Genomic DNA, 57,671 nt, shown 5'->3' on the forward strand with positions numbered 1-57,671 from the left:
GAGCTGATCCTTAAAAAACACGGCAAGCACGTTATTATTACCGCGGGCCACGTCGATGAAAGCCGTGAAACAGACGCCATCGATTTTCTGACCAGCCGGCGTTGCGACGCACTGATTGTCCATGCGGAAGCCGTGACTGATGACTATCTGGTTTCCTTAAGCAACGCATCGGTACCGGTGGCGGTGGTGAACCGTAAAGTTAACGGCCTGGAAGATAAGTGTTTTGTTGCTGATAACGTGGATGGTGGTTATCTGGCGACAAAAGCGGTACTGGACAAAGGTCACCGGAATATCGGCTACATCAGCGGACCACTTTTTAAAACAGATGCCTCGGACCGGTTGACCGGACATAAAAAGGCATTAGCAGAAGCGGGTATCAGTTTTGAGCCTTCACTGATGGTTGAGGGAGACTATCATGAGTCGTCAGGTCAGGAAGGGTTTACCAGCCTGCTGGCTCAGCATCCGGATATGACTGCACTGGTGTGCGCTAACGATGAGATGGCCTCCGGGGCAATGACCGCCGCCAGAGAAGCGGGTTTTGCATTACCTGAACAGCTGTCGGTAGTGGGGTTTGATAACGCCATTTTCTGTCGCTATCTGTATCCCAAGCTGACTACGGTAAGTAACCCGGTACGTGCTATGGGTGAAATGGCAGCGCACTGGGTGCTGGAACATGTTTACGACATCAAATGTCCTCAACCTGTCACTCATATTTTTGAGCCTGAACTAATCTTACGGGATTCGCTGGGACCGGCACCCCATGCTTAACAGGCTTTCTCCTTCGTTGCGTTACACACTCATTGTAGCGCTCGGCGGGTTCATTTTTGGCTTTGATGCCAGCGTGATTTCCGGTGCTATCGGTTTCATTGATTTAGCTTTCGGGTTGTCAGACTGGCAGCAGGGGTTTGTTGTCAGCTCTCCCACACTGGGCGCATTAATAGCCATGTGTTGTGCCGGTGCGGTCAGTGACGCTATTGGCAGGCGAAAAACCCTTATCATCATTGCTACGCTGTATCTTGTTTCCGCTCTGGCTTCAGCATTGTCGGTGAATTACTGGATGCTGGTAGGCGCCAGATTTCTTGGCGGCATGGCATTTTGTTCACTGCTAATCGCGCCGGTGTATATCGCTGAAATCAGCGCTCCGGAAAATCGCGGCAAAATGGTGTCAGTAAACCAGCTCAATATTGTCACGGGTCTGGCACTTTCGTACTTCAGCAATTACGCCTTCCTTCAGCTCAGTGGCAGTGATGCGCAATGGGTAAGTGATCTGGGGATCAGTGACAACTGCTGGCGTTATATGTTGGGACTGGAAATGATACCGGCGGCCATATGGTTAGTGCTGTTATTTAAAGTGCCCCGCAGTCCGCGCTGGCTCATGCTTAAAAATCGTCAGGCAGAAGCCGGACAGGTGGTCAGAAAACTGTTCAGTCATGAGCAGGCTGAAAGACAACTGGCGGCTATGAGCCAGTTATCAGAAAACAAACACTGGCGATGGCGGCAGCGGCTTGGATTTCTGGTTGCACCCCGTATGCGCTTTCCTCTCATTGTCGGATTAATACTGGGTGTGTCACAACAAATCACCGGTATAAACGTGATATTTTTCTACGCCCCGACCATTTTTGAGCATAGCGGAGTCGGCACTGACGCGGCTTTTATGCAGGCGATCTGGATAGGGTTAATCAATATTGTTTTTACCATTATTGCTATGGTGACCATTGACCGTTGGGGCAGAAAACCGTTGCTTGTAACCGGACTCTGCGGAGTGATGCTTAGTATGGCAATCTGTAGCTGGGGCTTTAAGCAAGCCACTTATGAACTGAATTCTGTGGAAGTGGCTGAAATTTCACTTGGCGATCCTGCTTTGGCCTCACAACTTGTGCCACTCACTGGCAAGGCATTTTTATCAGACGTTTCCTTTAAGCAGTCTTTAATAAATGCACTGGGACAGGAACAATACAGTCAGCATCAGCGGGTGCTGTTAAGTAAGGGCATTAATATGAATGCACCAGTGGTTCTCTTTGGATTACTGGCGTTTGTGGCATCCTATGCCATGTCTTTAGGGCCTGTCATGTGGGCTATGCTGGCAGAAATATTTCCTAATCAGAGCAGGGCCCTCGCCATCTCCGTGGTGGGCGTAGTTAACTCCCTCTCCAGCTTCCTGGTCCAGTTTCTGTTTCCCTGGGAGCTGATGAATCTCGGTGCCGCCGTCACCTTTGCCTCCTACGGCATATTCGCGCTCATCAGCCTGGTGCTGGTGGTTAAACTGTTTACGGAAACCAAAGGACGTTCGCTGGAGCAAATCTCTGAGGGATTGTAGAGGAGCCTCTTGCGTGTGCAGGCTGACATCAAGGACAGTTGTGAAAGCGAGCGGAGGTGGTAAGTTTGCTCAACAACCCGGTGAAATGGCAGAACTTCCGCTGCCATTATCTGGTTGATTTTGATTGTTTCTCTGCATCACACCCTTAAAGAAAATTACTCTATGAATCTGGCAAACCGGTACCTGAATTATGCATTCACTGGCATGACGTCTGTAATAATTGTACTCACGTTTTTCAAACCTCTCTGGTTTGTAGAGTACGAGGCATTCAGGATAGTTATCCTGATTGGGGGCGGCTTCCTGCCGGTATTGTATTGCCGGAAGTTGCTAAAGGTTGATTCAAATCGTCAAACTTAGCTGCGGTCTTTAACTTACGGGAGCTGTGAGCTATAGGAACTTCTAATACTTTAAACCTCATTTCCTGTGAAGGAGTGGCTATTACTATCGATTCTGCATATTCAACATGTATACTTTTCGTTTATTTTGTTTGTTTCGAATTTTTCGTTTATCTTGTTGTCGTAATTTTAGAGAGCAACAAAACGCCTCTGTCCTGTTGCAAAGGAGAAAACCATGGCTGCATCAAACCTGATTGACAACATTGTTAGTCCAACGAAACACGATATAGATTTGGCCCGGATTAGTGCGCCTGTCTTGTCACAAATTTTAGGTCGCCACCGTGATGAGTCTGCATTTGACGAAACGGTGGCCTTTCTGAATGAAAATGGAGAGCGAGTTGTGCTTCCGGCCAGTGCACTTGAATTGTTAAAGAACATATTAGTTCAAATGGCACAGGGTAATGCTGTTACTCTCGTTCCTGTTCACGCTGAACTCACAACCCAGCAAGCCGCTGAAATGCTTAATGTATCCCGACCGTTTTTCGTCAAACTATTGGAAGAAAGACAAATACCATTTAGTCGCAAAGGTACACATCGTCGTGTGCTATTCAGCGATGTACAGGCTTATAAGGCTAAAATTGATGAAGAACGGATGAAGGTCCTGGATGAGCTTTCAGAACAGGCACAAGAGCTGGGTATGGGGTATTAATCTTGAGGTTTATTGCGCTATTGGACGCAAATGTACTTTACCCTGCACCTCTCAGAGACTTGTTACTTCGTCTGGCAGTAGCTGATGTCTTTGCTGCACGATGGACGGAACGAATTAATGATGAATGGATTAGAAATGTAATAAAAAATAGAGATGACATTTCTCCGGAGCAACTTAACAGAACCCGAATGTTAATGAATGCTCATATTCGTGATTGCCTGGTGAGTCATTATGAAGAGCTTGAATCAAGTTTGTCATTGCCAGACAATGATGACCGGCATGTACTTGCAGCTGCCATCAAATGCGGCGCACAAGCCATTGTCACGTTTAATCTTAAAGACTTCCCTGCAGATGTATTAGATGAATATGGGATAGAAGCAATTGACCCGGACAGATTTATACAAAATCAAATTGATTTGAATCCGGGACTGGTGTGTCATGTGGTCAAAACACACCGTCTTTCCCTTAAGAAACCGCCCAAAAGTACTGATGATTATTTAGAAACATTGCAGGCCCAGGGGCTGGTTGTTTCTGTTGAACTGCTACGCGGGTTTGCTGAAAACCTTTAAGAACATTGGTTTTGAAAACAAACCCCCTCATAGCTTAAAAAGCAGTGCGCCATGCGCAATGCGCTTCTCCATTCACTTTTTACAGTTCAAAAGACAGTCTCACATATGCCTGACGGCCTAACGGGTCGGCGGCGGTAGACAGATACTTGGTGAAAAAGGCTGCCGGTGGTTCGCGGTCGAACAGGTTCACGGCACCCACTGCAATTTGATACTGTTCGTTGCCGCCAAAGCGGAACGCGTATTGTGCATCAATCACCGTGGATGAACTGATCTGTCCCCATGGTGTGGTGTAATTCATCGGCAGGAAGACGTCATCTTCCACACCATCAACAAAGCGCATGGTGACGTTTGCGGAGTGGGCGTTGTGTAACCAGGATACCTGCATAGTGTCGCGGTATTCCGGTGCAACAGAGCCGGGGTTGTTGTCGTTTCTGCGTCCTACCACGTCATACACGGGTTGGTCCGGGCCCACCTGCACGGTGTACTCGTTAATCCAGGTCAGCGAGTTACTGATGCTGAGAATGTGACCGTCGATGATTTCTGTACGGTAATCCAGACGCCAGTCAATGCCGTTTGTTTCGGTTTTACCCGCATTGAAATATCCCACGTTTACCGCCAGTAACCGGCCATCAGCATCCCTGATCAAATCAGGCCCGTTTGGATCCCGCTCTATCACCTGAGTTGCTGTTTCTGCCGTTACCTGATTCTCAAACTCAAAGCTCCAGTAATCTAACGATGTGGTTAATTCATCTGTTACTGTCCAGGTCATGCCGATATTAACGTTAGTTGATTCTTCCGGCTCAAGGTCGGGATTGGCAATTGTATTGATTACACGGAAAGTCCCGTTGTCATTCGGGTCCAGCGGATCAATAGTCTGGCTGACGCCGGAAGATGACTGATTACCCACTGAGTGCGCCAGAGACGGTGCTCTGAAAGCGGTACTGGCAGAGAGTCTGAAGGTGAGATCGTCGTTAGCACGCCAGTTAAGACCTAATTTCGGATCGGTGGTGGTGAAGCGCCCGTAGTCTTCATAGCGCAACGCCAGTTGCATATCTAAATCCAGTGTCCAGGGCAGGAATAACTCTGCAAAGACTGCATCGATGGTCCGTGAGCCTTGTCCCGGAGACTGCTTGCCGGTAAAGCCCCAGCGTCCGGCCTGCGTCGCCGCATCAACAGTGACTTTACGGGTTTCCTTTCTGGTTTGCCCGCCAATAGCCACACCAATCGTTCCGCCGGGCAAATCAAACCAGGAGCCGTTGGCAACAAATTCAATGATTTGATAAATCACTTCATCCGAGGAACGGCCGGGTTGCAACAGGTTGTAAAATACGCGGTCGTCATGGTTAAGCTGATCTTTACCAAATGGGCTGAACCAGACACAGTTTCCTTCACCGGCGGTTTCAGCACTACCCGGGTTGCCAAACGGATCTGTCTGGCAATCAGCACCACCATAACCATTTAAAGCATTTTGCAACATTTGCAGATCAGTGTCCGGCTCTGTATTCAGTGCGCGCTCCTGACTCCACACCCCGCTGACTTCGTACTGCCAGTCAGAGAAGCCCAGCTCACCTTTCCCCCCTAATACTAAATGGGTACCGTCCACGTCAGATTCTGCGAGACGGTAATCCGCATTAATTCCCAGCACACGGCCATTGAACTGGACATCAACGCCGAAAGGGTTATATGGGTTTTCTGCCGGGATAACAGGGGATCCCAGTGAGATGGGCATACTGGCGACACCATATCGATTACCTTCCTGCTTATAGAAGCGGCCTTCGAAGAACATCTCATGCTCATCATTTACCAGGTAATTGGCTGATGCATAGGTTAACCAGGTTTTAGACTCTGGCATGATCGGGTTCATTTGCTGGTAGCTGAACTGGCAAGTGCCGTATGGAAACGGATTGCTGCCAACATAAATGCCGCCGGTGCCTTCGGCAGTACAGTGTGGATCGGCCAGCGTCACTCTGTTGCTGCCTGTATCTGCAGAAATCTGGTCGTACAGGGCGGAATAGTTTACCGGCCCGTTTACGCCGTTATCGATGATGACATCTGAACCATCAGCGCCGACAGGGCGCTCAGTAAGAACGAAGTTCCCCGGCTGCGCTGTGCCTGAGGTATTGTTCGTGGCGGTGACAGCGCGATCTGAATTTTGTAAATTTGACTTGTACTCGTAACTGCTGGCAATCATGCCGTGAAACTTGTCGTTCCCGCCGCCCAGCTTAAATTGCAGCAAGTTAGCCGGTGCATTTTCAATCGCCGTATGTTGCCAACTGGCAGTCACTCCTTCGTAGCGGTCATCGGTAATGATATTCATGGCGCCGGCTATGGCGTCAGAGCCATAAATAGCAGAGGCACCGTCGAGTACGGTTTCAATTCTTCCCACCGCGATAGTGGGAACTAAGGCTGCAAGGTTAGTGTAACTGTTGCGTTTGGTGTCCATTTCCTGTGAAGAAACACGGTGTCCGTTAAGCAATACCAGCGTGGAAGAGGGGCCAAGACCCCGCAAATTAGCAGAACGGGTCTGACGGGATTCTGAGCCGCCGCCGGCGAGGTTATTCACGCCGCCCACACTACCTGTGTTCGCTGTGTTGTTAACAATGATATCATCCACACCGGAAAAGCCGGATTTGAGGATTTCTTCACTGCCGACAATCTGGATGGGTGATGACATGGAAGCCTGTGCATCGCGGGTCACATAACTACCGGTCACTCTGATGACTTCAACGTCTTTTTCTTCTTTGACCTGAGCAAAAACAGTTGTTGATGTTGCCGGGTTAAGCAGAGCGGCGAGAACGGCGAGTTGCAGCTTGCTTCTTAAGAGCGGATGCTTTTTTGATGTGCTGAACATGATATTTAGTCCTGAATCTGGTCGGACGGTAACCACTAATGCCGTCCTGTTTTATGTGTTTGCCAGCTCCTGGCCGGCAGTCCTTATCAGTTCTCATCACACCATGGTGATATCAATAAGTTAAATTGATTTATACTATTAATTAACAAATTTTTAATATGAATGGGTTTTAAGCTTCTGAAATATAATGATTTGGTGTTGAGTGGATAAGCTAAATTTTTTCGTTAGCCCATATAGACATTATTTAAGTATGGTTTTGGCGGGGGCTAACTGAAAAGTCTCTTTTGATTTACCGTTTACCGGTGCGTCGATGACGCCGGGTTCTGTACCGTGCTCAACCCATTGTTGCAGGGCAGGAAACGCATCAAATTCGCTGATAAACGCGCCGCCGGCGCAGTGAGACATACCCGGCACTTCGTAATATCTGGCATTAAAAGGCGCTCCGGTATTTGCCGCGGCATCACGGAAATAGCGTGCCGTATCGGCTGATGATACAACCGGGTCTGCCAGGCCATGATAAATAATGAGTTTTCCGCCTTGTTGCATGAAGGCAGACAAATCCGTTTCTGTGGCGTCTATACGCGGGGAGAGAGTGTTGCTTGCCCGCTGATAATCTGTGTGCCAGTCAAATGTCCATGGATCCCATGCCGCCTGATCAAATGCCCACAAACGCCAGAAGTCAGCTCTGGCAGGTTGCGAAGGATTTTTCGGATCGGCCATATAGGCGGCCCAGCCTGTCCCTCCGGTGTATTCACTGCCGGGTGGAAAACCGGGATAGATTTGCTCACCGGTGACAGGATCGACCGGACCCTGATAAATCTTCTGTATACGGGATAGCTTATCAGCGCTCAGGCATTGGGTATCACTGTCTTTTTGACAGTGCAAAACGGTGAGATCCGGCTTGCAGGACTCTGTTCGCAGGATCACGCCCTTCGCCGGGCCTGATTCTTCGCTGCACTGTCGGGCAACGGTTCGGGAGAGTAAAGCGAGATCCGGTTTGGTGATCACCGTTTCTCCCGTTTGTTTGTCATGAAATTGCTGAAAAAGCCACAGAAAGACGGCATTAAGGGCAACCCGGTTGTTGCCCGGCGCCCCTGCCAGCACACCATCAAAATCCTGCGGAAAATACTGAACACTGGCAAGCGCCTGGTGACCGCCGGTGGAACATCCGGAAAAATAGCTGAACTGCGGTGCATCACCATAGGCATGCTCAATAAGGGTTTTACCTGTTTTACTTAACGCATGAACCGCATACCGTCCCCAGTAATCAATCCGTTCAGGTACGTCTGAGGCAAAACTTAAATCGTCTCCGCGATGGCCGGTGTTCGTGGCCCCCACAGCAAACCCTTTATTCAGAAATGTCGTCATGGCGCTCTGGGCTATACTGTCGCTGTAGCCCCCGTTTCCAAAGGCAATAAACCGGCCATTCCATTTATCCGGCGCGGGCAGCCAGGTGTATACCTCAATGAATGAATCCGCCGACCGGCTGAGCGTTGCAGGCCGCACCTGCGTGGTCACGCGGCAATGTTGCGCTTCGGTTTCAATGCGGCTGGCAACGCCGTCTTCCGGCAAGACTTGTTTGATGGCGTTGCAAAAGCCGGTTAAATCATCTGCTGCCAGTGCATGAGAACCCAAAAGGAAAGTGACAGCGGCAATCTGGCTCAGCAGTAACCGGCTTAAGAACACCCGGCTCACTGTGCATTCTGCCTGTTCAGCATTGCCAGACCGGCGCGGGATGTACTTTGCCGTTGCAGTGCCTTGTTTATCCATAATCCGGTTTCACTGAGTTTGTGTAAATCGATGCCGTGGTTAAATCCTTCGCGGTCAAGCAGATAAACAAGATCCTCAGTGGCAACATTACCGGTAGCCCCTTTTGCGTAAGGGCAACCGCCAATGCCGCCTACAGAAGCATCAAAGGTTCTGATGCCTTCTTCCAGTGAAACATAAATGTTGGCAATGGCCTGCCCGTAAGTGTCGTGCATGTGCATGGCAATTTTGTGTGGCGGTATGCTTTGTAACAGGGCTTTCAGTAACTGCCTGATGCGCCCCGGCGTGCCGGTGCCGATGGTGTCACCTAAAGACACTTCAACACAGCCCATATCAAACAGCTTCTCTGTTACATCAATCACACTTGCGTGTGAAACGTCACCATCGTAAGGGCAGCCTGCAATGCTGGATACATAACCCCGCACCGGGATGCCTGCTTGTTGTGCCGCGCGGGTGACCTCTGCGAAACGAGTCAGGCTGGTGGCAATATCGCAATTCAAGTTTTTATGGGAAAACCCTTCTGATGCTGAAGCGAATATCGCCACTTCATCTGCACCGGCACTCATCGCCTGCTCAAAGCCTTTCAGGTTAGGTGTGAGGGCTGAGTAAATCACCCCTGCTTTCCGGGATATGCCTTCAAATACGGCAGGGGTATCCGCCATTTGCGGAACGCGGTCCGGGCGAACAAAACTGCCGGCCTCAATATGTGTTAACCCGCATCCGGCAAGCTGGTTGATGAGCATAATTTTCGTGTTCAGGGAAACCGGTAACCGCTCGCTTTGCAGGCCATCTCTGGCACCCATTTCCACTATCTTAATATCGGTTTTCGTCATGTTTTTACCCTGTAACGACTTTTATAAGGGGATCACGCCAAGCAACACGGCTACCAGCGTCATAAATAACGACACGCCGGCCAGTAAGGGCAGGGCGTAGCGCTGATGATCTGCCAGACTGATTTGCGTAAGACCAATAAGCAGGAATGTCGCCGGTGTTAACGGGCTCACCGGAAATCCGGTGGTCATTTGTCCCAGCAGTGCACCGTGTGCCACGCTGACAGCAGGCAGGCCCGATTCAGCAGCAATGCCAGCCAGTACCGGCATAATGCCGAAGTAAAAAGAGTCCGGGTCAAACAACAGGCTCAGGGGCATGGATAATACGGCGACCACAAGAGGCATGTTTCCGGTTAATGCCTCAGGTAACAAGGTACTGCCACTTGATGCCATGGCGTCCAGCATGCCAGAGTGCTTCAGTACGCCGGTAAAACATCCGGCAGCAAACAGTATGCTGACCATCATGAATACCGGTGCAGCGTGATTATCGATGGTTTTTTTCTGCGCTTCCTGGGATGGGGCATTAATCAGCAAAGCGGCAAGCGCACCGCCGGTAAATGCCACTACAGGGGGGAGCAGACTGGCGACGATAGCGCTTATAACAATGACTATAAGCGCAATGTTGATGAACCATTTCACGTCTGCCCGGCGCGTTTGCTGTGCTGAAGTGATGGACGTATCTGAAATCGCATTTTGTTTCAGCCGTTCTTTATGGCCCATCCAGTAAGCAATCAGGAGCACAAAAGCAAAGCCACTGAGATGGACCGGCAGAACGGGCGCGTACAGCTCCATAACCGGTACGTCGAGGGCGGCAGCTGCACGGATGGTAGGACCACCCCAGGGAAGCATATTGTTGACACCTGCCGACATCGCTACCAGTGCTGCCAGCTTTTTGCGCTCAATATTCAGTGCATCAAAAACCGGTAATACCGCAGGTATCACAATTAAAAACGTACTGGCGCCGGAGCCGTCCAGATGCACCAGTGCGGTAATCAGCACGACACCGGTGAACAGTTTTCTCGGGTCGCTGCCGCACACTTTCAGCACGCCGTTGATAAAGGGCGTAAACACATGGTTGTCGTTCATGATGCCGAAAAACAATATGGCAAACATGAACATGACCGCCACCGGAGCAATAGCGGTGATCCCCTGAACCAGGTAGCCGGGTACCGCCATGCCTTCGCCGGCAATCAGCGCGCCCGCCACAGGGATAGCGACAAGTGCAACCAGCGGGGAGAGCCGTTTGCTGACAATAGCCAGCAAAACGGTCACGATGGTCAGAAAGCCGGTGAGCGCTAACATAGGCTGTTAACGGGCTTCTGCGGCAGTCGCTTCAATCAGGTACTGACGAAACGGTACCTGTTTAGCAAAGGGAGGCGGCGTAATAACCTGCGTCATAAAGACCACCAGGCTTTGGGTTTCGGGGTTGACCCAGAACACCGTATTGCCGGAACCTGCCCAGCCGAAAGACCCGTCGGGCATGAAGTTTTCAGCTTCGGTGTCCGGTGATCCAATCGCAAAGCCGTATCCGAACGCCATCGGGGCGTCATTACCAAATTCTTCAATGGTAATGCGTGGCGCAAATAAGGCATCCACAGACGCTTCGGTTAACAGCCGCTTACCGTTATAAGTACCTTTATTTGCCAGCATTGTGGCAAACGCCACGTAATCAGATGCGGTGCCGGCCAGTGCGCCGCCACCATCGAGTAAGCGGTTTGCATCTTTGTAATCGGTATTTTCTGCCGTTTCTATGACCTTCAGACCATTCTCAGTCATCAGATAGTTGGTCACAAACCGGTTGAGATCGTCACCGGTAACAAAAAAGCCGGTGTTGTTCATCCCCAGTGGTGTAAACAGGTTGTTTTCAAGCCAGTTATCCAGCCGCTCGCCGGTAACCGTTTCAATAATTTTACCCAGCAGGGTAGTGGAATAGCTGTAATCAAACGTTTCGCCCGGTTGGCTCAGCAGCGGGGCCGCGGCGAGTCGTTCAGCCAGTTCCGTGAGATTGCGCGCCGGCGCACCGTCTGTTGGCAGTGTGCCAACGGGGGTATCACGCTTCACGCCATATTTGCGGTAATACTGGTGAACCGGTGTGTTGCCGGTAAAGTGATAGGTTATACCGGATTTATGGGCCAGCAGGTCATCAATGGTCATTTGCCGCTTTACCGGCTCCGTGACCATGTTCTCAAGGTCGCCGGACACATAAACCTGTGAGTCTTTGAAGGCTGGCAGATACTTGCTGACAGGGTCGGATACCTGCAATTTGCCCTGCTCCTGCAGCATCATAATGCCCACACTGGTAATGGGTTTGGACATAGAATAAAGACGAAAAAGGGTATCATCCGTCATCGACGTTTTGCTGCCAGTATCCTGATACCCGTTCACATAATGATAAACCGGCTTGCCCTGCTCAATAATTGTGGTGACTGAGCCCGGCATTGTGCCGTTTTCAACCAGCGTATCTAATTTAGCAGACAATGCCACAAACCTTTGGTCATCCTCTGCAGCAGGCGTTGCACATCCGCTCAGCGAAGCAAAAGTAAAAAGCGCAGCTGCACCCAGAATGTATGATTTTGCCTGAATGTTGAAACTCATTTTTCACTCCGTTCAGTGCTGAATATGATGTTTTTATCCTGTAACTCCAGGATAGCATCGTGGCTGTATCCTAACCCTTCAAGAATGCTCACCGTATGCTGGCCGGGTAGCGGTGGCGGTAAATCGTCTGTGACTTCCCCGTCAACATTGAAAGGTTTGCCGGGTTGCCGTAAGCGGCCTTCAGAGGGGTGCTCGTATTCATTGAAAAAGCGGATGGATGACAGATGCGGGTCATGAAGTAAGCCATCAATGTTGTTCACCGGAGCAAACGGAACGTCAATTTCAGTCAGTGCGGTGACCCATTCTTCCGTGGTCCGCGCAGGAGTGGCTTCACTGACAATTTTATACAGCGAGCCCACGTTTTCGCTCCGCTTTACCGGATCGGTCACCGTGGCGTGCACTGTCATATCCTCGCGTCCAATCAGGCGGAAGAAGCGCTGCCAGTGACGGGTGCTGTAGGGCAAAATACTGATGTAACCGTCTGCCGTGGGAAAAGGTTTACGGTAGGGCGAATTCAGCCGTTCATAGCCGGTGCCGCCCAGAGGCGGTACAAAGGTTTCGCCGGCCAGTTGCTCTGTCATCAGAAATGACACCATGCCTTCAAACATAGGGGCTTCAACGCAGGTGCCCTCGTTATGTTTCAGGCGATGAACCACGCCTGCCAGCACCGACATGGCCAGATGCATACCGCCCACTTTGTCGCAAATAATCGTGGGAATAAAACGGGGCTGACCGTCAGATGTGCGGTTCAGATAGGCAATGCCGCTTTCCGCCTGAATAATGTCATCGTAAGCGGGTTTGTGGGCATACGCGCCGCTCTGACCGTAGCCGGGCGCAAAGCAGTACACAATCTTATCGTTGATTTTCTTTACCGCAGGGTAGTCGATACCGAGACGCTCTGCGGTGGCCGTACGCATGTTGTGAACTACCACATCGGCTTCTGCGATCAGCTTTTGAAGTATTTCCTGTCCGCCCTCACTTTTTAAATCAAGGGCAATGGCTTTTTTATTGCGGTTACAGTTAATGAAGCCCGCGCCCATTTCCGCTGAACGGCCGGGTCTGACGGTTCTGAATAAGTCCCCGGTGATGTTCTCTACCTTGATAACGTCTGCACCAAAATCACCAAGGAATTGCGTTGCATAGGGCCCTAAAACGATGGTCGTCAAATCAAGGACCTTGATCCCGTTGAGCAACGAAAACATAGATTCTCCTCAGATAAGCCGGCAGGATTGAAAGGGTAACGTGCCGGCTACTTTATTTTTACAAGTTGTTCATACTATGCGGAATGGTTATCTATCAGGCAAATCAATTAATTCTATAATTCAATATTGAAAATTTATTAATTGGCCGGGGCCTTGTCAGCCCCGCTGCCGGAATTTATTGAAAGTCTTTAGCGTCGAGATTGAAGAAGCGCACTGCGTTATTAAACAGAATATCGCGCTTTTGCTGCTCAGTGAGGTAGTCAGCATCCTTGATGACATTGATAGAAGTTTCCATCAGGCCCGGCCAGATCAACAAGTCGGTTCCGTACAAAATCCGTCGGCCAAACCCGGCTGTCACCAGACGTTCTATGTAGCGGTTTACTTCGGCCAGTGGGTAACTCCAGATCATGCCGGCAATGTCCACATATACATAGGCATGAGCGCCCATCAGTGCAATCATGGCGTCATCCATAGGATAACCGGCGTGCATCACCCATATTTTTAATTTCGGGTGACGGGCAAGCATGTCTTCCAGTTCGAAGGGGTTGCCCAGTGATGCGCGGTAATCCGGTGAGGTGAGGTTCGCCATGCCGTTGCCGCCGGTGCCCATGTGAATAGCAACGGGGATTTTTAACTCTTCAGCAATGGCAAAGTAGGGATCCAGTGACATATCAGAAGGCGACATACCGCGGTACTGGGGCGCTACTTCACCAACAACCTTGTAAAATCCACTCTCAAGCGCCGTTCTGAATTCATCCGGTGACATATCATCAGTGAGACTTAATGCCATACCCAGTGACGGGACCACTCTGTCCGGTGCAGCCTCGTGCATGGCCCGCAATACATCATCATCGCCACTGGCGACCATGGTAACGTTCAGCCTTTGTGCTTCACTGATGGCTTTTGCAATGTAGTCGTCAGTGGACGCAGCTGACGCCAGCGGTTGCTCACAGTTTGTGTTCATAAATGAAGGCGGTGCTTGATGAGGATCGCCGCCCGGCATATCGGTAAGGAACCAGGGACACATGGGGCCGGCTTTGCCGTTTACCTGCATGGCATGCACGTGCACGTCGATAACAGGCAGAGGCTTATCCGCTGAGGTGGCAGGCGTCAGTGCGGTGGCCATCCACAGACCCGTTGTTAAACACAGTGCTTTGTAGGGAAGAGGTAACGGCATGGCATGATCCTTTTTGATGTTGTTTGATCCGGAGCTGAAGTTCAGAAATCAAATTAACCTTTTTTAGATTAAAAGTTTACATTTTATTCATACTATGATTTTCTATAATCCATAACTCCAATAAATAAATTGTATAAATCTATAGTTTATTCTGATTAATCGGGCGTGCTCACGTGGTCAACATCAAACATCTCAAAGCCTTTATTGCTCTTGCCACAGAACTTCATTTTACCCGGGCTGCAGAACGTGTTTGCCTCACCCAGCCAGCATTAAGTTCGCTGATCCAGCAGTTAGAACAGGATTTCGGGATCCAGCTTGTAAGAAGACATACCCGTCAGGTTGAACTGACGCCTGCCGGAGAAGAATTTCGCGACACGGCAGAAAAGCTGGTGGCTGACTTTGAGCAGGCCATTTACGACGTCAAGACTTACAAGTCCATAAAGCGGGGCAGGCTGGATATAGCGGTGCTGCCCTCAGTTTGCAGCTCTTTGCTGCCACGGGTGCTGAAACGGTTTAACAGCGATTATCCGGATATCCGGTTAAACATTCAGGACTGCGCCGGACAGGAGATCATCAATGCGCTGAATGAAAAGCGGATTGATTTCGGCATTTGTTATGCCCAGTCTGACAAAGAAGTGGAAGCACTGACCCTAATAAAAGATGCCATGGTGGTGGTGTGTTCTGATACACACCCTCTGGCAAAAGAGAAATCAGTCAAATGGGCACAACTGGCAAATCTGTCGGTCATTGCCATGAACAAAGGTACGACGATCCGTACCCTCATCGACAGCACTGCACTGGCGCAGGATATGAAACTGGATATTATTCTTGAACCCATGCAGATGACATCTGCTTTTGCCTACGCAGAAGCCGGACTGGGCGTGGCAGTATTACCCAGTTCAGGAGTTCCGGCACGCATGTCCCCGGGATTGCGGGCGATCGAGCTTACTCACCCCGTGGTAGAAAGAAATATTTCATTGCTCCGCCGTAGGGGGGTTGCCTTGTCTCCCGCCGGTAATATTTTAAAGCAGTATCTGATGGAGGCGGTTAACAGGGCAGAATAGTAACCTGACATGGCAAAATTTCATAAATGTGACCAGAATTAAGATACTTAACGTCTGCTTTATATACCGATAAGAATTTTTGAAAGAGTTATATTACAGTGACTTCGATAACAACAATGAGATCACGACATGAATATTACCCAAAACCTGAATACTCTGGACAGAAGTCTGCGGGGAGTGATTGGTGTGTTATTTACCGCCTTCGCTCTGTTCAACGGTAACATCATCGAAGAACCTGTCATCGAAGTCCTTATTGGTATATTCGGTTTTCTTAATCTTATTTCCCTGTTCACCGGATGGTGTCCTGTTTATCACGTAGCGGGGATCAGTACCCGTAACAGCGATCAGTAACTGGCGGTTGCGTTATAGATGGTACAACTCTCTGAGTTAACCAGAGACAAATCTTTCAGAACCAGACTTATCCTGGCGTGTCTTGGTGTGTCGCTGTTTGTATCTGTCATTTACGTCGTAGTGTCTTACCGGCTCACCGCAGAACTGGGCGTGGAAACCGGTTTGCAGGCGATGGAAAAAGAAGCCAACATCATTTTAAGTGAACTGGTTTCCAACAATGACGGACTCGCTGCCAGTGCAGCCTCTGTGGCGACTATGATCTACGGAGGAAACGAGGAAGAAGCAGGTATTTTTGCCCGTGTCAGCCGCGACGAAGGTATTTGGGTTTATGTTCGTGGATTGAAAGCCGGTCAGGCGGATGATTTTCGTCAGTACCTTGCAGATCACACTGATCTCGCCAGAGGCATGCTGGAGTTCGGTGATGAAAAATTTCTGTACATCCATGCTGAACGAAACGGTTATAAACTCGACCTCATCCAGACTACTACTTCTCTGGACCTCACCATGGCCATGGTGGCTAAGCGACTCTCTATTGTGTCTGTTATCGTATTATGGATCGCCATCTGGCTCGCGCTGACGTTATCGTCTTTTATTGCTAAACGGGTGCAACAAAAGAATGATGCACTGGCGAAAATTGCAACCCACGATGGCCTGACAGGCTTTCCAAACCGCCGTTTTCTGGATGACTTACTGGAAACCTGTATCGATAACGCTTCCTCTTCGACAGACAGTAAGGATGAACCGGTCGCGGGGCAGGGTTGTTTATTCGTCATCGACCTGGATAAATTTAAAGAGGTAAATGACTCTTTTGGTCATGCTGCCGGTGACAAGTTGCTCGTTGAAATTGCCCTCAGATTGCATGGTACATTAAGCAGCAATCAGGTACTGGTAAGGGTTGGCGGTGACGAATTTATAATCTGGGCCCCCGGCCTTAATATTGATGAAGCTAAAGGGCTGGCAAAGTCTCTGGTGGAGCAAAGCGATGTGCCGGTGATGATTAATAATCTGGCGATTAATACCGGTGCCAGTATCGGGATTGCCCATTATCCTACTCACGCTGATTCCGGTGAAAGCTTAATCATTAACGCTGATACAGCGATGTACAAAGCTAAGCAACTGCGCTGTGGCTGGATGCTCTTTGACGAAAGCAATGCGGTTGATTATAAAAAGCAGCTCAGATTACGCGCTGAACTGACCGGTGCGCTGGAGCGGGAAGAGATCAAGCTTTATTATCAGCCAAAGGTCTCTCTGAATGACGGACATATTATCGGGGTAGAGGCGCTGGCACGCTGGCATCATCCCATTGACGGGATACTGCCGCCGGGAGCATTTATCGATTTGATTGAGCATAGCGGCCGGGTACAGGAGTTTGGCCGTTATATTATCTGTCAAAGTATTAAGCAACTGGCGGCGTGGCGCTCACAGCAGATTGAACTTCCTCTGGCATTGAATTTGTCTCCCTATAACTTGCTGGACCCCGGTCTTGTGGACTTCATTGCAGGCACATTGGAACAGTTTGATGTGCCTGCCAGTTTGCTGGAAATTGAGCTCACAGAAAGCGAAACCAGCATGAATATCGAAAGTATTCAAAGTCGTCTGGATGCCCTCAAAGTATTGGGCGTCACGCTGACCATCGATGACTTTGGTACAGGGATGAGCTCTCTGGCTTATATCGCCAACCTCAATGTGAATATTATTAAAATTGACCGCGCGTTTATTTGCGACATGCTGACGAACGATAAACATCTCGCAATTGTTTCTACAGCACTTGCCTTATCTAAATCCTTTGGCTGTAAAATGGTTGCAGAGGGAATTGAAGAGAAAGCGCAGGCAGAAAAACTGCTGGCAATGGGGTGTGACTATGGTCAGGGCTACCTGTTCTCCAAACCCGTAGAAAGTAATGCGATAACCGCACTGTACCTGAAAGGCGGATCTCTGCTTTAACCTGTAATCTCTACACTGTTGCGGGAGGATATTTCTTCCCGGCTACCTCCTTACAACCTGCTTTTTCATTCTAAGTTATTGATTTAAATGGGCGGCACTGGCTTTGCATCACCTAACTCCGAATGATTATTCATTGTTCTCAAAAGACATATCAATTCAGGAGGTCATTATGATGAACACGAAGAAAACATTAGCTGCTGTATTTGTTACTGCTACTTTATCCAGTGTTGCCGGTGCCGCTGCTGCCAAACAGGTTGAAACACAGACCGGTGCCATGCAGCCGGTGAAAATGGAAAATCAGCAACAGACCAACGCCCGTGACCGGATGAATAAAGCTGTGATGCAGGCTCAGGACTCCAACACCACAACGCGTCTGGCAGATATGCCGGATACTTGGATAACGCTCACCGGTGAAGTCACTGATGTGGATTCAAAGTTCTTCACGCTGGATTACGGTGACGGCACCATTTTTGTAGAGCTCCATAATACTGACCTGGATGCACAGGCTTATGAAGAGCTTGAAGGGAAGGATGTCATGGTAACCGCACAGCTGGATGATGGTTTATTTACTGACTCCCGAATCGTGGCACAAAGTGTCTTTGTGGACGAGCTGGAAACGACCTTTCTGGCTGACGATGTGGACCAGCACTCTGCAGATATGTATCTGAGCGCGGCAAACTCACTGGACGTGGATGACGAAGAAATGGTGCTGGTGGGTACAGTTCAGTCTATCGGTAAAAAAGCACTGCAGCTAAAAGTAGGCGACTCAACGCTGACTGTCGAGCTGGACGATCTTGATGACATGCCGTTGGATCAGGATGGCAAGCTCACCTTGATTAAGGGCGAGCGGGTCCGCGTTACTGGCGAGATGGAAGAAGAATTCTTCAATACCTTCACCGTTGAGGCCGAAGGCCTGATGAAAATGAAAAGCTAATTTGACGAAACGTAAAGCGCCCGCCCTCCGGCGGGCTTTGTTTTCTGTGAACATTTATTATCACCGCTGAGGAGAAACAATAGTGAATCCCATAGCCAATATGTCCGGACTGAAAACGGCAATAGCCAATGGTGAAGAAGAGAGAGTAAAGCAACTGCTGACGGGACAAACGCTGGACGAGTTGCAGAAAAGCTATCTGATAGATCTTGCAGACCTAGCCGGTAATGAGTCAATTAAAACATTGCTTCAGGACGCACCTGAAAAGCCTTGAGCGATTACTTAACTTGTTATCTTTATCGGGCCAGCTATCCCCTGGGATAGCTGGCTTTTTAGATCCCGATTAAACTTCGCGTTTCTAATCTTTAAAATCAATTTAAACAATCAATTTACTTCGTTTTATTCAAAAATAGTAATCGACCATAATCTTCTCAACGGACAGAAACAGTCTCTACCCGAGCACTTAAATAAAAATCTGTCCATCACAATAGTGTCAGTTCAGAAGGATAATATTATGAGTCAGTGTCCATTTTCGGGTAAGAACCCTCAATCAGTTACGTTAACCTCGGCTAACGGTGCGCCGGTTGCGAATGATAATCAAAGTCGCACTGCGGGTCGTCGCGGGCCGGTGACTTTCGACAATCACTACCTGTTTGAGAAGCTGGCTCACTTTAACCGCGAGCGTATTCCCGAGCGTGTTGTCCATGCCAGAGGCAGTGCGGCTTACGGCACCTTCACGCTGACCAACAGCCTGTCGGATTATACGATAGCTGATTTCCTGCAGCAGGAAGGTCAGCAAACACGGGTATTTCTGCGCTTTTCGACAGTAGGCGGCGGTCAGGATTCAAGTGATTATGCCCGTGATCCCCGTGGCTTTGCTGTGAAGTTTTACACTGAGCAGGGAAACTGGGATATGGTGGGCAATAACACGCCGGTATTCTTCTTACGGGACGGGATTAAATTCCCCGACTTCATCCACAGTCAAAAGAAGAATCCGCGGACTAATCTGCCTGATCCGCAGTCGGTTTACGAATTCTGGGCGAATAACCCGCAATCGTTGCACCAGTCCACCATTTTGATGTCTGACCGCGGGATCCCGTTATCATACCGCCATGTGAACGGATACAGCTCTCACACTTTGAGTTTATGGAACAGTAAAGGTGAGCGTTACTGGGTGAAATGGCACTTCAAAACTAATCAGGGGATTAAAACGCTGACCAGTGAAGAAGCTGCACAAATGCCGGCCTTCGGCGCACAGCAGGACCTGGTTGCCAGCATCGATAAAGGTGACTATCCATCCTGGACGGTGAAGATACAGATCATGACGGAAGAGGAAGCCCGCAGATACCACATAAATCCTTTTGATTTAACGAAAGTATGGCCGCACAAAGACTTCCCGTTAAAGGAAATCGGGCAGCTTGAGCTGAACCGTAATGTTGATAACTACTTTGCAGAAACGGAGCAGGCGGCGTTTGCACCGAATAATTTAGTACCGGGGATTGGTGTATCGCCGGACAGAATGTTACAGGCGCGCTTGCTGGCTTATCAGGATGCACACCGTTACCGTGTGGGCGCGAATGTGAATCAGATCCCTGTAAATGCGCCAAAATGCCCTGTGCACAACTACCAGCGTGACGGTGCTTTTGCCGGTATTAACCCTGCACTGGCGAGCAGTGGTGCTAACTTCTATCCGAACAACCGCGCTATGGCCGGTGAGCCGGCAGAAGCTGTGCAATATGCAGAGCCACCCATGCCGCTGGAGCAGGATGCATGGCTGGACATTTACGATACGCAGGATGATGATAACTTTTCTCAGGCCGGCGAGCTGTACCGCATCATGAACGAATCGCAAAAGCAGCAACTGGTACGCAATATTGCAGATGGTTTAAGCCAGGCAACTGCTGAAGTGCAGGAAGCCATGTTTGCACAATACGATGCCGCCGGTGAAGACTACGGCCGCAGAGTAAAAGAAGCTGTGATGGCAAGACTGACTGGCGGCTAAACGCCGGTAAGAAAAAGAAGGGGCCGGTGAGGTAAGTCACCGGCCCTTTTTATTTAAGCGTTGCAGCTATATTTGCAACCGTAAAACGACTAAGCCAGCACCTTAGCGCCCAGCGGTAACCTGCGAACCACTTTACCGGTTATGCTGCTGATGGCATTTAAGATAGCCGGAACGGCAGGCGGTACGCCGGGCTCCCCGATCCCTGATGGCGGCTTCACGGAGTCTACCGTAAACACTTCCACCGCAGGTGCTTCATTGATACGAAGAACCGGATAATTGTGGAAATTGCTCTGTGTTACCACACCGTCTTTCAAGGTGATTTCCTGTTTCAGGAATGACATGGCAAACCCGATCCCGCCCTCTACCTGTGTCGCCACATTGACCGGGTTAATTACCTGGCCGCAGTCCACAGCGCAGTACACCTTGTCTACTTTGTAGGTGTTGTCTGCGCGCACTGTGACTTCCGCCACCTGGGCAACGATGGTGTTAAACGACTGACGTATGGCAATACCCCGTGCACGCCTTTCGCCCTCTTGGCCTTGCGGAAGTGGCGTATTCCAGCCGGATTTTTCAGCAACGAGATCCAGCACGTTTAAAAATTCAGGCGCATCAGCCAGTAATTTACGTCTGAACTGGTAAGGGTCCTGTCCGGTTTTAGCGGCAATTTCATCAATTAGCACTTCACCGACAAAGGCCGAGTGCGTATGACCTACAGAGCGTAACCACGAAACAGGTACATCACCCTTAACCAGGTGCTGTTCTACCAGCATGTTTTTAATGGCGTAGGGCAGGCCGTGAGCACCTTCCATCAGCGTATGGTCAACCTGCGTGGCCGGCATGGGGAAGAAACTTTGCCCCACAACACGCCAGCGCCAGGAAGCCACACTGCCATCGGCGTTAATCATGATTTTGTTGTTGTGTACTGTCATCGGGCGATACTGCATGCCCCCCATGTCTTCTTCCCGCAGCCACACCATTTTGATTGGCACGTTTATGCCCTGAGCACGGGCAACTTTAGCAATACGGGTTGCTTCTATTACAAAATCGCAGCCCGGGCCGGCACGGCGGCCGAAACTGCCACCGGCGTAAAGCTGAGTGATCTGCACTTTTTCAACCGGCAAACCGGTTTCTCTGGCGATGGCTGCCTGGTCTGCGGTATGCCATTGTTCGCCATTCCACATATGACAGCTGTCTTCCTGAAGGTGAATCAATGCGTTCATCGGCTCCATTGCTGCGTGAGCCAGGTAAGGCAATTCAAACACCGCATCGATTTCATAACCGCCTTCAGGCACTTCAGCTAATTGCGGGCCGGTGTTTGCTACTTCAAGCCCGGGCGTCGCGGCCAGTTGTCTGTATTCTTCAAACAGGGCTGCGGTACCGGCGTGTGAACCGGTATTCCCGTCCCATTGAATATTCAGCGCATCACGGCCTTTCTTCGCAACCCATGTGTTTTTGGCAAGCACAGCTACGCCGCCCTGAATCACGTTGTCACCGGGGATTTCCAGTACAGCAACGACGCCAGGCACCGCCATGGCAGGCGCCTTATCCACGCTCGCCACTTTAGCGAATTTTCGTGGCGGGTGGGCAATGACGGCTACCAGCATATCCGGTAGTTTGATATCCTGAGTATATACCGCTTTGCCGTTTACTTTTTCCGGCACGTCGACACGGCGCATGCCTTCCGCTTTTCCAATGCGCTGATACTCTGCCGGTTTTTTAAACGTAAGTGTTCTTGCATCAGGCACCGGTAACTCTGCAGCGGCATCGATAAAGGCACCGTAACCGGTACGCTTATTCGTTGCTTTGTGAATAACGATACCGTCTTCCACAACCAGTTCTTTAAACGGGACTTTCCACTCCAGGGCAGCCGCCTGAAGTAACATATGACGTGCCGATGCTGCTGCGGTTCGCATTACATTCCATGCACCGGCCATAGCAGTACTGCCGCCGGTGCCCTGCACGTTAAAACCTACCGCCGCCAGTGCCGGGTTGCCGTATTTTTCTAAATCGGCAGGGGAGCCTGTTACCTGCAGTTGCTCCGGTGTAATGTGTAATTCTTCTGCCGCCAGCGTGGCAAGGCCGGTAAAAGTACCCTGGCCCATTTCTATGTAGCTGGAAATAATCGTAACAAAGCCGTTTTTATCGATTTGAATAAACGCGTTGGGCATAAAGACATCAGAACCGGCGTTTTCTGCTGCCAGTGCAATCTGGCCTTTAAAGTTTACTGCCAGTGTCAGTGCGCCCATTCCGGCCAGAAACTGTCTGCGGGTAATAGCAACACCGTGTTGCGCTGTTTCAGGTTGTTGCTGATGTTGAGGAGGGTTAATGATCATTATTTCAGCTCCCTTGCCGCACGGTGAATAGCGCTGCGGATCCGTGGATAGGCTGCGCAACGACAAATGTTTCCGCTCATGGCGGCATCAATATCATCATCATCAGGCGCAGGTTTCTCTTTCAGTAACGCGACCGCAGACATGATTTGACCAGACTGGCAATAACCACATTGTGGCGCCTGCTCCTCTATCCAGGCAGCCTGAACAACTGCACCGATCCTGTCGGTTTCAGCGGCTTCAATGGTGGCGACAGCGGCTCCTTCCAAAGCCAGCATCGGAGTGACGCAGGATCTGACCGGCTTGCCATTTACGTGCACGGTACATGCACCGCACTGGGCCATACCGCACCCGAACTTTGTGCCGGTAAGCGCGATTTCATCTCGTAAATACCACAACAGTGGCATTTGCTGGTCTCCGTCAAAGGTTTCGGGACGACCGTTTACGGTAAGCTTAATCATGATATTTCCCTTGAAGCTGGCCTGTTCAGATTACGGGTTTCAAAATGTTTGTATGCAGGGGGAAAGCGATTCTTTGTGGTGGCAGCATATGCATTGCGCTAATGCGTAATATGAATCTTTAGATCCCTGACTGTAAAAGATAGCGCTAATTTGCAGAGAAGCGATAGTCTGATCCTGTGAAAGTATTGCCTGATCCTCCGGGGGCTTTTTAATGGTATATCCCGGGGATATACGGCCCCTTTCAATCTACTGTAACCCATCTATTTATTAAAAAGATTCATAGGTGCTATGCACAACTTTTGAAAAACTTTGGCGGTGGTTTGGCGTAATCTGAATAACCTTTCCAACATCAGGAACTCAGTTTTATGCATACTTTTGCAACGTCATTCAGTGTGGTCTGTTTACTTGCTATTTCTTCATTGTCTTCGGCGCAATCTCTTGAAGTCACGCAAAACGGTGAACAGCAGGCAATCACCGGCTCAGACAAGTTCTTCACCGGTACCAGCATCGTGAATCCGTATTTCAGTAACAAAGAAGCCGGTGTTTCCGGTGCCAGTGTCACTTTTGCGCCAGGTTCACGCTCGGCCTGGCACACCCATCCCAAAGGACAACATCTCGTTATTACTGAAGGTACGGGATACGTTCAGGAATGGGGTAAAGAAAAGCAAACCATTAAGCCCGGCGATGTGGTGTGGACCCCGCCCGGTGTTAAACACTGGCACGGTGCTGCGGAGCATTCCATGATGTCACATATCGCCATTCAGCAATTCGGTGATGGTAAAAATGTGGTGTGGATGGAAAAGGTCAGTGATGAGGAGTATCTGCAAACACCGGTTTCCCGATAGATTCAGAACACGGCGTTTTTGCGGATCAGGTTGTGATAAACGTGGTGCAGGCTGTCCAGTTGCTCACGTGATACGGTGTCGTTCACGCTGAGCTTTTGAATGTTCTGATCCAGTTCAAAGAGGATTTCCCGCATCGGGGTGTCCGGAACCAGACTTTGCATCCAGGTGATAGCGGCCAGTCTCACACCGGAAGTGACCGGTGTTACCATGTGTAAGCTGCCGGACGGATAGGTGACAGCATCACCGGCACGGGGTTTTACTTTTTTTTCGCCAAACTCAGTTTTTATGAGCAGTTCACCGCCTTCATATTCGCCCGGTTCTGACAGAAACAGTGTCATCGACATATCTGAACGCATTACATCCGGCGAGCGGGGCATGCGCATTACAGCGGCATCAACATGTAAACCGTAGGCTTCTCCCTGCCCGTAGCGGTTAAAGCAGGGGGGGAAAATTTTTTGAGGTAACACGGCAGACACCAGTTTCGGGTGCTCGCCATATCTGGCCAGCAACTGATTGGCTAACTGCCGTACCGTATCATTTTCCGGATCAGCCTGGGCATTGTCTTTTACTGCTGCAGACATGCCCATCGCTGAGCCTTTCCCATCCAGCCATGGCACCTGACTGAGGTGCTGACGAAAAGTCTGCACTTCATCTTTAGACAGCAATTGCTCAATCAGGACCATGAAATTTCCTTAAAACTGGTAGGTTAATGTGGCGCGCAGTGACTGACGGTCACCGATGTACATAAACTTCGGTGCACGGTATGTAGAGGTATAATACTCTTTATCAAACACGTTACCAAAGTTCAGACGTACGGTAATATCGTCAGTAAAGTTATAGAGAGCAAACAGATTCACCAGGTTGTAAGACGGCACAACCGGACCGGAAGAACCTGTGTCAGGCTGACCACCTGTCATCTTATCTTTATAAGTGAAGTCACCACCGAAAGCGAAGTCTTCAGTTAACTGATAACGGGCCTGAGCATAAAAACTCTTATTGGCAAACAGAGCCAGTGGCAGGCCAACACTGTCAGGACTGGATACCGACTCCAGGATTTCTGAATCCATAATGGCACCACTGATTTGAATGCTCAGTGCCTCTGTTAACTGACCATTCACCGCGACTTCAACCCCGGTCACTTCATGTTTACCGGTATTAAGAGAACCGGTAACTTCGTAACTATTGCCGGCACCTTCCATGACATCGTCTTTAGTCAGTTTGAAAGCGGCGAGCTGAACAAACAGCGATTCGTCGTTCAGGGACATTTTCGTACCGATTTCCAGGTTTTCTACGGTTTCCGGATCAGCTGAGGCGTTGCCGTCTGAATCAGTACACACGCCACCGTATCCGCAGTTTCCGCCAACATCAGATTCGCCGCCGTTAATATTCGATGCGGTGCCGTATGAAGCATAAAGATTCACATCATCCATGGCCTCATAGACCAGACCGAAGTGGCCGTTAACCAGCGTATCTGAATAAGCAAAGTCTGCTGCACCACTGCGGCCAACCGTGCCGTTGCTGTAATCGTAAGAATCGAAACGGATGCCGGCAAATACCATCAGTTCTTTGGTTACCTGCATGGTATCCATTAATGACAATGCCAATACTTCATACTTGTAATCCGCTGTATAGTCGCCTTCATAGGCGGCAGAACGGTCGATGACACTGTTCAGTCCGGCTGGAGCATTACCGCTGGCGTCCAGTCCACAGAAGGTTTCACTGACGCCGCCGCGGCCTGATGCCCAGCAGTTTGTTGTGGCTGCTGAACCGGTATCCGCATAGCGGCCGTTCAACACGGAGTAATCTGCATATTCAGCGCTGATCAAAAATTTGTGTTCTACAGAGCCGGTATCGAGATTGGCGAACAGATTCAGTTGGGTTGCGAAATGTTCTACATCCTGCCAGTTGGAATGTGTTCCGAAGGTGAAGGTCGTGTAACCATTGGTACCGTTTGTGGCGTCCTCTTCTGTGGCGTAACCTGTGGTACCGCCGGCGCTGGTAGCCAGATAACCGTTATCCGTTTTACCGTAGCGGGTAATGCTGTAAATTTTCCAGTCATCATTCAGTTCATATTCAACCCGTAAGGTGCCGGATGTCGCTTCTGAGGTAAGAAAGTCGCCGTTTTGCGCGTATACCGGAATATCTTCGATGATGACATCGTTTACGGCAGTGGAGCCCAGATCCGGTACGTCTTCAGCTTTGAGATAATAGAAGTCCGCCCATACCTTGAGATCTGTAAGGTTATCGTACAGCCCTGAAATCAGCGCACCTTGTCTTTCACGCTCAGCACCGTCACGTTTAGGCGCATCTTCCGTGGCTTTCATGATATTCACACGGGTAGCGAAGTTTTCGGTTAGCGGCGTGTTCACGTCCACCGTGCCGCGCAGATAGTTGTCAGTGCCTGCACCTACATCCACACGGCCGAAGTCGTAATCGAGAGAGGCTTTTTTGGTAATGCTGTTAATGGCACCGCCTGATGAGCCGCGACCGGCAAACGTTGAGCTGGGTCCCTTGGTGATTTCAATTTGCTCAACAGAGAAACTCTCGCGGGTATTCATACCGGGGTCGCGTAAGCCGTCAACAAATACGTCTGAACGGGCTTCATGTCCGCGGATAATATAGCGGTCGCCGAAAGCGTTACCGTTTTCGCCGGTACCCAGAGTCACACCAGCCTGAGTTGACAAGACTTCTTTAAGATCTGAACGGCCGGATTCTTCAATCTGGTCTTTTGTCAGTACTGTGATGGTGGCGGGAGTGTCTATCAGGTCGGCCAGACGGCGGGCGTCACCTGAGCGTTTTACATTGTAAATCGAGTTGCGGACACCATGGATTTTGATCAGTTCGACCGCTTGTTGCTCTTTTTCAGCTGCGGTTTTCTCTGTTTTTGCTTCCTCTGCATGTGCTGCAGACACTGAAATTGCCAGCGCGGTTAATAAAGCGCCTGAGCCCAACTTATCGTATACCATGGGTGTTCCTTGAATAATATTAGTTTATTGAGATGTGCGTTTGGAGTGGGAATGTAAATGATAATAGTTATCATGTAAAGTTATAGGCTTTATAATTTTTCATTATTAGTAAATATTTCTTCCAGTAAGGGTTGTTGCCTGTCGTCACATAAGCCGTATGTGATGCGAATGAAAAAGGCTGTGATATAGTGTTTTAAAAGGTGATGAAAACACTGTCTTTACGGAGAAAAAATTAGTGACAAACCTTCATCAGCAGGCGCTGGACAAAGCCTTTCATGGAAACTGGGACGGCGCACACGCGATTGTAGAAAAAGAAAATGATGCATTGTCATGTTTAATTCACGGTTATCTGCACCGGGTGGAAGGCGATAAATTCAATGCCCGCTACTGGTACACCCGTGCCGGTGAGACAATGCCGTCAAACAGTCTGGATGACGAGTTTGTCCGCATATCCGAAATGGTAAACAGATGATTCACGCCGGTATCAGCTTCGGCTCAGGCACTCACAATTATGTCACTGACAACACAAGGGATTTGAATTGAGCTCATCATCGTTTTTCATTCCGGCGCTGCTTCTTGTGATGCCTGCCTTTTACACCCTTGCGGACGAAGATACTACCGCTGCTGGCGACTCACCTAACCGCAACCTGACCGGTTTTGAGTCGCTTGATGAAAAGCAGCCATTGTGGGAAGTGGGTATTGGCGGCGGCATGATAGAAGTACCGAATTACCCCGCATCCAAAGAGCGAAATTTTGTGGGACTTGCTGCACCTTACGCCATTTATCGCGGAGATATTTTTCGCATCGGCGGTGACGGCGGGGCACGAGCTGTATTTCTGGAAAATGAAAGACTCGAACTGGACATGAGTTTCAGTGGCGCGTTCTCTGCCGACAGCGACGACAATACGGCGCGGGAAGGTATGCCTGAGCTGGATTATATGTTCGAGGCCGGTCCGCAGCTTATTTACAAAATACGGGATTTTTCATTCCAACGTGGTGGAAATGGCAGGCTCACCGGCAGAGTGCAGGCAAGGGCTGTGTTTTCAACGGATCTTGGTGACTTACATACCAGAGGTTATGTTTTTGAGCCGACTTTACGGTATCAGCAGCGCGGCGTTTTTTTCGACAGTACCGGACTGAGTCTGGCATTCAGAATGACCTGGGCGACAGAAAAATTGCATGATTACTTTTATCAGGTAGATGAGGCTTATGTTACATCGACACGCCGCCAATTTAATGCCAAAGGTGGTTATCTGGGATCAGAAGTGTCGCTGGGATTGTCTTTTCCTGTTATGAATAAAGTTCGCGGGTTTCTGGGCACATCTTTGCAATTTAATCAGGGGGCAGCCAATGAAGACAGCCCGCTGTATGAAAAAGATGTGACTTACAGTATAGGTGTTGGTTTTGTCTGGCGGGCCTGGGAGAGCGAGGCGAGATCCAACTGGTGAGTTTACGCATATTAACCTGTTCAGAATAATAAGCAGGACAACCCATTGATGTTAGAAAATGTGAAAGCGCTTAAACGTTATGTGTTAAGTGCGCCCGACAGGGTAAACGCATTGCGGGTGAATACCGCTGAAACTGTTGTCATTAACGGTTTCTGGCGTAGTGGTACTACGTGGTTACAGGAATTGGTCGCGGAAGGTTTGAGTGCCAAACGGGTGTTTGAACCTTTGCAGGCCAGGTGCGGATATATTCAGAAAGCCGTGCAGGGCATCGCACTGCCTGAACAGGGTTATGCTTACATTAACGGTTTTATGCCTTATGCGACAGCGGCACATCCGCCGTCTCCGGCTATGAAAGCGCTTTTGCATCAGGCGCAAAAAGGCGTACTGACCAATCCGTTTGTGTTGCGTGATCAGGCACTACTCGACCCGGGCAGGGCTTTTAAAAACCGGGTTGTAGTGAAGTATGTGAAAGGGGCATTAAGCCTGAAATATCTGAAAGATACTTATCAGTGTCCGGTCATTCATATTTACCGCGACCCCCGTGCGGTGATTTCTTCCATCAAAGCGAGAAAAAACTGGGCTGAAGGTGCGTTTGAAAACTTTTCTCTGACCAACCATTTGCTCAATGTGAATGATGGCAGGGCTGATTACTTCAGCCGGTTCAGTGATGACATCCGTGCTATCGATAAAGCCGGAGATTTCGAGCGACTTACCGGCTATTATTTTCTTACCGAGAAATTTATCGAAGACAGCTTCGGCGGTAACTCTCTTCATTACGTGCGGTTTGAAGAACTGGCCAGAAATCCTGATTTGGAATTCCAGAAGATTGCCGGATACCTGAATTGCGCTGATATTAAAGTACCGGACTTCAAAAAGCCGTCTTCAACAGCTTACGTGCCTGATTCGACAAAGAAAATGGAGACCAGTAAAGTGACTTCCGGCTGGGCCGGTAAGCTTGGAGAGGCACAGTTAAAGACGATAGAAGATATTGCAGCAAGGTTTGCTATGACCCCGCGTTTAACCGGTCTGGCAGATGAAGATTCCACGTCAGAACAATCAACCAGAGAGTATGCTGAGTCAAAATGAAAATACGAATTTTACTATGGTGTTTATTTATGTGCGCAACCTTTAACGCTAATGCAGATACGGAGTCACAATCCGTCAGACATATTGTTGTATTTAAATATACCAGTGATGCGAGTGCTGCGGATATTGATAAAGTCACCCGCGCGTTTGCTGAGCTTGAGCATAAAATCCCGGGTATTGAATCATTTGAGCACGGGGTGAATAACAGTCCGGAGGCGCTTAATAAAGGCTTTACGCATATTTATCAGCTCACTTTTACTGATGAAGCGGCACGGGATAATTATCTGCCTCACCCGGAACACAAGAAGTTCGGTGAGTTACTCGCTGAACTCGGCATTCTGGATGACGTCTTTGTGGTGGATTACGCGAAGTGAATTCTGTTCAGGCCGCCGGATGGCGGCCTGAAATAAACTGACTTCTGTTCAGTTTTACAAAGGTCCATACATCACTTTCTTCAATGAGAAAACGGCCTTCCGCCGGCAAATCCTCTTTGTCCCCGTCGTCAGTAAAGCCTAGTTTTGCGAGTATCTTTCCGGAAGGCGCACTACCCTTTTTCAGATAATGCGATACCAGTCTGTTCATTCCGAGTATTCCGAAAGCCAGTTCACACATACTTTCTGCCGCTTTTGTTCCAAGGCCTTTTCCCCAGAAATCCACTCCCAGCCAGTAAGAAAGTTCTGCTTCCCGCTTGTGCCAGTCCATTTTCTTCAAAATACAGCATCCTGCCGTTTCAGAGCCCATCGTAATGACGAAATGCATCTCCTGAGGAGGGATTGATTTTCCGGCAGCAATCCATTTCAGGACGTCCTGCTCACTACAATTTTCCGGTACGCCACTTGTCCTGGGTATTCGCGCATCTTTTGCGATTTCAAGTAGCGCGGGAATGTGATCTGGCTGAGCTAATGTTAATTTCACTATTAATACTTCTGAAATACCGGAGATAGCGTTATGTTATCAAAGCTTCTTCAGAACACCATTCATAAACTCAGGTCTGGTCAAATATCAACGATTTATGCGCACCGATACCTGCAAATGTTCCGGATGCAACAGCAAGTGTTCCACTCTGCATCGGGTTAGATAAATCGCCGGCTACGAAAACGCCTTTAACGGAACTCTCTTTAAAAGCATCAACACAAACAACTTTGCCTGCCGGTGAATCGGTAAGGGCCAGGTTTAGCTGTTTCAGAAAGGGAGCATGCACTTCTATTTGCGGAGAGACATACAAACCGCCCAGAGGAATAATTCTCCCCCCTGCGAGGGTGACAGAGTCCATTTTCGCATCATTACCATTCACTGCAACGACAGGTGTATCCTCTATACGCACTTTCCGGGATTCTAAAAGTGACAGAAGATCACCTTCAGGCGTATACATGCCCTGAGTGAATAATGTTGTATTGCCCCAGTCCGGGAGCATTGCCGCCTGGTGGAGAGACATGTCTGATGTGGCCAGTACACCAAGCTCAGTATTGCGAATTTCGTATCCGTGACAATAGGGGCAATGGACAACATTTTTACCCCAGTATTTTTTGATTCCCGGTAGTTCAGGCAATTTGTCTGCGATGCCGCAAGCTAGTATCAGCCTTCTGCCGGTTGCTTCAATATCCTGCCTGGTTCTGACTTTAAACACACTTTGCAGCTTTTCCGTCGTTGTTACAGCGTCCTGCCATAACGTGAAGGTCGGATAAGCAAATAGTTGCTCTAATGCCGTTTTACGGATTTCATCCGGTGTTTTGCCGTCCAGACAGAATACGCCGTGAGATGCGGATGCAAACCGGTTTCTTGGTAGATTTGAATCGATTACCAGCACATTGCGTTGAGCACGGACCAGTTGCATGGCTGCCGATAAACCGGCGAAACTGCCTCCGATAATGATGACGTCATAGTTCATAATGTCGCTCCGGTAGATTAATGTAACTTATGATGTTACAAATTTAAGTTAGCATGAATCATGTAACATTAAAAGTTTCATGTTATGCTCAACTAATCGAAATTAGAGAATGTGAAATGAGAAAAGACAGCCGCCTTTCGCGGGTGCTGCATGTTCTGGTTCATCTGGACGTGCACGAACAACCCGTAACGTCAGAAACTATTGCTAAAATGCTTACTACAAACCCTGTGGTGGTCAGGAGAACGATGGCGCTTTTAAGAGAGTGCGGGTACGTTGCAGCAGTAAAAGGACATAAGGGGGGATGGTCGCTTTCATGTTCCCTGTCAGATATTACATTGCTTGATATTCACCGTGCTCTTGGTGAAAGAAGTGTATTTACTATAGGACTCACTGATGAGCACAATAATTGTTTAATTGAGCATGCGGTAAATCGCGCACTCGACGGTGCGATGAAAGATGCTGAAGCACTTTTGCTCCAGCGGTTTGGAGAGGTAACGCTGGCAGATCTCAGCAGAGATTTTGAGAACAACTATGGCTAATTGTCTTTTTCAATCGAATTACCCCCGGTCACCGCTATGCGCATGGCGGTTTCCACATCGATATCCAGCGGCGTAACTTTTTCTCTCGGTAAGTACAGCGTGTAACCACCAATCTGATAGCTCATGGGTAAATACACGGCTACTTTGTCTTCATCAGGAAATAACTTATTGGCCACCTTATCGCTGGTCATAAAGCCAATTAACTTAATACCACCTTCCATTTCTACCGAAACCGCTTTTCTGCTGTCTTCGTCAGGCTTTACTTCAAACAGTTCTACTGCATCCTGCACGGCACCGAACAATGTTTTTACTACCGGTACGCGGGCAAAAATACGTTCACCTAACAAAATAACCCAGTTGAACAGATAGGCATTAATTAAAATGCCGACGGCAGTCAGGGCGAGAATGACTGTAACGACGCCCAGGCCAGGGAAGTAGTAATCTTCAGGAAGAAAGGGCGATAACAATGCTTCCGTTGTACTGACCAGCCAGACAAGAAAATAGATAGTAATGGCAAATGGCAGTATGGTGATCAGCCCTTTAACCGGTAATAAGATCAATTTATTCAGCATTGTAACCCTTTTGGAAAATTAGCGGTGTAGTGTAGACCAGCATGGGTGCTCAGAACAGAGCTGCCGGTGTTGAAATCAGCCCCGGTTGTCCGGTTTGATGATTCATGTCTGGCACGTTTTGCTCACCATGGCATTATGAACATATACGGGACTAACCCCAATTCTATCTTCGTCATATCACTCAGGGATCAAAATGATAGATAAAGAACAGTTACACCAGCTTGCCAGTATCTGCAAAGAAGCCTCTGACGCTGAAATCATGCCCCGTTTCAGACAACTACAAAACGGGCAGATCGAAGAAAAGCTAAGTCACCACGATCTCGTGACCGTAGCAGATAAGGCGACTGAAACCTTCATTCTTCAGCGACTCCGTGAACTGTTTCCTGACGCGTTGCTGATTGGTGAGGAAAGTATGTATGAAGATCCGGCAGCATTAGAACGGTTCGGTGATGCACCTCTCAGTTTTGTTCTCGACCCCATCGACGGGACCTGGCATTACGCCAACGGTTCGGTGAACTTCGGCGTGATGCTGGGTATCGCCAGTCATGGCGAAATGACCGCTGCCATTATATTTGAGCCAGTGACCGGAGACTATTTATGGGCTGTCAAAGGGCAGGGGGCTTTTCAGCGCATAAACGGTTCAGACGTTCCGTTAACCGCTAATCGTCACGGTACACTGCCACTCACGGATACCATGGGATGTTACTCTTTCGGCGTCACAAAGGAGGAAGAGCGGGAACAAGCAGTAAAAGCCGTAATGAAAATGGGGCGGGTGATGGATTACCGCTGTGCGGCAGCAGAATATCGTTTGCTCAACACCGGCGCCGTCTCTTTCGTGTTATTCCAGAATAAACTCAACTTGTGGGATCACGGCGCCGGATTACTCATTACCAAAGAAGCCGGTGCAGTAGCGAGAATGATTGACGGCAGCGAGTACACACCGCAAATTACCGGCAAATTGCTGGTGGCGGAAAGCGAAGCCCGATGGCAGGAAGTGGCGGGGTTGTTTGTTATGTAATGATGTTGCGGTTGAGATAATGGTGGCCCCACCTGGACTCGAACCAGGGACCTAACGATTATGAGTCGTGTGCTCTAACCAACTGAGCTATAGGGCCATTCTAACTTTAAGAAGCTTGTGTGGAGAGCCAGTGTTTGCTGAAGAACTGCGCACTGGTTTTTACAAGCGGGGCGAAGTATAAGCAGTTTTTTGTGGCTTGTCACCCTATACAGCCCGTGAATTCAATTACCTGGCGAAAAGTTGGTCAGCCTGCAGTTGTAACACCCGGCGGTTAAAGTTGTTAGTAAAAAGCGTACGGTTTCCGCGCACCTCATTCTTTGCCCCGTTAGTCTTTTGTCGGGTTGACGAAATGGTGGCTGCCCGCTCACTATGGTAGTGGTGTAAGTTTTAAATTAAGCGCAATTATGAACATGAAATGGATTTTCCTGATCCCGACTTTTCTGATGCTGACAGGCTGCGGCGATCTGTTCGGTAGCAGCAAAGCTCCCGGAGATATCCCCGTGGAATTTACCGACCTCTCATTAGGTGAAGATTGTGCCTGGGAAGTCACGGTGGATAAAGATCTGTGGAAAATAAACTATCTGGCTTTTTATCTGAGCCAACCGGAAGTAAAAGTAGAGGGCAGGTGGATCCCGTTGAACTTCGTCAATAACGACTGGCAGTCAGATAAAGTCGCCTTTTTGCAGTTTCATCATGCCTGCGATAAAAAGCTGAATAACAATCATATTCTGTTGGATGCCAATGAAGCTTTGCTAAGCAGAGCTACAGAACTGCGCCTGACGATGGGGCTTAATTTTGATGAGAACCATTCATTGCCGGTGGAACAAACACCGCCGCTGGACAAACCAACGATGTACCAGTCGGTGAATGCCGGACATAACTTCTTCCGTGTGGAATTACAAAATACCCGCGAACCGGGCGCCATCTGGTCGTTTTTACTGGCCAGCGGAGGATGCAATGGAGTGAATGCTGAAACGAAGCCGTCAGATTGCGCGTTTCCTAATCGTGTAACGGTGAAGTTACCCATGGCCCAGAACGTGTCGGACCTGAGCTTGCTGGCGAAGCTACAACAAATTCTGTTCCGCGTTGATTTAAAAGCGGTCACGGAATGTAATATGGCCGGGTCTCACGATAAAAGCTGTGAAAAAGTCATGAAAAATATTACCGGCAGGGAATGGTTGCGCTGGGACGCGCCTGAAAAGGTATACCTGAAATCCTGAGGGTATGAACGTAAGTCGGTGGTTTAAGGCGAAATTTGCCTGTGGCGTAGTGCAAGGTTTCAGATTCTTTGCTATCTTTCCTGTACACTAATTTTAGCCAGCCAGCATGGAGATAAGAATGACTGAGAAGCCCTTCCTGGTGAGTGGCCGCAATACAATCATCCACAAAGTTCGCAAGTTTGATTTGTTGATTGTTAACGGTGACGAAAATCCGCCGGTAATCGTGACTTATAAAGGTATTAAGCGCTACGAGGGAAAAATCCCTGATAACAAGCGTGAAGCCAAAATGATGGACATGGAACTGGTTGATATTACAACCGGCGATGTTTTCGGTGACGAAAAGACACTGGTGTTCATTCAAACACTGAATGGAAAAGAATACAAGGTAGATTACAGCAAAGCTGAAACGCCTATGTTCATTAAAGTGCATCAGGACAGCGCTTTCTGATCTGCCACTGAGCCACATTATCAGGCGCCCGGTAAGCATGCCGGGCATCCTCGTTTACTCCTCTGATTGCTATTCATTTCTCGCTATATGGCAATACAGTTTTAAGCGCCACACCTTGAGCATTCTTTTTTGTAGTTACTTTTTACTAAGACCATTGTCGGTTGTGAGACCCGGTCTCTGTCAGATACACTGCCTTATCTTCATTAATACGGACGCCTATGACTAACCTGCTGCACATGCTTGCCGGTCTGGCTGCGATCTTTCTTTTTTATTTCTGCGGAGAGATGCTGGTAAGAGTATTAGCACTGCCGTTTCCCGGCACACTCGCCGGACTGTTAATGTTGCTCGCTTTTCAGTTTCTCCGCAGGAAAACCCCCGTCGTGCTGATATCGGGCGGGGCCCCGCTGTTAAGGCATATGGCGATGCTTTTTGTTCCTGCTGTGCTGGGCGTTGGCGTCTACTGGCAGCAAATCAGCGAAAACCTTACCGGCATCGGGTTAGCCATCATTGTTTCAACCACTGTCAGCCTGGGCCTCAGCGGGTGGATAGCGCAACGTTTATTACAATCTGTAGCTGTGGATTCAGAAGAAGATACCGGCTTATGACTGTTGTACAGGCATTTAATGACTGGTTTGCTAGTGTCTCAGCGCTTGTTGTGCCATCTTTTTCGGCAACGGGATTAGTCTGGATAAGTATAACTATTGCGGCCTATTTACTCGCATTATCCGTTGCACGCAGAACCCGCGGACATCCACTGGCGAACCCTGTTCTGGTCACTGCAGTGATCACCGGCATGGTTATTTTGATAAGCGGGCAGGGAACGGGTAATTATCAGCATGAGGCGGGCTTTATTCACTGGTTACTGGGGCCGGCCACGGTAGCGCTGGCGATCCCTATGTATGCCCAGTGGCAAAAAATTCGTGAACTGGGCTGGCGTCTGGTTCTGGCGGTATTTCTTGCCGGCGTCATCGCACCGTTAACAGCATGGCTGACAGTGTGGTTTTATGATGCACCACTGGCTATTCAGATGACCATGCTGGCGAAGTCCATTACTACGCCACTGGCAATGGAGGCTACTGCGCAAATCAATGGTATTCCTGCGCTGGCTGCTGTATTCGTTATCACTACAGGCATCGTGGGGGCGGTAATTGCGCCGGGGGTCTATCATTTGTTAAATGTCACTCTGCCGCAAGCCCGTGGTGTCGCGCTGGGGGCTGTGTGTCATGCAGTGGGGACCGCTAAAGCATTGCAAATGAGTGAGCGCACCGGCGCGCTGGCAACGTTGGGGTTGTGTCTGAACGGCATCATGACGGCCATTATCCTGCCTTTATTGTTTGCGTAACAGTGTCATTAGCAGGAACCTGAGTTTAAAAAATAACCGCCGTGTTACACCAATGACGAATGGAAATTACTCAGAATCCTGCTATCAATGTATAAGGGATTCAGTTGACTGAAAACTGTTGTATGCACGGTGTACAATGTACATGGTCGGACAATTTCTGCAAAAGATTTCGCAATTCTGCGAAGGCTAAAGGAAGGTAATCTTTTTACATGATTTCGGTATTGGTTTGTGACGACTCGCTGGTAGCACGCAAACAGGTAGCAAAGTGCTTGCCGCCTGACTGGGATGTCGCTGTTCATTTCGCCAAAAATGGTCAGGAAGCGGTCGCCGCTTTAGAGCAGGGTAAAGGACAACTGTTATTACTGGATTTGAATATGCCGGTGATGGACGGATACGCCACCTTGCAGGCCATTCAGGATAAGGGGCTGAAAACCAAAGTTGTTGTGATCTCCGGGGATATACAGCCCGAGGCTCATGAACGGGTAACCCGGCTGGGAGCACTGGAGTTTATTCGCAAGCCCGTGGACCCTGCAACGCTGGAAAGCGTGCTGGTTAAACATAATTTGCTGGAAAACGAGCCGGAAGTTGAAGAGTCCGTTGAACTGGATCCGGATATCCGCGACTGCTATCAGGAAATCACTAATATTGCCATGGGTCGGGCGGGTGACCACCTTGCACGGACGATGAATGTGTTTGTTCACCTGCCTATTCCCAATGTGAATCTTATTGAAGCATCTGAAATGCGCATGATGCTGTCGGATATAGACAGCCATGAGCAGGTAACGGCAGTGTGTCAGGGCTTTATCGGCTCAGGGATCCGCGGCGAAGTCATGTGTATTCTCAGTGATTCAAGCTTTGAAGATGTGGCAAAAATTCTCGATGTGCAGGAGGATGTGGACGATCAGTTGCAGCTTGAGTTGTTAATGGATGCGGCCAGTATTCTTATCGGCACCTGCCTCACTGGCCTGGCGCAGCAAATGGACGTGACTTTTGCACAGGGACAGCCCATTGTTCTGGGTCAGCACCGTGCGATTACCGATATTATTCAGACTAATCAGGTGAAGTGGAAACGTACTCTGGCGATTGAACTGAGTTACGGGCTGGAAGGCTACAATGTGAATTGTGACCTGTTAATTCTTTTCACCGAAGATTCTATGCAAACTATGAACGCCAAACTTGCTCATTTACTGGAGGATATGTAATGCAGGACAGTGAATTAGAGCAAATGCAATCTTTCCACTGGATGATGGATATGCTGCAAAGTGTTGATGTTGGCATCATCGTTCTGGACAGAACATTTCAGGTAAAGGTATGGAATGGCTTCATGGAAAGCCACAGCGGGCTGTTACCGAGTGAAGTGCGTGACAAAACCTTATTCAGCATTTTCCCTCACATCAATGAAAGTTGGTTTGCGAAAAAATGCAAACCTGTATTTGAGTTGAAAACCCGGGCATTCATGACTTGGGAACAGCGGCCTCATTTGTTCAAGTTTCACAATTACCGGCCGATTACAGGTAATGAGCCGTACATGTATCAGAATATCACACTGGCACCTTTAACATCGGCGAACGGGAAAACCGACCATATCAGCGTAATGATTTACGATATGACGGATATCGCGTCCGGTAAAAAGCAACTTGAAGCGTTGCAGGTGAGTAGTGAAGAACGCAGGGAAAGACGTTCACCACAATAAACTGAATACACCGGCGTTTTCTTTTTCAGAGGGTAAGACGACGTGATGTTTCGAATTTCTCCACACCTTCCGTGCCGGCACGGGTTCACCGTTTTCTTGATGAGTCTCATGCTGAGTGCATGCGGCGGAGGCGGCGGTGACGACTCCGGTGGCACGCCCACTAATCCCAATGCAATTTACGTGAATGCCGGTGCCGACATTGAAGTTTTGGAGGCCACGGACGTCAGTTTGAGTGGCAGTGCTACAGGCAATTCCGATGGCGCAACCTGGCGCTGGTCTGTAACGCCTTCTGCCACTATCACGCAGGATGACAATACTGTTGCAGACGCGGTCTTTACTGCACCTGTCGTTACCACCGATACGTCGTTTGTTGTTACCCTGACTGTCACTAATAGCAGCGGTAACAGCGATTCTGATACCTTAAATATTCTGGTCAGGCCGGTGAACGTTTCACCAACAGCCGTGATCACGCCGGAGCAGGAAGCCGGTCAGCCACAGAATACATACTCGGCCGGCAGTACCGTGGAGCTGAGCGGGTCGGCCAGTACAGACGAGGATGCACCGGATTCAGCAAACCCCATTGCAGCCTGGGAATGGCAACAAACTTCAGGTAACAGTGTTTTAAATGGTATCGCCACCGATCAGCCTTCGATAACCATCACTATGCCGGTGGAAACCAGTGCGCAAGCGCTGACACTGACGCTGACGGTCACTGATGCAGAAGGTGCCTCAGATACCGCCACTGTTACTCTGAATACCTTATCAGAAAGCCAGACCTTACCGAAGGTCAGTGCCGGTAACGACCAGGCGGTATTCAGTGGTGAGCGGATTGTCCTCAATGGCGTTGCAAGCACAACGGTATCCGCCGGTTTACCGCTACTCAGCGAATGGGAAGCGTCAGGCAGTGCCGGCATGGTCCGCGATGCAGATACTCTTTCGACGTATGCGATTGCGCCGCAGGTCGATGTAGAAACGCAAATGAGTTACACCCTTGCCGTGAGTGATGCCTTCGGTCATATCGTCTATGACGAAATTTTCGTTACCGTCCGTCCGATGCCCGTTCCTTTGTTAAACGACACCGGCGTTACAGTGCAGGCGAACAATACAGCCTACGCCAATACCCAGCAGAACGATTTTCCCGGTCAGGACGGACAGCGGGGTGGTGATGTGATCAGTGCTGCCGGTTTCCTCGAAAAGGCAGGCCGTGGTAGAGCGGGTTTTGATTTCACCAAACTTAATAGCAACGGTGATGAAGAAGATGATACATCTCAAGCCTGGTCTTGTGTACGCGATAACATCACCGGTCTTATCTGGGAGAAGAAAACCGGTGATGCCGGACTTCGTGATGCAGATAACACCTATTCCTGGTTCTTCTCTGCGCAAAACGGAGGTTATCAGGGCCCGCAATCTACGTCTACCGCCAGCTGTACAATGACTAACTGTAACACCCAGGCTTATGTCACTGCGGTAAACGACCAGGGCCTGTGCGGGTTCTACGACTGGCGTATGCCGACACATCAGGAACTGATGTCGATTATTCATTTCGGTCAGCCCAGCGGTGTGATGCTTGATGATGACTATTTCCCTTTCGCCGGCACACTGGCGGCCGGTGAAGACAAGTTATGGTACTGGACCCGCATGCCAAGTGCTGACGGCGTGTCCGGTGATGCGGCACAAAATGCCTGGGCACTGGATTTTGCTTCCGGCCTGGATAACTTCTTAATTAAATCGAGCCCGGCGCGTGTGCGTCTGGTAAGGGCAGGGAGATAAGCATGAAACCTGTATTTGTATTGTTATGCTGGCTGTTTTCGGCGTCTTTAATGGCGCAGACCTGTCTGGGTGATGGTATTGAAACCGCCGGCGAGGACGATTTTGAGGACTTGGGTGACGGCGAAGTGCTGCATATTGAAACTCAGCTAATCTGGCAGCGTTGCTCACTGGGTCAGACCTGGAACGGGACAACCTGCACAGGCACTGCCACTAAATATAACTGGCAGGAAGCGCTCATCGCGGCGCAGGAAGCCGATGCCGTTGACCTTGCAGGATTGCGTTTACCTAACATCAAAGAGCTGTCGACTATTACTGAACGCTTGTGTGTACGCCCTGCGATTAACGAAGCTATTTTCCCCAATACACCGCCGGATGATTTTTGGACATCAACGCCCTCACTGGAAGATCCGGTACGTTCCTGGGTAGTCGCATTTTTTAACGCCAGTCACTCAATTAAAGAAAAGGACAGATTTGTTTACGTGCGTTTAGTGCGCACACAGCTTGATTAGCCGTTAACAGCCCTTATAATGCCGCGATTTATTCAACCTGAATTTTAGCAGGTTGGACTTGTCGCGGCTTTTTATTTAGGGGTAAGGCGTACACAATGCTACGCATGAGAATGCGAAAATTTCTATCTGCTTTGCGAGTTCCGCTGGTGTTTTTCACCACGGTGCCTTTTTGTGCGTCAGCAGATATATCCTGTGACATCGACTTTGCCTATGGTCTGGTGGTTAACGAACATCAGTTACGGATCCTCGATAAGAGCCGTACTGTCGTTCAAATCAACGACCAGGATCAGTTGTTCGTAAAAGGTCGCTGGCAAAACCTGAGTGTACCCGAGCGCCGCTGGCTCCGAGATTATTCGCGGGGATTGCATTATGTTGTTCCCAAGATGATTATTCTGGCGACAGAAGGTGTAGAGCTGGCAGCAGATACCGTGGATAACGTATATCAGGGGCTGGTGGGAACCGATCACGAAAGTTACGAAAAGCTGCAGCACGCAATGAAGCGTGTGCGTAACCGTGTTAAAGACAAGTTCCGTCATGCCAGCAACCATTACTTTATCGGCCCGGGATCACTGGAAAGTGTCGACCACTTTGTCGACAGTGAAATTGAAGCTGAACTGGAGCAGGCTATCTCCATGTCTATCGGCGGTATTCTTTCAGCCATTGGCGGCATGGATGAAAACCGGGTAGATTTAAGCAGTGAAAGGGTGGAAGAAATCACCCGTCAGCTTGAGGCCGTAGGTGAGCAACTGGATTTTGAAGCAGGGCCGGCATCACTGAACAATAAAGCGCAGTGGTTCTGTGATAAACTACACCGCCTGAATGACCTGGAAGAAAAGCTGCGCAAGCATATCCCTGCGCTGAAACCTTACGACATTATTATTTCGGAATAAATCGTTAAACAAATGTTGAGAGCAGACTGTTAAGGTATCGTCTGCCTTTTGCCGTCACCTGCCAGTGCAACTCCGATTCTTCTATCAATCCCTGCTCACGGGCTTTAGAAAGCTCTGCTAATTCCTGAGAAGATAATGTCTGTCCGGTAAAATCAGTGAAATCCTGCTTCGGGCAGGGTTCAACAAGGCGGAACCGGTTCATGAAAAATTCGAAGGCTAAATCTTTCTTCTCTACCGTTGAGGAAGTATCGAGGTAGGGGCGGGCAATATCCATATAGCCTCTGGGATGCTTCACTTTCACTGTACGGACTATCTCACCGCTGTTGATATCTGTGATTTTACCGTGAGCACCACAGCCGATCCCCAGGTAATCACCGAAGCGCCAGTAATTCAGATTGTGCTGACACTGGAAGCCGGCCTGGCTGTAACCGGAAATTTCATACTGTTCGAAGCCGGCAGCTTTAAGCCTCTTATGTCCCTGTGACTGGATCTCCCATAAAATATCATCATCGGGCAGCTCAGGAGGCTTTGAGTAAAAGGGCGTGTTGGGCTCAATGGTGAGCTGATACCAGGAAAGATGGCGTGGAGACATGGCAATGGCACGGTCTAAATCGTCCAGCGCATTGGAAATACTTTGATCCGGTAAGCCGTGCATCAAATCCACATTAAAACTGTTAAGCGGTGCAGCCTTCGCCAGAGTGATGGCCCGGCTTGCCTGGTCAGTATCGTGAATGCGGCCAAGGGCTTTAAGGTGATGGTTCTGAAAGCTCTGGATCCCCATGGAAATCCTGTTTACTCCGGCCTGAGCATAGCCGTCAAAGCGTCCCGCTTCCACAGTACCGGGATTAGCCTCAAGAGTAATTTCAGCATGCTCAGACAACGCTACCCGTTGTTTAACGCCGTCCAGCAGGATTGCTATGGATTCTGCGGAAAACAAGCTTGGCGTACCGCCGCCGATGAAAATACTGGTGATCTCGCGTCCTTTTACGCGGGCTGCGTCAATAGCCAGATCGTCCAGCAAATGGGCGACATATTCATTTTCAGGAAGTGATGACTTCAACCCGTGTGAGTTGAAGTCGCAGTAAGGGCATTTCTGAACACACCAGGGAATGTGGATATACAGGCCCAGAGAGGGATTACGCAAAAGTTTGTCTCATTTGTTCGAGCAGAAATGCCATGGCCTGACCACGATGGCTGATTTGATTCTTAACCTGGCGGTCCAGCTCAGCGGCGGTACATTCATGGGAAGGTACATAAAACACCGGATCATACCCGAAGCCGCCGTGACCGGCCTGAGAATCCGTAATCGTGCCATGCCAGTAACCCTGACTGATAAGCGGTACCGGATCGTCTGCATGACGCATAAACACCAGCATACAGAAGAAATGTGCACGGCGGTTTGCTTTGCCGTCCAGCGCTGCCAGCAACTTATCAATGTTATCACTGTCGCTGGCTTGTGCTCCGGCGTAGCGGGCGGAATAGATACCAGGCGCACCGCCAAGTGCATTCACCACCAACCCGGAGTCGTCTGCAATCGCCGGCAAGCCGGTGACTTTAGCCGCATGACGGGCTTTGATAATGGCGTTCTCCACGAATGTGGTGCCTGTTTCCGGAACGTCTTCCACGCCGAGTTCTTTTTGCGGAACAACGGTCACGTTCAGCGCTGAAAACAGGCGGGTGAATTCCTTCACTTTGCCGGCGTTACCGGATGCCAGTACAATTTTTTCAGGAAATGACATATCAAACCGTCCTTACTGATTACTTACTTTTCTTTTTCGCTGTGGCGGCTTTTTTCATTTTGGCCTTTTTCTTCGCGGTGTTTTTCGGAGCTTTATGCTTAGGCCGCAAGTCTTTTACGAAACGGGATTTAAGCGGTTCACCGGTGTAACGCTCAACTTTACCTATCATGTCGAAGTCGTGAGCTTCAATCAGCGATATGGCGGTACCTTTTGCGCCTGCACGACCTGTGCGACCAATACGGTGAACGTAGATATCGGCCTTGCGGGGCATATCGAAGTTGATAACATGACTGACGTTAGGCACGTCGATGCCACGGGCAGCAACATCGGTTGCCAGCAGTACGGGGACTTTCCCGGATTTAAACCGTAGCAGGGCGTCATTACGTTTATCCTGCGGCATTTCTCCCTGCAGCCAGCACACTTCAATTTTCTCAGACATCAGAAAATCTTTCAGTGCCTGCAGGCGCTCGCGGGTTTTTATAAACACCACCGCATTGGTAATGTCATTTTTAAGAATATGCACCAGCATGGCCTGCTTGTGGGCCATGTCATCCGCCAGGTGATACCACTGATGAGTTTTCGCTTTTTCCTTCCGTGAAGGATTCGCTTCCACCTCAACCGGATCATTAAGAATATCGCGGGAGAAAAATTTCACCCCCGGCCCTTCCAGTGTGGCGGAGAACAGCATGTTCTGTTTTCGCCAGCGGGCTTCCGAGGCAATTTGACCCACAATGGCACCAAATCCCATGTCGAGCATACGATCTGCCTCATCAAGGATAAGGCATTCAATATTGCGACAATCCGCAGACTCTTTCTCGATATGCTCAAATAAGCGGCCCGGCGTGGCCACTAGGATATCCAGGTTCTGGCTCAGTGTTTCTCTGTCAGTACCATAGTTTATGCCGCCGGTAATCACGCCGCATACCAGTTCGGTATAACGGGTAATTGCCCGTGCCTGCTCATACACCTGTAAGGCAAGTTCACGGGTTGGCGTGAGAATAAGGATGCGTGTCGAACCGGGTTCCCGACGTGGGAAATCCAGCAAAAACTGGCACGCAGGCAGCAAAAAGGCCGCCGTTTTTCCGGTTCCGGTGGGGGCCGATGCGAGGATATCCTTGCCGTCCATCGCCGGCGGGATCACGAGAGACTGAATGGAAGTCGGGTTTTTAAATCCCATCTCCGTAACAGCCTGACAGAGGCTGTCATCAAGCTCTAATTCTTCAAAGGTCATTCGGTGTTTTTGCGTCGCGAAAATAAAGGCGTATTGTAGCACCTCACCGCTGTGTTTTGATAACTATTATCCCGAAACTGCGCCTTCAGATTCATTCAGAACAGAATTGGCACAGCTGAGTAGTACATGATAAGCCGTCTCTTCGTATTTTCCGAACTGCGGCTGCTGCTTTGCCTTGATTTTGGTGAAAACGGGTTGGGTAAGTCCGGCCATGAAGCGACTCAGCAAGACAGGTGTCAGCATCTGTGCCGGAAGCTTTTCAGAAAGCCAGTTGCGGGCCTGTTGCATGTCAGTGGCGATATTGCCGGACTCAGCTTCTGAGTTATCACGGCTAAGACTCAGTGATTGTCCCCTGCATACTGAGCAGTGCCCGCAGTGTTCAGGTGCATGCTGATCGCCGAAGTATAATGCCAGATTGTGATTCAGGCAGCGGTCGAGATTGAAAAAGCGCAGCATGGTAGCGATACGGGCAATTTCTGATTCTTCATTCTTGCAGGCATACTGATGCAGGTTGCCGGCAAGGTCGGGGGTGAATAAATCGGGATTTACCCGGTACACATCGGTGAGCTGTTTGGTTTCCAGCTCAGCCTGGCCGTTGTCAGCCAGTTGCTCCAGCAGACTCAGCACCATTCCTCTCTGGTATCCTTGCTGCTGAAGGGCGTCGAAATCCGGAGCGCCCCAAATTTTCCTGAAGCGGGTGTGGCTGACGATGGCGTCGAACAGTCCCTGATGTTCCTGCGTTAAATGCTGTGCAATTTGCTCAGGAGCCGCCAGCCATTTTACCTTTACGTCTTCGTAGTAGCTGTATTCAGGTTCAACTGCACCGGCGAGTTCCAGTTGCACCAGCAGCGTCTTCAGTGGCAAAGTGCGAATATTGGTGGTTTGTGACAGCGACCAGGCCCTGGTTTCCCACTGACCATTTTGCGTGTTGGTCGTGATTTCATTAAGCAGCGCATCAATGGCGTGCTTTTCAGGTGTGTCACCATACACAAAGTTTTCCAGCACGTTAATACCGTCCAGACTGGCCAGCAGCACGCACCGGCTGTTCTGCCCGTCACGTCCCGCGCGGCCGATTTCCTGACTGTAATTCTCTATGGATTTCGGGAGATCGTAATGCACCACGAAACGGATATCTGCTTTGTCGATACCCATGCCAAAGGCGATGGTTGCCACAATGATGCGTGTTTCGCCTGCCATAAAGCGATTTTGAATGGCAGCACGGTTGTCGTTACCAAGGCCTGCATGATAAGAAACCGCAGAATAGCCTGCTGCTTGTAACTGTCCGGCAAGTTCATCCGCCGTTTTTTGCAGGGTTACATACACAATGCCGGCACCGGCAGTTTCATCAAGTACTTGTGTGAGCAACGGTAATTTACCGGTGTTCTGTGCCGGAATCAGGTCTATGTCCAGGTTGGCTCTGTAAAACCCGGTCTGTACGATATGCTGAAGGCTAATATCAAATTTCTGCGCCATGTCTTTTTGTACCCGGCGCATCGCTGTAGCGGTGAGCAACAGCACCAGCGGAATGTTCAGTGACTGGCGGTAGCGGGGCAGTTTCAGATAGTCGGGACGAAAATTGTGCCCCCATTCGGAGATACAATGGGCTTCATCCACCACCAGCATGGATACGGGAATGCTGTCGATGAAGCGGCGGAAACGCTCGTTCTTAAACCGTTCTACCGATATCATCAGGATCTTAAGCTCACCGTCCCGTGCCTGCTGCATCACCTGCTGGCTGTCTTCTTTGCTCAGAGTGGAATCCAGGCTGGCAGCCGCAATACCCTTATTCCGCAGAAATGCCAGCTGATCATGCATCAGCGCGATGAGCGGCGAAATCACCAGGGTGAGATGGGGCAATTGTGTCGCGGTGAACTGATAACACAGAGACTTACCTGAACCGGTAGGAAACACCGCCAGCGAAGAATGCCCGGCCAGAAGCTGCTCAATAGTCTGTTGCTGACCTTCGCGGAAACCGTCGAAGCCAAAATGTTCATTGAGTTTGATTTTCAGTGATTGCATTTAAAAACGGGTCTAAGGTTGCTGGATTAATTTATTGTGTCTCATGAAAACGGGATTTATTTTAGAAATATGAGCAATAGGGAGATGATTAAAGAAACTAATAATGAAACTAGTAGTATGCTCTTGCGATCGCTTTTAATAACCCAGGAAGTCTTCGGACTTTTTCTCCAGTTTTCATGATTCATATGCTTATTCATGTAGTATTTCCTCAGTTGTATTTTAGCAAGTAGCTTCTCAATGAGAAGCTACTAAAATTAAACGCAATTTTACTAACGCCAATTTTCCCCATTTAACTGCTCTTCGATAAAAGCAAAGGTTGTTACAGCACTCACTCCAATCATCATTAATGGGAACCAGGCAGGAGCTGTTCCGGCGAGCGCTATACCAACACCGATACTGATGATACCCATGTTCGTTCCTACTGCGAGTTCTTGAGATACACCGCCATTTACTTCTTCGATTTCTGTTAAAGTTAACTGTTGCATTAAATTAAGTCCTTTTTTACTTGTTCTTAAAAGATGTGATGATTAATTGCAACTAATCCATATTGAGTTGCAACTTTAGCATTACAGTAAATTTTACAGTCTACTGTAACTGGCTGATCTCTAAAAATGCTTAATGGGCTAAAGGAGAACTAAGAAACATTTTATTGAGAGATATTTGTTTTTTAACTGATTCAAAGTACAGAATTCAAGATTTCTCCGCGGGCTTTATCAATAGCGGAGCCAATAGCAGGCCCTTTTAGTCCTTGTTTGATAAAATTCGAAGCGTTGATCTTATTGGCTTCTTTCAGTGCGTATAGCAGTTTTGGTGCAACTGTGTAGGAATTCTCTTTCTCATAAATCATAGCCATAACAGATAAAAATTTTTCGAATCGCTCAGGCCGGCGCCATGCATCACAAAGATTAAATAAATTTAGCCAGTCACCTGCAGAGTCTGCGGTTTTATAAATGTTGCAGTGGCGAGAAACGAGCAGTGCAAGATCAGAGTGTTTATTCGGAGCCTTCAAACGTTGGCAAAGCGAGGATGTCTCATCAACGGATAAAAAAGCACAAACTAATGCCCATTTTTCATCCCCTTCTCCCGGCGTTAGTGAAGCTTTTTTTAAAGGATTTGAAATATTAATGAGATGCGGCTTAATTTCTTTTAACCAGAGGCTGAGTGCACCAGCGTTTTCAAGCACCTGAAAATAGACTTCAGGATTCATTTCTCCCAACGCACGAATAGTCTCCTTCCATACACGCTCAGCCGTAAGGTGGGCAAGTTCGCCACTGTCAGCCATGGAACGCATGAGTGAAGCGGTTTCATCTGCAACGGTAAACCCGAGATAAGCATACCTTGCTGCAAAACGGGCAACACGGAATACCCGCAGGGGATCCTCGCTAAAGGCTTCAGACACATGCCGCAATGTGCGGGATTCGATATCTTTAACACCGTGGTAAGGGTCAATCAGATTGCCATCTTTGTCTCTGGCGATAGCATTTACGGTGAGATCCCGACGGATCAAATCCTGCTCCAGCGTGACGTCAGGTGCAGCGTAACAAACAAACCCGGTGTAACCGCTGCCGGACTTTCTTTCCGTACGGGCGAGGGCGTATTCTTCTTTGGTTTTCGGATGCAGGAACACCGGGAAATCTTTCCCGACCTGTTCATAGCCTTTACTGAGCATCTCCTGTGGTGTGGCACCTGTAACTACCCAGTCCCGTTCTGTTACCGGGCGTCCGAGTAATTCATCCCGTACTGCGCCGCCCACTAAATAAACATCCATAAAACCATCACGCTGTTTGTTTTGTTTCATTATGCCTGAACTAAGAGGCTTTTTGTTTATCGAAAGGCTTTGATTTTGACTTATTCACCCGGGCCGGTTAGTTTAGTCGCGGTGAATTGCTAACTCTCTCAAACACATGTATCTGAATTATTTTGGACTGACGGACAACCCGTTTTCCATAGCGCCAAACCCCGATTATTTATATATGAGCCCGCGCCACAAAGAGGCACTGGCACATCTGACCTTTGGCCTGCGCGAAAGCGGCGGTTTTGTGATGCTGACCGGCGAGGTTGGCACCGGAAAAACCACGGTATCCCGGAAATTGTTGCAGCAATTACCTGACAACACACAGGTAGCAATGATTTTAAATCCCACGTTGTCTGCTCTTGAACTGCTGGCTACCGTCTGCGATGAGCTGGGCATTCCCTATGATGTGGACAAGGCCAGTCTGAAATATTTTACTGATCGTATTCTGGCAAAGCTGGCTGACAATCATCAGGCCGGCATGAATACGGTACTGATGATTGATGAAGCACAGCATCTGATGCCGGAAGTGCTGGAACAGCTGCGTTTACTGACCAATCTGGAAACCAACCGTGAGAAACTGCTGAAGGTGGTGTTGATAGGACAGCCTGAATTACAACAGTTACTGAAGCGAAACGAACTACGGCAATTAGCTCAGCGTATTACTGCCCGTTATCATTTGTTACCGCTCACCGCACCGGAAGTTTCTTCTTACGTAGCACACCGCTTAAGTGTGGCAAAAGGGGATGTGAGCATTTTCGGCCCGTCGACGATTAAAGCCATTCACCAAATCACAGGGGGCATTCCAAGAGTAATTAACTTGCTTTGTGACCGCGCACTGACCCTGTCATTCACCAAACAGCATGCAGTCGTGAAGAAACCTGTATTCCTTGCCGCAGCAGAACAAATTCTTGGCGAAGATGTGGTGAGCCAGCGTATTCAAAGTCAGCGTAAATGGCTGATGATATTGTTGTTTGTGATTGCTGTGGTGACTGGCTTTGGCATCGGGAGGTTGTATGTCTGACCTCATTAAAATTGCAGAGCTGAAACCCGGTATGGTGATTATTCGCATCACTGAGCAGAACGGGCCGGTTAAAATTCGCAAAAGTGGTCTGGTATCCAGTGACGCCATGGTACAGGGCCTGGCGGAAATGGGAGTGCAGGAAGTTGAAGTTGACCCTGCTCAAGCCGTTGAAATTGAAAAACCGGTGCATCACCGCACGCAAACGCAGGCACTGCTCAGGGGAGAACACGACACCAGTGTCAGTAAGTTTGATGCCGGGTTGTCAGATCAATTTAACCGCAGCTTGTTCCTTCCCACTGTACAGGGAATGCCGTCGTTGTGGAAAGTGTATGCCAGACAGGCAGTGTCTTTTGCCGGTGTCATTCTGGCCGGACTGATTACAGGCGGTGCCATCGGCAGTTACCCTGCGTGGTGGCCTGATATAGTAAATATCGTGTCCGCCGGCGATGAGCGCGGAAACGGACAGGAGATACCGGGAACAACACCTGAAGACAGCACAAACCTGAAATTCACCGGAGAGGCTGTGGTGCCAGCCGGCAATATTGCCGTAGTGGATAGCAGACCGGTAAATAACACAAAAGAATTAAATTCAGTTCCTGATGCCACCGCTGGGAGTCAGCCTGAAATAAGTACCCCAAACCAGAGCGCAATGCCTGACCAGAGCGCAACTCCTGACCAGAGCGCAACCGGGCAGCAGAATACTGCGTCCGTCAATCCGGTTAACAGAGATGGTGCAGGGAATGATATTGCTGTGCAGGCCTCAGATTTAGGCGGTGAAATCATCAATGCGCCGCAGGAAAGCGATGTGAATGTGTCACCGGAGCTTATGGCTCGGTTTAATAAGGCCATTGAAGATTTGGACAACAAGGCTACCGAAGATGAGCCTGAAACACAGATCACCGTGCGTGATGATTTACCCCGTGTCGATCAACTTCCTGTCAGAATGCTTACCCGTTTACCGGGTATGGCGTTTAATGCCCATATGTATGCCAGTCGTCCGTCTGACCGCTGGGTGAGAGTGAACGGCAAACAGCTCGGGGAAGGGGACTGGATTGATGACAAGGTGCAAATAGTAAAGATTGAAGCTCAGCGGGTTATCCTGAGCTTCGAAAATAAAGAGTTTTCTATGGCGGCGTTAACAGACTGGTGACCGGGTTTCAGCCCGGCACCTGGCTGATAAATACATCTTTGAAAAATTTCGGCAGATTAATGCCAAAATCATCAGGGCGGACACCTGACTCAATTTCATCGTCGACAGTAAGCAAATCAATGCGTCTGATTTCACTGAAGTGACCTCCGGTAATGCTGTAGAAAGTCATTACCACCGGTGAGGTGAGATCGTCGGGATTTTGTTTACTGATGATCCCCAGTCTCCCGCTTTTCAGTTTTACCAGCGAGCCCACGGGGTGAACACCAACACACTGCACGAACTGTTTAACTAACACGCTGTCAAGAGACGGATCTTTAGCCAGCCTTTTCAGCGCAAGCGCCGGCGTAATGCTGTCTTTGTGAGGGCGGTTGGAAATCATCGCATCGTAACAGTCCACAATAGCCGCCATTTTGGACAAGGGGGAGATGGTGTCACTCTTCAGTGCTTTCGGGTAGCCGGAACCGTCTTCCCGTTCGTGGTGTTGAGATATAACCGACAATGCTAAATCTGAAATCTGTTCGCCTTGCTCTACCAGTTCCACGCCAATATCAACATGGCTTTTCACCACATCCCAGTCGGCCTGACTCAGTTTTCCGTTTTTATGCCTCAGTTCCTGTGGGATCTGCGACATACCCACGTCCATAAGCAATGCGCCCATACAAGCTTCATCAATGGTATCCCGATCATAACCAAGGTGCTGGGCGAACATAGCCATCAGGATGGAACAGTTGATCGAATGTTCAAGCAGGTATTGGTCTGAATTCTTTATCATTGTCAGGCAGGACATGGCATCCTGATTATCGAAAACTGCATCAATGATGCTGGATGACAGGTCTGATGCCTGCGAGAGATCATTAGGAGCGCCCTTGTTGAGCGAAGTGATGAAAGACTGCTGTAAGCTCACGGCTTCTTCATAAAGTACACTGGCGGCGTTCAGAGCGTCTGAGTTCGACCGTGTGTCAGGTGAAGGGGCGGGCACCTGTTCACTGACCATTGCTGCTTCCGGCAACTGACTTCTGGCATAGTCGACTTCTACCAGAGTGATCCCCATTTCCTTCAGTTTACCGATGGAAACCGGTGATTTTACCACGCCGCTGGAGCGCACGCGTAATTGTCCGGTTTGTTCTAAAACCTGATTGACGTACATACCCGGAATGAGTTCATCAATAGTCACGTTTTTTAGCATGCAATGTTACCTGATCAGAAGCCGGGGCCGAAAAAAAAGGGCGATGCTGATGCATCGCCCTTTGAGTATAGTTGATATCGAAAAAATTAAAGCCAGACTGGTTGTCTACTTTCGTATGATTCGATGGTCTCTGTCAGTTCCAGCGTCTGACCGATAGCATCTAAGCCTTTGATCAGATTGTTTTTGTGGTGTGCAAGGATATCAAAGCTGAATACTGCATCGCCTGCTTTCACTGTTTGTGCCGGCAAATCGATTTCTACAGCGGTATCCGGGTTGGCTTTGACAATGGCAAACAGCTCATCCATTTGCGCTGATGTCAGAGCAACCGGCAGCAACTGGTTGTTAATGCAGTTGCCGTAGAAAATGTCAGCGAAGGATGTGGCGATAACGGCATCAAAACCAAAATCTGCCAGTGCCCATGGCGCGTGCTCACGGCTGGAACCACAACCAAAATTTTCCCGCGACATCAGAATACTTGCGCCGGCGTGTTCCGGTTTATTTAACACGAAATCTGGATTGGGTTCTTTTTCATGCAAGTCCAGATAGCGCCAGTCGTGAAACAAATGTTTACCGTATCCGGTGCGTGTTACGCCAGTAAGAAACTGTTTCGGGATAATCTGATCCGTATCGACGTTAGCCTGATCAAGGGGGCAGGCGCGGCCGGTGTGTGTAGTAAAACCTTGACTCATGATTTACTCCTGAAATTCTCTGACATCGGCGAAACGGCCTTTCAATGCAGCGGCAGCTGCCATCGCAGGGCTCACCAGGTGAGTACGGGCACCGCGGCCCTGACGGCCTTCGAAGTTACGGTTGCTGGTTGAAGCACAACGGTCACCGGCCTGAAGAATGTCATCATTCATGCCCAGACACATCGAACAACCCGGCAAACGCCACTCGAACCCTGCATCGGTAAAGATTTTATCGAGACCTTCTGCTTCCGCCTGACGTTTAACCGCACCGGAGCCCGGTACAACAATCGCGGTGACGTTGTCAGCGACTTTGCCCTGTTTGGCGATGAATGCAGCAGCACGCATGTCTTCAATACGACCATTGGTACAAGAGCCGATAAATACATGACTGATGGCCACATCTTCCAGCTTGTCGCCTGCTGATAAACCCATGTACGACAGGGCTTTTCTGGCGCTTTCTTTCTCTACCGCATCGCTGAAGGAGTCAGCCGCAGGTACCGGTGTATCCACACCAATTACCTGACCCGGGTTAGTGCCCCAGGTAACCTGTGGTGCGATATCAGCGGCATTTAATTCAACAACACTGTCGAACTTCGCGCCATCTTCACTGTACAGTGTTTTCCAGTATGCAACGGCGTCATCCCACGCTTCGCCGGAGGGTGCATATTCACGGCCTTTCACGTAGTTAAATGTGGTCTCATCCGGCGCAACCATACCGGCTTTCGCTCCGGCTTCGATACTCATGTTACAGATAGTCATACGCTCTTCCATGGTCAGAGAGCGGATGGCTTCACCTGCGTACTCAATAACATAACCGGTAGCGCCGGCGTGTCCGATTTTGCCGATAATGGCCAGAATGATATCTTTTGCCGTAATGCCTACCGGTAATTTACCGTGCACATTAATCAGCATGCTTTTCGCTTTACTTTGCTTCAAAGTTTGTGTGGCCAGAACGTGCTCAACCTGAGATGTACCGATACCGAATGCTAAGGCCCCGAATGCGCCGTGGGTTGCAGTGTGCGAGTCACCACATACTGCGGTAACGCCGGGCAGGATTAAACCCAGTTCAGGACCCATTACGTGAACAATCCCCTGTTTCTGGTGACCTACCGGGAATAGCTTAACGCCGTGTTCTTCACAGTTCTTCGCCAGCGTTTGTAGCTGTAACGCATTTTGCGGACCGCAGGCGTCAATGGCCAGCGAGCGGGTAGAGATACTGTGGTCCATGGTGCCGAATGTACGGTCAGGTCGACGCACTTTACGGCCTTTTTCATTCAAACCTGCGAAGGCCTGAGGCGAAGTCACTTCGTGGATCAGGTGACGATCGATATACAATAAGCTGTCTTCGCCAATCTGGTCTACAACGTGTGCTTCCCAGACTTTGTCATATAAGGTCTTGGCCATGACGGTCTGTTACTCCTGATTTAAAATCTGTTTGACAATTTCATCGCCGACCTGAGCCGTGGTGGACGCTTGTGCGCGTTTATTCTCAGGTAACAATTCACCGGTTAATACACCGGCTTCTAACGTGGCTACAACCGCTTTTTCGATAGCGTCTGCAGCATCTTGCAGGTTTAAGCTGAAACGCAACATCATGGCTGCTGACAACACCTGAGCGATAGGGTTAGCAATACCCTGGCCGGCAATATCCGGTGCAGAACCACCGGCCGGCTCGTATAAGCCAAAGCCTTCTTCGTTCATACTGGCAGACGCGAGCAGACCCATGGAACCGGTCATCATGGCGCATTCGTCTGAAATGATGTCGCCGAACAGGTTAGAGCATAACATCACGTCGAATTGGGCCGGGTTTTTCATCACCTGCATGGTCGCGTTATCAATATAGATGTGCTCAAGTTCCACATCAGGATAGTCATTGGCGACTTCTTCAGTGACTTCGCGCCACAAACGGCTGCATACCAGTACGTTGGCCTTATCTACCGAGGTAACTTTACCACGGCGCTTCTGTGCTGCTTCAAAGGCGGATACGGCAATTCTGCGAATTTCCCGCTTGGAGTAGCGCATGGTATCAAAGGCGTATTCTTCTTCACCTTCGCCGTCACGACCCTTAGGCTGACCAAAATAGATACCGCTGGTCAGCTCACGGACAACCAGTACATCCACACCGCTGGCAGCAATGTCTGCACGCAGCGGGGATAAGTTCTCAAGACCCGGATAAATTTTTGCAGGACGCAGGTTACTAAATAAATCGAAATGACTGCGCAGGGTTAACAGTGCTGCACGTTCAGGGCGTTGTTCCAGTGGCAGGGAATCCCATTTTGGTCCACCGATTGAGCCGAATAAAATTGCGTCGGCCTGTTCACAGCCTTGCAGGGTAGCTGGCGGTAATGCTTCACCTTCAGTATCAATGGCATAGCCACCGACCGGATACGCGGTCCGGTTGAAAGTCACTTTGAATTTGCTCTCAACGGCATCCAGGACCTTGTTGGCTTCCTGCATGACTTCCGGGCCGATACCGTCTCCGGCGAGTACGGCAATATTGAATTCGCTCATTTATACTCCTGCAACGCGTTCTTGTTGAATCTTTTGCTGATCAATCTGGTCAGCAACATGTGTATTGTTCAGTACGAAGATAAGGGCTTTAACCCCGGCTTCGACAATGTCTGTGGCCAGGCCGATACCGTGGAAACGGCGGCCTTTGTACTCGGCGATAACACCGACCTGGGCAAGGGCGTCAGCACCTTCACCTTTCGAGTCCAGTTTGAAGTCCACCACTTCCAGGTCTTCATGGCCCAGAATAGAAATAATGGCATTAAAGGCGGCATCCACCGGACCGTTACCGATGGCTGTTTTAGTAACGGTTTCGCTGCCGACCTGTAAGCGTACAGTGGCACTGGGAATGATTTCCCTGCCAGAGTTGGCCTGCAGATAAGACAGCTGGTAATACGCGTCTTCGTGTTTTTGCTGATCGAAAAACAGCAAGGCTTCCAAATCGTAGTCGTAAACCTGACCTTTCTTATCGGCCAGCGCAAGGAATGCGGTGTAAACCGTTTCCAGATCGTAGTCTTCCGCCTTGTAGCCCAGCTCTGTTAAACGGTGCTTGATAACGTGACGACCGGAGCGTGATGTCAGGTTCAGGTTGTTTTTATTAATACCCACACTTTCCGGTGTCATGATTTCATAGGTATTTTGCGCTTTTAATACACCGTCCTGGTGGATACCTGAGGAGTGACTGAAGGCATTCGCGCCCACAATGGCTTTGTTCGACTGAACCGGCATATTACACAACTGGCTGACCAGCTTGGAGGTACGGAAAATTTCAGTGGAATTGATGTTGGTTTGCATGCCCAGCATGGCTTCGCGGGTTTGCAGGATCATCGCGATTTCTTCCAGTGAACAGTTTCCTGCACGTTCACCGATACCGTTAATAGTACATTCTACCTGGCGGGCACCTTGTTCAACGGCAGCCAGTGAGTTAGCAACAGCCAGACCTAAATCGTTGTGACAGTGCACGGAAATCGTGGCTTTATCGATGTTAGGTACGCGGTTAAACAGGTTGCCGATGATGCCGCCGAACTCGGTGGGGGTTGTGTAGCCCACGGTATCCGGAATATTTACGGTAGTGGCACCGGCATTGATGGCGGCTTCAACCATGCGGCAAAGATAATCGATGTGGGTACGGCCGGCATCTTCACAGGAAAATTCTACATCGTCGGTGTAGCGGCGGGCATGCTTTACTGCAGCTACTGCCATATCAACGACTTCGTCCTGTGATTTTCTGAGTTTAGCACCAACATGAATTTCAGATGTGGCGATAAAGGTATGGATACGGAATTGTTCAGCGACACTCAGCGCCTGGCCACATGCATCGATGTCTTTTTCAAGGGCACGGGATAAACCGCAAACCACACTGTTTTTCACTTCGCGGGCGATCATCTGCACGGATTTAAAATCACCCGGCGAAGATACCGGGAAACCCGCTTCGATGATGTCTACGCCCAGGCGTTCGAGGGCCAGAGCGATCTGCAATTTTTCTTTGGCACTTAAACTGGCGGGCAGTGCCTGCTCGCCGTCGCGTAACGTGGTATCAAAGATTTTTACCTGATTCGTCATGGCTTGTACTCGTGGTGATAATTAGTAAAAAAAAACCCGTGCGATGCACGGGTTTATTGTAATTCCTCTTACTGGATGCATTCTACCCGTGCAGTCTTGCTGCCATAAGGAGTAGAAGAGAAAGTAAAAAATGTTGCATAATTATGCGAATTTCACGGGCATCCAATTGATAGCCGACAATGTAACCATACAGGGGCCACAGGTCAACCTTTCTTTGCCATCATGAATATAATAATTGGTTATATTTATCCTAACTCTGTTTGGTTGGTCAGGTATTTAAGGTGAATTTTTTCCACTTTACCGTGGTGGAAAGCAATAATTCTCTTAATGAGAGTGTGCGTGGGGCCAGTCTGCCTTTGTGATTCCAGCGGTGTCCGCAGCATGCGGCAGACATCACAGCTTTGGTGGGTTTCAGTAGTGTATAGTCGGTGTCTGTATTGTTGGCCTGACTCACACCATCAAAAGTAAACCAGCCATACTTATTGGTGTGCACCATTTCATTCTCAGGCTGAACACGGTCAATAGAGTCCAGCTCGATATGCTCTTCATCAAAGCGAAGTAATCTTACCGGTACGGGTAAACCATAGGCTGCATGGTCTTTATACCAGGTCAGCGTGCCCTCCGGCGTAATTTTATGGGCAGGGCACTTAGGGGCCTGTTTACATTGCCAGGTACCATTGTGACTGTCTACTGCAAGCGGTGTTTTGTGGTTTGCCAGATAGTGGGCTGCCCGTTGAATTCGGTGAGGAAGTGCGGCCAGTCTGCGTTGGAGGTAAGATATCTGCGCAGCGGACGCTTGTGAAAGCACCAGCAACTCGCGCTCGTACAGGGCATTACAAATTTCTGTGAAGACCGGAGAATCGTCGGTTGCGCCGGTGGCAGCAAAAATATCAGTCTGACTGGACGACGTGTGAGAACCTGACGACATGGCTACAAAGGATTATGAAGAATATCAGTAAAGTAGCATTAAAAAGAACGGGTAGCCAGCGCTACCCGTTCATAGTCATTATTGACCTTTGATTGCACTGCGACCCGGATAAACCGCTTTGTCGCCCAGTGCCTGCTCGATACGCAGTAACTGGTTGTACTTGGCAACACGGT

General features: G+C 49.3%; 55 protein-coding genes and 1 tRNA gene (2 of these 56 cut by a window edge). 28 read left to right on the forward strand and 28 right to left on the reverse strand.

Annotated elements, in window-relative coordinates:
• The 4 genes from J3369_RS05445 to J3369_RS05460 all read left to right on the forward strand — a co-directional run.
• On the forward strand, positions 1–768 hold the 3' portion of the coding sequence (locus J3369_RS05445; protein ID WP_349584709.1) for a LacI family DNA-binding transcriptional regulator. Its footprint begins 243 nt before the window's first position; only the last 768 of its 1,011 coding nucleotides appear in the window; the start codon falls outside the window, past its left edge; the stop codon is at positions 766–768.
• Positions 761–2,317 carry a sugar porter family MFS transporter gene (locus J3369_RS05450; protein WP_349584712.1) on the forward strand — a complete coding sequence of 519 codons (1,557 nt, stop codon included), beginning with the start codon at positions 761–763 and terminating at the stop codon, positions 2,315–2,317. Before J3369_RS05445 ends, J3369_RS05450 begins: the two co-directional genes overlap by 8 nt.
• A gap of 570 nt (positions 2,318–2,887) precedes the next feature.
• Positions 2,888–3,361, forward strand: coding sequence for a helix-turn-helix domain-containing protein (locus J3369_RS05455; RefSeq protein ID WP_349584715.1), 474 nt, complete (start codon positions 2,888–2,890; stop codon positions 3,359–3,361).
• A 2-nt stretch (positions 3,362–3,363) separates the two neighbouring features.
• Positions 3,364–3,930: a VapC50 family PIN domain-containing toxin gene (locus J3369_RS05460; protein WP_349584718.1), complete on the forward strand. Its 567-nt coding sequence runs from the start codon at positions 3,364–3,366 to the stop codon at positions 3,928–3,930.
• Between the two features lie 79 nt (positions 3,931–4,009).
• Here J3369_RS05460 and J3369_RS05465 read toward each other — a convergent pair whose 3' ends face one another.
• The 7 genes from J3369_RS05465 to J3369_RS05495 form a co-directional block, all read right to left on the reverse strand.
• A complete protein-coding gene (locus J3369_RS05465; protein ID WP_349584721.1) occupies positions 4,010–6,781 on the reverse strand; it encodes a TonB-dependent receptor domain-containing protein in 2,772 nt (923 codons plus the stop codon).
• A 240-nt stretch (positions 6,782–7,021) separates the two neighbouring features.
• Entirely contained in the window at positions 7,022–8,551 is a 1,530-nt protein-coding gene (locus J3369_RS05470) for a tannase/feruloyl esterase family alpha/beta hydrolase (RefSeq protein WP_349584724.1), read from the reverse strand.
• Positions 8,473–9,381: a hydroxymethylglutaryl-CoA lyase gene (locus J3369_RS05475; protein WP_349584726.1), complete on the reverse strand. Its 909-nt coding sequence runs from the start codon at positions 9,379–9,381 to the stop codon at positions 8,473–8,475. The genes J3369_RS05470 and J3369_RS05475 overlap by 79 nt, the downstream gene beginning before the upstream one ends.
• A gap of 21 nt (positions 9,382–9,402) precedes the next feature.
• Positions 9,403–10,680 (reverse strand): CitMHS family transporter, encoded by a 1,278-nt coding sequence (locus tag J3369_RS05480; protein WP_349584729.1) that lies wholly within the window; start codon positions 10,678–10,680, stop codon positions 9,403–9,405.
• A 6-nt stretch (positions 10,681–10,686) separates the two neighbouring features.
• Positions 10,687–11,973 (reverse strand): serine hydrolase domain-containing protein, encoded by a 1,287-nt coding sequence (locus J3369_RS05485; protein WP_349584732.1) that lies wholly within the window; start codon positions 11,971–11,973, stop codon positions 10,687–10,689.
• The gene (locus J3369_RS05490; RefSeq protein ID WP_349584735.1) at positions 11,970–13,175 is read right to left on the reverse strand and encodes a CaiB/BaiF CoA transferase family protein; all 1,206 of its coding nucleotides are present in this window, start codon (positions 13,173–13,175) and stop codon (positions 11,970–11,972) included. The genes J3369_RS05485 and J3369_RS05490 overlap by 4 nt, the downstream gene beginning before the upstream one ends.
• A gap of 175 nt (positions 13,176–13,350) precedes the next feature.
• On the reverse strand, positions 13,351–14,352 hold the full coding sequence (locus J3369_RS05495; RefSeq protein ID WP_349584738.1) for an amidohydrolase family protein: 1,002 nt from the start codon (positions 14,350–14,352) through the stop codon (positions 13,351–13,353).
• Between the two features lie 173 nt (positions 14,353–14,525).
• On the opposite strand from J3369_RS05495, the gene J3369_RS05500 reads away from it, so the two are divergent.
• The 6 genes from J3369_RS05500 to J3369_RS05525 all read left to right on the forward strand — a co-directional run bounded on the left by J3369_RS05500 (position 14,526) and on the right by J3369_RS05525 (position 20,644).
• Positions 14,526–15,416: a LysR family transcriptional regulator gene (locus J3369_RS05500; RefSeq protein WP_349584741.1), complete on the forward strand. Its 891-nt coding sequence runs from the start codon at positions 14,526–14,528 to the stop codon at positions 15,414–15,416.
• 129 nt (positions 15,417–15,545) lie between these two features.
• Complete coding sequence (locus tag J3369_RS05505) at positions 15,546–15,767, forward strand: YgaP family membrane protein (protein WP_349584744.1); 222 nt, start codon at positions 15,546–15,548, stop codon at positions 15,765–15,767.
• 18 nt (positions 15,768–15,785) lie between these two features.
• On the forward strand, positions 15,786–17,711 hold the full coding sequence (locus tag J3369_RS05510) for a putative bifunctional diguanylate cyclase/phosphodiesterase (protein ID WP_349584746.1): 1,926 nt from the start codon (positions 15,786–15,788) through the stop codon (positions 17,709–17,711).
• 169 nt (positions 17,712–17,880) lie between these two features.
• The gene (locus J3369_RS05515; RefSeq protein WP_119500337.1) at positions 17,881–18,645 is read left to right on the forward strand and encodes a hypothetical protein; all 765 of its coding nucleotides are present in this window, start codon (positions 17,881–17,883) and stop codon (positions 18,643–18,645) included.
• 82 nt (positions 18,646–18,727) lie between these two features.
• Positions 18,728–18,916, forward strand: coding sequence for a hypothetical protein (locus J3369_RS05520; RefSeq protein ID WP_349584749.1), 189 nt, complete (start codon positions 18,728–18,730; stop codon positions 18,914–18,916).
• Positions 18,917–19,156: 240 nt separating this feature from the next.
• On the forward strand, positions 19,157–20,644 hold the full coding sequence (locus tag J3369_RS05525; protein WP_349584752.1) for a catalase: 1,488 nt from the start codon (positions 19,157–19,159) through the stop codon (positions 20,642–20,644).
• Between the two features lie 89 nt (positions 20,645–20,733).
• Here the strand turns inward: J3369_RS05525 and J3369_RS05530 are convergent, their stop codons facing one another.
• Positions 20,734–22,977, reverse strand: coding sequence for a xanthine dehydrogenase family protein molybdopterin-binding subunit (locus J3369_RS05530; protein WP_349584754.1), 2,244 nt, complete (start codon positions 22,975–22,977; stop codon positions 20,734–20,736).
• Complete coding sequence (locus J3369_RS05535; RefSeq protein WP_349584756.1) at positions 22,977–23,435, reverse strand: (2Fe-2S)-binding protein; 459 nt, start codon at positions 23,433–23,435, stop codon at positions 22,977–22,979. The genes J3369_RS05530 and J3369_RS05535 overlap by 1 nt, the downstream gene beginning before the upstream one ends.
• A gap of 365 nt (positions 23,436–23,800) precedes the next feature.
• On the opposite strand from J3369_RS05535, the gene J3369_RS05540 reads away from it, so the two are divergent.
• On the forward strand, positions 23,801–24,280 hold the full coding sequence (locus J3369_RS05540) for a (R)-mandelonitrile lyase (protein WP_349584759.1): 480 nt from the start codon (positions 23,801–23,803) through the stop codon (positions 24,278–24,280).
• Between the two features lie 2 nt (positions 24,281–24,282).
• On the opposite strand, the gene J3369_RS05545 is transcribed toward J3369_RS05540, so the two are convergent.
• Both J3369_RS05545 and J3369_RS05550 read right to left on the reverse strand, forming a co-directional pair.
• Complete coding sequence (locus J3369_RS05545; RefSeq protein ID WP_349584762.1) at positions 24,283–24,963, reverse strand: Fe2+-dependent dioxygenase; 681 nt, start codon at positions 24,961–24,963, stop codon at positions 24,283–24,285.
• Between the two features lie 9 nt (positions 24,964–24,972).
• On the reverse strand, positions 24,973–27,246 hold the full coding sequence (locus tag J3369_RS05550; protein WP_349584765.1) for a TonB-dependent receptor: 2,274 nt from the start codon (positions 27,244–27,246) through the stop codon (positions 24,973–24,975).
• A 235-nt stretch (positions 27,247–27,481) separates the two neighbouring features.
• Between J3369_RS05550 and J3369_RS05555 the strand changes: the two genes are divergently transcribed.
• The 4 genes from J3369_RS05555 to J3369_RS05570 all read left to right on the forward strand — a co-directional run bounded on the left by J3369_RS05555 (position 27,482) and on the right by J3369_RS05570 (position 30,154).
• Positions 27,482–27,718, forward strand: a complete 237-nt coding sequence (locus J3369_RS05555; RefSeq protein WP_349584768.1) for a hypothetical protein — start codon at positions 27,482–27,484, stop codon at positions 27,716–27,718.
• A 67-nt stretch (positions 27,719–27,785) separates the two neighbouring features.
• Positions 27,786–28,694: a MipA/OmpV family protein gene (locus J3369_RS05560; protein WP_349584771.1), complete on the forward strand. Its 909-nt coding sequence runs from the start codon at positions 27,786–27,788 to the stop codon at positions 28,692–28,694.
• A 48-nt stretch (positions 28,695–28,742) separates the two neighbouring features.
• Positions 28,743–29,780, forward strand: a complete 1,038-nt coding sequence (locus tag J3369_RS05565) for a sulfotransferase (RefSeq protein ID WP_349586184.1) — start codon at positions 28,743–28,745, stop codon at positions 29,778–29,780.
• A 29-nt stretch (positions 29,781–29,809) separates the two neighbouring features.
• Positions 29,810–30,154 (forward strand): Dabb family protein, encoded by a 345-nt coding sequence (locus J3369_RS05570; RefSeq protein ID WP_349584774.1) that lies wholly within the window; start codon positions 29,810–29,812, stop codon positions 30,152–30,154.
• A 7-nt stretch (positions 30,155–30,161) separates the two neighbouring features.
• Here J3369_RS05570 and J3369_RS05575 read toward each other — a convergent pair whose 3' ends face one another.
• Together J3369_RS05575 and J3369_RS05580 are read right to left on the reverse strand one after the other, a co-directional pair.
• The gene (locus tag J3369_RS05575) at positions 30,162–30,695 is read right to left on the reverse strand and encodes a GNAT family N-acetyltransferase (RefSeq protein WP_349584777.1); all 534 of its coding nucleotides are present in this window, start codon (positions 30,693–30,695) and stop codon (positions 30,162–30,164) included.
• 70 nt (positions 30,696–30,765) lie between these two features.
• Positions 30,766–31,668, reverse strand: a complete 903-nt coding sequence (locus J3369_RS05580) for an NAD(P)/FAD-dependent oxidoreductase (RefSeq protein ID WP_349584780.1) — start codon at positions 31,666–31,668, stop codon at positions 30,766–30,768.
• A 116-nt stretch (positions 31,669–31,784) separates the two neighbouring features.
• Here J3369_RS05580 and J3369_RS05585 point away from each other — a divergent pair, with 116 nt between their 5' ends.
• Positions 31,785–32,207 carry an RrF2 family transcriptional regulator gene (locus J3369_RS05585; RefSeq protein ID WP_349584783.1) on the forward strand — a complete coding sequence of 141 codons (423 nt, stop codon included), beginning with the start codon at positions 31,785–31,787 and terminating at the stop codon, positions 32,205–32,207.
• Here the strand turns inward: J3369_RS05585 and J3369_RS05590 are convergent.
• Complete coding sequence (locus tag J3369_RS05590) at positions 32,204–32,779, reverse strand: DUF502 domain-containing protein (protein ID WP_349584786.1); 576 nt, start codon at positions 32,777–32,779, stop codon at positions 32,204–32,206. The genes J3369_RS05585 and J3369_RS05590 overlap by 4 nt on opposite strands.
• 193 nt (positions 32,780–32,972) lie before the next feature.
• On the opposite strand from J3369_RS05590, the gene J3369_RS05595 reads away from it, so the two are divergent.
• The gene (locus tag J3369_RS05595) at positions 32,973–33,797 is read left to right on the forward strand and encodes an inositol monophosphatase family protein (RefSeq protein WP_349584789.1); all 825 of its coding nucleotides are present in this window, start codon (positions 32,973–32,975) and stop codon (positions 33,795–33,797) included.
• Between the two features lie 20 nt (positions 33,798–33,817).
• On the opposite strand, the gene J3369_RS05600 is transcribed toward J3369_RS05595, so the two are convergent.
• Positions 33,818–33,894 (reverse strand) — tRNA-Ile (locus J3369_RS05600).
• Positions 33,895–34,207: 313 nt separating this feature from the next.
• Between J3369_RS05600 and J3369_RS05605 the strand changes: the two genes are divergently transcribed.
• The 9 genes from J3369_RS05605 to J3369_RS05645 all read left to right on the forward strand — a co-directional run bounded on the left by J3369_RS05605 (position 34,208) and on the right by J3369_RS05645 (position 41,669).
• Positions 34,208–35,017, forward strand: a complete 810-nt coding sequence (locus J3369_RS05605; RefSeq protein ID WP_349584792.1) for an MbnP family protein — start codon at positions 34,208–34,210, stop codon at positions 35,015–35,017.
• A gap of 118 nt (positions 35,018–35,135) precedes the next feature.
• Positions 35,136–35,465, forward strand: a complete 330-nt coding sequence (locus J3369_RS05610) for a hypothetical protein (protein ID WP_119500423.1) — start codon at positions 35,136–35,138, stop codon at positions 35,463–35,465.
• Between the two features lie 218 nt (positions 35,466–35,683).
• A complete protein-coding gene (locus J3369_RS05615) occupies positions 35,684–36,070 on the forward strand; it encodes a CidA/LrgA family protein (protein ID WP_349584795.1) in 387 nt (128 codons plus the stop codon).
• Positions 36,067–36,807, forward strand: coding sequence for an LrgB family protein (locus J3369_RS05620; protein WP_303574490.1), 741 nt, complete (start codon positions 36,067–36,069; stop codon positions 36,805–36,807). Before J3369_RS05615 ends, J3369_RS05620 begins: the two co-directional genes overlap by 4 nt.
• A gap of 209 nt (positions 36,808–37,016) precedes the next feature.
• Complete coding sequence (locus J3369_RS05625; protein WP_119500426.1) at positions 37,017–38,009, forward strand: response regulator; 993 nt, start codon at positions 37,017–37,019, stop codon at positions 38,007–38,009.
• Positions 38,009–38,500, forward strand: a complete 492-nt coding sequence (locus tag J3369_RS05630) for a PAS domain-containing protein (protein ID WP_349584799.1) — start codon at positions 38,009–38,011, stop codon at positions 38,498–38,500. The genes J3369_RS05625 and J3369_RS05630 overlap by 1 nt, the downstream gene beginning before the upstream one ends.
• Before the next feature lie 108 nt (positions 38,501–38,608).
• The gene (locus J3369_RS05635; RefSeq protein ID WP_349584802.1) at positions 38,609–40,270 is read left to right on the forward strand and encodes an Lcl C-terminal domain-containing protein; all 1,662 of its coding nucleotides are present in this window, start codon (positions 38,609–38,611) and stop codon (positions 40,268–40,270) included.
• 2 nt (positions 40,271–40,272) lie between these two features.
• Positions 40,273–40,779 (forward strand): Lcl C-terminal domain-containing protein, encoded by a 507-nt coding sequence (locus J3369_RS05640; protein ID WP_303574488.1) that lies wholly within the window; start codon positions 40,273–40,275, stop codon positions 40,777–40,779.
• Between the two features lie 95 nt (positions 40,780–40,874).
• Entirely contained in the window at positions 40,875–41,669 is a 795-nt protein-coding gene (locus tag J3369_RS05645; RefSeq protein ID WP_349584805.1) for a DUF2884 family protein, read from the forward strand.
• 4 nt (positions 41,670–41,673) lie between these two features.
• On the opposite strand, the gene hemW is transcribed toward J3369_RS05645, so the two are convergent.
• The 6 genes from hemW to J3369_RS05675 all read right to left on the reverse strand — a co-directional run bounded on the left by hemW (position 41,674) and on the right by J3369_RS05675 (position 48,426).
• Positions 41,674–42,813: a radical SAM family heme chaperone HemW gene (gene hemW / locus J3369_RS05650; RefSeq protein WP_349584808.1), complete on the reverse strand. Its 1,140-nt coding sequence runs from the start codon at positions 42,811–42,813 to the stop codon at positions 41,674–41,676.
• On the reverse strand, positions 42,806–43,408 hold the full coding sequence (rdgB, locus tag J3369_RS05655; RefSeq protein WP_349584811.1) for an RdgB/HAM1 family non-canonical purine NTP pyrophosphatase: 603 nt from the start codon (positions 43,406–43,408) through the stop codon (positions 42,806–42,808). The genes hemW and rdgB overlap by 8 nt, the downstream gene beginning before the upstream one ends.
• Positions 43,409–43,427: 19 nt before the next feature.
• Positions 43,428–44,639: an ATP-dependent RNA helicase SrmB gene (srmB, locus tag J3369_RS05660; protein ID WP_349584814.1), complete on the reverse strand. Its 1,212-nt coding sequence runs from the start codon at positions 44,637–44,639 to the stop codon at positions 43,428–43,430.
• 66 nt (positions 44,640–44,705) lie between these two features.
• Complete coding sequence (locus tag J3369_RS05665; protein ID WP_349584816.1) at positions 44,706–46,658, reverse strand: RecQ family ATP-dependent DNA helicase; 1,953 nt, start codon at positions 46,656–46,658, stop codon at positions 44,706–44,708.
• A 269-nt stretch (positions 46,659–46,927) separates the two neighbouring features.
• Positions 46,928–47,143 (reverse strand): hypothetical protein, encoded by a 216-nt coding sequence (locus J3369_RS05670; protein ID WP_119500435.1) that lies wholly within the window; start codon positions 47,141–47,143, stop codon positions 46,928–46,930.
• 191 nt (positions 47,144–47,334) lie between these two features.
• The gene (locus tag J3369_RS05675) at positions 47,335–48,426 is read right to left on the reverse strand and encodes a tRNA nucleotidyltransferase/poly(A) polymerase-related protein (protein WP_502877427.1); all 1,092 of its coding nucleotides are present in this window, start codon (positions 48,424–48,426) and stop codon (positions 47,335–47,337) included.
• Between the two features lie 136 nt (positions 48,427–48,562).
• Between J3369_RS05675 and J3369_RS05680 the strand changes: the two genes are divergently transcribed.
• Both J3369_RS05680 and J3369_RS05685 read left to right on the forward strand, forming a co-directional pair.
• Positions 48,563–49,474 carry an ExeA family protein gene (locus J3369_RS05680; protein ID WP_349584823.1) on the forward strand — a complete coding sequence of 304 codons (912 nt, stop codon included), beginning with the start codon at positions 48,563–48,565 and terminating at the stop codon, positions 49,472–49,474.
• Complete coding sequence (locus J3369_RS05685) at positions 49,467–50,624, forward strand: general secretion pathway protein GspB (RefSeq protein WP_349584826.1); 1,158 nt, start codon at positions 49,467–49,469, stop codon at positions 50,622–50,624. Before J3369_RS05680 ends, J3369_RS05685 begins: the two co-directional genes overlap by 8 nt.
• Before the next feature lie 7 nt (positions 50,625–50,631).
• Here the strand turns inward: J3369_RS05685 and J3369_RS05690 are convergent, their stop codons facing one another.
• The 7 genes from J3369_RS05690 to eno all read right to left on the reverse strand — a co-directional run.
• Complete coding sequence (locus tag J3369_RS05690) at positions 50,632–51,810, reverse strand: HD-GYP domain-containing protein (RefSeq protein WP_349584828.1); 1,179 nt, start codon at positions 51,808–51,810, stop codon at positions 50,632–50,634.
• Between the two features lie 86 nt (positions 51,811–51,896).
• On the reverse strand, positions 51,897–52,499 hold the full coding sequence (gene leuD / locus J3369_RS05695) for a 3-isopropylmalate dehydratase small subunit (protein WP_303574476.1): 603 nt from the start codon (positions 52,497–52,499) through the stop codon (positions 51,897–51,899).
• Positions 52,500–52,502: 3 nt separating this feature from the next.
• Positions 52,503–53,903, reverse strand: coding sequence for a 3-isopropylmalate dehydratase large subunit (leuC, locus tag J3369_RS05700; RefSeq protein WP_349584831.1), 1,401 nt, complete (start codon positions 53,901–53,903; stop codon positions 52,503–52,505).
• Positions 53,904–53,912: 9 nt separating this feature from the next.
• The gene (leuB, locus tag J3369_RS05705; RefSeq protein WP_349584833.1) at positions 53,913–55,010 is read right to left on the reverse strand and encodes a 3-isopropylmalate dehydrogenase; all 1,098 of its coding nucleotides are present in this window, start codon (positions 55,008–55,010) and stop codon (positions 53,913–53,915) included.
• Complete coding sequence (gene leuA / locus J3369_RS05710) at positions 55,011–56,570, reverse strand: 2-isopropylmalate synthase (protein ID WP_119500442.1); 1,560 nt, start codon at positions 56,568–56,570, stop codon at positions 55,011–55,013.
• A gap of 268 nt (positions 56,571–56,838) precedes the next feature.
• Positions 56,839–57,498, reverse strand: a complete 660-nt coding sequence (locus J3369_RS05715) for a hypothetical protein (RefSeq protein WP_349584837.1) — start codon at positions 57,496–57,498, stop codon at positions 56,839–56,841.
• Positions 57,499–57,576: 78 nt separating this feature from the next.
• Positions 57,577–57,671: the final stretch of a phosphopyruvate hydratase gene (gene eno, locus J3369_RS05720; protein WP_349584840.1), read on the reverse strand. The gene runs 1,198 nt beyond the window's last position; only the last 95 of its 1,293 coding nucleotides appear in the window; its start codon lies beyond the right edge, outside the window — the gene reads right to left on this strand; the stop codon is at positions 57,577–57,579.

It is taken from the genome of Alteromonas sp. NFXS44 (assembly GCF_040148705.1).
In the GTDB taxonomy this organism is placed as follows: Bacteria; Pseudomonadota; Gammaproteobacteria; order Enterobacterales; family Alteromonadaceae; genus Alteromonas.

Excerpts from the sequence above, each read along its gene's own strand:
- J3369_RS05525 (WP_349584752.1), top strand. The coding sequence starts at position 19,157 with ATGAGTCAGTGTCCATTTTCGGGTAAGAACCCTCAATCAGTTACGTTA.
- J3369_RS05480 (WP_349584729.1), bottom strand. The coding sequence starts at position 10,680 with ATGTTAGCGCTCACCGGCTTTCTGACCATCGTGACCGTTTTGCTGGCT.
- J3369_RS05550 (WP_349584765.1), bottom strand. The coding sequence starts at position 27,246 with ATGGTATACGATAAGTTGGGCTCAGGCGCTTTATTAACCGCGCTGGCA.
- J3369_RS05625 (WP_119500426.1), top strand. The coding sequence starts at position 37,017 with ATGATTTCGGTATTGGTTTGTGACGACTCGCTGGTAGCACGCAAACAG.
- J3369_RS05685 (WP_349584826.1), top strand. The coding sequence starts at position 49,467 with ATGTCTGACCTCATTAAAATTGCAGAGCTGAAACCCGGTATGGTGATT.
- J3369_RS05565 (WP_349586184.1), top strand. The coding sequence starts at position 28,743 with ATGTTAGAAAATGTGAAAGCGCTTAAACGTTATGTGTTAAGTGCGCCC.
- J3369_RS05635 (WP_349584802.1), top strand. The coding sequence starts at position 38,609 with ATGCTGAGTGCATGCGGCGGAGGCGGCGGTGACGACTCCGGTGGCACG.
- srmB (WP_349584814.1), bottom strand. The coding sequence starts at position 44,639 with ATGACCTTTGAAGAATTAGAGCTTGATGACAGCCTCTGTCAGGCTGTT.
- J3369_RS05475 (WP_349584726.1), bottom strand. The coding sequence starts at position 9,381 with ATGACGAAAACCGATATTAAGATAGTGGAAATGGGTGCCAGAGATGGC.
- J3369_RS05450 (WP_349584712.1), top strand. The coding sequence starts at position 761 with ATGCTTAACAGGCTTTCTCCTTCGTTGCGTTACACACTCATTGTAGCG.
- J3369_RS05590 (WP_349584786.1), bottom strand. The coding sequence starts at position 32,779 with ATGCTGAATAAATTGATCTTATTACCGGTTAAAGGGCTGATCACCATA.
- leuB (WP_349584833.1), bottom strand. The coding sequence starts at position 55,010 with ATGAGCGAATTCAATATTGCCGTACTCGCCGGAGACGGTATCGGCCCG.
- J3369_RS05605 (WP_349584792.1), top strand. The coding sequence starts at position 34,208 with ATGAAATGGATTTTCCTGATCCCGACTTTTCTGATGCTGACAGGCTGC.
- J3369_RS05675 (WP_502877427.1), bottom strand. The coding sequence starts at position 48,426 with ATGGATGTTTATTTAGTGGGCGGCGCAGTACGGGATGAATTACTCGGA.
- J3369_RS05665 (WP_349584816.1), bottom strand. The coding sequence starts at position 46,658 with ATGCAATCACTGAAAATCAAACTCAATGAACATTTTGGCTTCGACGGT.
- J3369_RS05645 (WP_349584805.1), top strand. The coding sequence starts at position 40,875 with ATGCTACGCATGAGAATGCGAAAATTTCTATCTGCTTTGCGAGTTCCG.
- J3369_RS05640 (WP_303574488.1), top strand. The coding sequence starts at position 40,273 with ATGAAACCTGTATTTGTATTGTTATGCTGGCTGTTTTCGGCGTCTTTA.
- J3369_RS05670 (WP_119500435.1), bottom strand. The coding sequence starts at position 47,143 with ATGCAACAGTTAACTTTAACAGAAATCGAAGAAGTAAATGGCGGTGTA.
- J3369_RS05530 (WP_349584754.1), bottom strand. The coding sequence starts at position 22,977 with ATGATCATTAACCCTCCTCAACATCAGCAACAACCTGAAACAGCGCAA.
- J3369_RS05595 (WP_349584789.1), top strand. The coding sequence starts at position 32,973 with ATGATAGATAAAGAACAGTTACACCAGCTTGCCAGTATCTGCAAAGAA.
- J3369_RS05490 (WP_349584735.1), bottom strand. The coding sequence starts at position 13,175 with ATGTTTTCGTTGCTCAACGGGATCAAGGTCCTTGATTTGACGACCATC.
- J3369_RS05510 (WP_349584746.1), top strand. The coding sequence starts at position 15,786 with ATGGTACAACTCTCTGAGTTAACCAGAGACAAATCTTTCAGAACCAGA.
- J3369_RS05485 (WP_349584732.1), bottom strand. The coding sequence starts at position 11,973 with ATGAGTTTCAACATTCAGGCAAAATCATACATTCTGGGTGCAGCTGCG.
- J3369_RS05620 (WP_303574490.1), top strand. The coding sequence starts at position 36,067 with ATGACTGTTGTACAGGCATTTAATGACTGGTTTGCTAGTGTCTCAGCG.
- J3369_RS05455 (WP_349584715.1), top strand. The coding sequence starts at position 2,888 with ATGGCTGCATCAAACCTGATTGACAACATTGTTAGTCCAACGAAACAC.
- J3369_RS05610 (WP_119500423.1), top strand. The coding sequence starts at position 35,136 with ATGACTGAGAAGCCCTTCCTGGTGAGTGGCCGCAATACAATCATCCAC.
- leuA (WP_119500442.1), bottom strand. The coding sequence starts at position 56,570 with ATGACGAATCAGGTAAAAATCTTTGATACCACGTTACGCGACGGCGAG.
- J3369_RS05580 (WP_349584780.1), bottom strand. The coding sequence starts at position 31,668 with ATGAACTATGACGTCATCATTATCGGAGGCAGTTTCGCCGGTTTATCG.
- J3369_RS05540 (WP_349584759.1), top strand. The coding sequence starts at position 23,801 with ATGCATACTTTTGCAACGTCATTCAGTGTGGTCTGTTTACTTGCTATT.
- J3369_RS05570 (WP_349584774.1), top strand. The coding sequence starts at position 29,810 with ATGTGCGCAACCTTTAACGCTAATGCAGATACGGAGTCACAATCCGTC.
- J3369_RS05495 (WP_349584738.1), bottom strand. The coding sequence starts at position 14,352 with ATGCCGTTACCTCTTCCCTACAAAGCACTGTGTTTAACAACGGGTCTG.
- J3369_RS05470 (WP_349584724.1), bottom strand. The coding sequence starts at position 8,551 with ATGGATAAACAAGGCACTGCAACGGCAAAGTACATCCCGCGCCGGTCT.
- J3369_RS05630 (WP_349584799.1), top strand. The coding sequence starts at position 38,009 with ATGCAGGACAGTGAATTAGAGCAAATGCAATCTTTCCACTGGATGATG.
- J3369_RS05615 (WP_349584795.1), top strand. The coding sequence starts at position 35,684 with ATGACTAACCTGCTGCACATGCTTGCCGGTCTGGCTGCGATCTTTCTT.
- J3369_RS05505 (WP_349584744.1), top strand. The coding sequence starts at position 15,546 with ATGAATATTACCCAAAACCTGAATACTCTGGACAGAAGTCTGCGGGGA.
- J3369_RS05515 (WP_119500337.1), top strand. The coding sequence starts at position 17,881 with ATGATGAACACGAAGAAAACATTAGCTGCTGTATTTGTTACTGCTACT.
- J3369_RS05465 (WP_349584721.1), bottom strand. The coding sequence starts at position 6,781 with ATGTTCAGCACATCAAAAAAGCATCCGCTCTTAAGAAGCAAGCTGCAA.
- J3369_RS05690 (WP_349584828.1), bottom strand. The coding sequence starts at position 51,810 with ATGCTAAAAAACGTGACTATTGATGAACTCATTCCGGGTATGTACGTC.
- J3369_RS05535 (WP_349584756.1), bottom strand. The coding sequence starts at position 23,435 with ATGATTAAGCTTACCGTAAACGGTCGTCCCGAAACCTTTGACGGAGAC.
- leuD (WP_303574476.1), bottom strand. The coding sequence starts at position 52,499 with ATGAGTCAAGGTTTTACTACACACACCGGCCGCGCCTGCCCCCTTGAT.
- leuC (WP_349584831.1), bottom strand. The coding sequence starts at position 53,903 with ATGGCCAAGACCTTATATGACAAAGTCTGGGAAGCACACGTTGTAGAC.
- J3369_RS05680 (WP_349584823.1), top strand. The coding sequence starts at position 48,563 with ATGTATCTGAATTATTTTGGACTGACGGACAACCCGTTTTCCATAGCG.
- J3369_RS05585 (WP_349584783.1), top strand. The coding sequence starts at position 31,785 with ATGAGAAAAGACAGCCGCCTTTCGCGGGTGCTGCATGTTCTGGTTCAT.
- J3369_RS05545 (WP_349584762.1), bottom strand. The coding sequence starts at position 24,963 with ATGGTCCTGATTGAGCAATTGCTGTCTAAAGATGAAGTGCAGACTTTT.
- J3369_RS05715 (WP_349584837.1), bottom strand. The coding sequence starts at position 57,498 with ATGTCGTCAGGTTCTCACACGTCGTCCAGTCAGACTGATATTTTTGCT.
- rdgB (WP_349584811.1), bottom strand. The coding sequence starts at position 43,408 with ATGTCATTTCCTGAAAAAATTGTACTGGCATCCGGTAACGCCGGCAAA.